Below are 57,671 nucleotides of genomic sequence, written 5' to 3' on the forward strand. Positions count from 1 at the left end.
AGAGATTGGCTTATCGGTTATGCCGCCGGAAGGATGGGGTTGGTGGACCGTTTACAAATGTTCAAAGAGGGGGCGGCTTTTATAATCAGATATATTTCCATTTTCATGAAAACATTCTGTAGGCATGGCTGTTTTTAAGGAGCTCCGCAATTTCCTGTTGATCGGCGAGAGCCATTTGGCTACGCCACTTTTCGGATGAAGCCTTTGGGTTTTTGTACACCGAATAGTATCTAGACTGGTCTTCGCCAGTAGAGCGGAATAAAAATTGGCGAACTTCGTCGGTGACGTCTAGGCCGATCTTCGCGAACACCGCCTCCACCACCGCTAACGGCGACTCGCATAAAGCGTCGTAGTTCACAGTCACGTCGCAGGCACGACTACTTATCGCATGGTCATTATAAACGGCCCACTTCATAGCAAGCCTCTGCACTGGCGACATAGCCGTCAAGTCGTCGGGGTCAAACCCCAGCTGAGCAGCTGTTGAAGTGTTCAGGATGCGTCGTAAAAGCTCGAAATCCTCGGCCGCGCTATAGCCACCAAATTTATTTTTCGACTCGCCCGTGAGCGTGGAATAAATTTGTCCTCCCGGGTGGCGCACGATCTGCACTATTTTTATTTGCTCTCTTAGCGCCTGTTTAATCTGGGCAACCCTGCCAAGCGACTCTATTGATTTCCACACAAGGGTGTTCGCGTCGCCGATCGGCCGTATGGGAGGCAATATCTGCGAACCGATTGCGCGCACACTATATTTTGAAATGATATTGCTGGCGCGATAAATGGTGTACTGCGCACCGGAAAAATAGTTTTTCCTGAATGTCGGTAAAGAGCCAATCACTCGTTCTTCCTGGTTGGCCCAGAACGAATTTATAGTGCGTGATACGCGGTCGAGGTCGTCATTTGTTAGCTCGCGTTCTTCGACTAGATCGAGAAAATTCAGTTTGATAGAGCTGTCGGGCTCGTGAAAATATGCAGTGTCAGGGTGGCTGTCGAATATCTTGGCCAGCCAGCTCGTTCCGGATCGAGGCATGCCGACGAGTAATATCTGCTGTTTTTTCACTTAGATTCTCGCTGTAATCGTCGAGGAGTTATAGCGGCGCTTCCGGAGTGGGGCGCGCATCCTCGCTCTGTGGGCCGGTCGCCGGATTATGTCGGTGGGCCGGGTTTGATTGATGGACATATTTTGTCGGCCCGGGATCGGATATCCGGGGAGCATGTTAGCAATGCTTTCGGTTGCAGCGGGTAGGGTAGGTGTAGGTGGCAGCCGAACCCGCGCTGCGCCAGAATTGAAGCCGAAGTACCCATCGGTCGTACGGAGCCATGCAACGCCACCCTCGCGCAGTATGAGTCCATGGACGGTCGGGCGGCTGTTCGCTCCCGACGCGAGATCTGGGCGGTTGCGGGAAAAGCAGCGCCTGCGGCTTTGCGTTGGTCCGCTCATGTCACACCGGCGTGCCGATCATATTGTGGCATTATGGCTGGGATTCGATGCTTTTCGCACTCGCGCGCAGTACCTCGGCGAGGTGGCGAAGCGTTTATGCATGCTTGGCTCGCGCCATTGAGCGGATTGGAATCAAGTGTGGCCGGCGAATCATCAAAGCGAGACATCGACAGGTGCTGGCAGCGTCAGAACCGAAAGGCTATTTCGGTAGTTAATGCGAGGGTATTACGGCGAACTGCGGGGCGTGGGTATAGTCTGGGCGCACAGGACGATCCATGAACCATTTCCACGCATTTTTAGCGCCAGGCTGATCTGAATTGGCGGCCGCTGCGAGCCCGATCTGGTAATTTGCGACAAAGCCGGTGTCGGACGCCGGGTACCCGACCATCGTGCCGGGCGGGTACGGGAATCCGTCATAGCCTTTAATGTGCTGGAGCGCCCTGGCGAGAGCCTTGTCGTCGCAACCCAGAGTCGCCAGGTGAGGGAAAGTCTTTTTATAGACGGTTCCAAAATCCGTGTAGATCGGGCTTTTGCGACTGTCGCGGACCTTGAGCGTATAAGCGCTGGCCATGACTGGGCAGAAGCCCGGGCTGTTCAGGCTGCCGACCTGGAAGCGTGAAAAATAGTTGCGCATGCGCGTGGCGCCCGCGAAACCCATATCGGCCAAGTTCCCAGCCGCCCAGTTGAAAAAAGAGATTTGCCAAGTCGCGGTTGCGGTATGGCTATCAGGCCCGGAAAGCGGGTAAGTAATCGCGTAGCCATTAGCTACGGCGCCCAGACGGTTGGCATTGGGGTTGTCGGCGTAATGGTCGTTATACCAGTGGATATTATTTTCGACCGCGGATTCGAAGTAGGATTTCAATGGTGCGTCGTCGGGTAACAGATACGCCGCATCTCCAATCGTTCTCAGTGCCCAGGCTTGGCCACGCACCTGCTCGTCGTGGACCAGGCCTTTTCGGTACCCTCGATAGGCCGGATTCTGATAGAACAAAACCCAGTCTGCCCATAGCGATAACTCCTGAGCGTAGTACCAGTCACCGGTTGCGAGGTAGGCGACATAGGCGGGTGCGCCGTGATGGGCTGTCTCGGCTTCAAGCGGGGTATTGCAGTCATGGCTGCAATGCGGAAGTCGGTCGTCGTTATGTGGAGCCACGCCGCATCTGGGTTGTTCGGCTGCCCTAATGAGGGTGGCGCAGGGGTGTCGCTCGATGGAGAGCGGATTACCCGTGTCTTTCATTCGGTAATGAACGCCATAGGCGCCCAACGCATCACTATCAGCCAGCATCCAACGGTACGCGCGATAATCATGGGGATCGACCACATAAGCGCTACTCCATTGAGGCAGTGGGCCGATCTGCGGCTGGGCGCCGGTGGCCTCCATATGGATCATGACGTCGCAGTGCTGCATTGGCGCACAGCTCTGACGCACGTGATCCAGCATGGAGGATGACAGGTCGATCCGCTGATAGCGCGGCACCGCGGGTGTGGCTTGCAGATACGGTCCGTCGAGCGCGGCGAACCAGACCGGTTGATGGGTTGTGCCCCACCAAAGCACGTGATGCCAGCGCGCCTTGTCGTAATGATCAATAGGCCCGATCCTGAACGGTTTGCCGCCCGCCACCGAGAGCGTGGCCTGATATGACACGTTCTTGGGATCGGGCTGATACGCCCAGTCGTTCTCGACGGTGGTATCCACGCGCACCGTACGGATCGGGGCCGGTCCATAGGCGCGCACGGCAAAAAACACCATCAGCCGCGAATGCGGTCGACCGTCGTCGTCGACGGGCGGAGCGCCAACCACCCACTCGCCGGCCAACGGGCCGCTCAGCCAGTGACGGCAATAGATCGCAACGTCGCGGCAATCGTTATGTCCGGCGATTCGCTTGAGCAGATCCCGTGCGTCCAGATGCCAATGTCGCCCCGAGTCATCATGCAGGCTTAAGCGGCTATCGAAGCCTGAAGCAAGAATATCGGAGACGTGAACAGCGCTCGACGGGGAGGCAGCTGCAGTCGATCCCGCGACGGCGCGTAGTATCAGCGGCTGTTTGCTGGATAAGCCGCATGGGACGTCGACCGTGATCACGGCATGACGCACCGAGCCATCAGCGTTCCGCGCCTTTACATCTGTTTGGGTCGGTAACGGTGTCGTGCCGTTCCATACGACCACACGCCGACCAGCGGGGAGATCGCCTTTCCGAAACGGCTGGCCAAAAGTCGCGGGCATGGAGCCGCGGCAATGTTGCGCGAGGCGCGCCATATGCACATCGACGATAGCCGGTGGCCTGGCGGCCATTGCCGCCTGACCGATGCAAACCTGAACCAGCAGCATCAAGCCAATGGGCAGCGCCCGCGGAGTGCGACGCAGGCATCGTGGAAAGGGTAGGGTTCGCCGCATGCGCAGTCTCCGCGTTATGCCTGTGTCGCCTGGGGGCCCTCGACCGAGCCTGCCGATGGCCAAGCGTCCAGCATGCCTACCCAGGGCGTTCAGCGCTTGACGATATCGACTTCGTTGCCGGTTCGAGTGGCCTGGTGTTTATCGAAAAGTTTCCTTGTTTCCTTGTCGTACCATGCATTGATCGGGAACGACCAGTTGAGTTCCATGTGCAGGCGGCCGCCGTCCTTGAGCTGATTGTTGAGCACGTCCTCGACAAAGAAAGCCCACTCTGCAGCCCCCCAATGCTCGTCCGTGCCGGGCCGGTTGAAGGCAAGCTGATAGGCAGTCACGTAATCGTAGGGCCGCTCTGGGGCGGGTAGCGGCTCGAACGGGTTGACCTTGTGATGAGTCCGGTTGATCTTTAGCGCGTCGATCACACGGTCGTACAGGCGGTGGTCCGGAATATCCAGCGCGGCGGATTGGTGTTCCATAAACTCGCAGATATACGGGAAGTAACCAAACCCGGTGCCGATGTCGAGAATACGACGTCCGCGGTGTTGATGAAGGCCAAGGCGGAGTGCCCGCTTGATGTTTTCGACGATCCACGGGCGGATATTGAAATATTTGAAATCGATCAGCCGTCGGTCGGGTTGCAAGACTTCTTCGTCCCGGATCGCGAGCAGTTCATCGGTGTTCAGGCTGGCCATGACATGGTCGGCCACGCGATGGGCTGTGTAGGCGTGCTGGAGCTCGCGAGGATTGAGTCGGTGGCGTTGCACTTGCGTTACCTTTTGCGGTCGGCGTCTCATCGTGCCGAAGAACAAAAATATAGATAATCCCGGTTCGCAGTGTATAACGCGGATGTTGCGCAGAGATATAGGCGGCGCATGATGGCGAGCGTACGGGGCTACGGTTTACCTATTACAATGCCGAACTCACAAAGCCGTTTTGGAGCGCTCGAATGACCGACAGCGATTTGCCGACGCCGGATACTGCCGCCGGCAAGCGTCGACGACGATTGCTGCTGCGTAAGCGACTCTATCAACGGCTCTGGGGTGGGCGTGGTGCCAACGAGACACCGTTGGTCGTGTTTATGGCAGGCACGCCGGATATCGCCAACGGTCAGGTCGTGAACGCGTTGGAGTCGAATTTCGATACCGACGTCTATCGCGCGCTCGATCCGAGGGTCTTCGAAGACCAGCGCCTGCGGCCGGACGATGTGGTACGTGGCGTGATCAGCAAGTCGCGGGCGCCGTCGGTGATTATCGTCGCCGGCGGCGAATCCGATTCGATTGGCACGTTGGTCGAGCGTTTCTCGCCGGCGCGCGTGCTCTGGTTCTACGAGCCGTTCGAACGCTTTATCGCGCGCGCGTCCCGCGTGCTCGACGAAACCGATACGCGACGATTTCTCGCCGAGAAATTCGAGCATGACGACGATTCGTTGCTTGCTTCGATCGCCAGTGCGCCGGATATCGATGCGGCCGCGGTCTGGGCGCTCACCTGGTATGCCATCCACAATGCCTATCGGCGGCAGCGGCTCAGCAAGCGCAGCGCCGCACATCTGATTTCCGAGACTGCGCTTCTGGCTGCACCGGCCGCAACGCTCGAAGGTATCTTCGAGATCATCGGCCTCGGAAACCGCCGCGGCAAACGGGCGCCTCGCATTCGGATCAAGCGCCCGCGTGGCCGCGAGTCGAGGCTGCCCGAGGCAGTACGCGGGGCGTGCGAAGAGCTCCAGGCCTGGCTGGACGCGCACGCTGAAGATCCGGCCGACGTGGCGTGATGCTCGCGGCGCAGCTCGTCGTTCTCGCTGTGATGGGCTGGGCTCTGGCATTGCTCGTACGTCACTGGCCTTATCCATCGCCGCTGACTCGGCCGCTCTTGCCGCCGCGGCAGCGCTGGCCTGAAGCGCAAATCCGTGGCTGGCTCAGGGACAAGCAATTTCACCCGCGTTATCTCGCCTTCTTCGATCGCGATCCCGAGCGGATCATACCGGTCGGGGACACGTTGCTGGCGCCGGCGGATGGCCTCGTGACCAGCGCGGACTGTCGCGATGGTACTCGCTACATTGTCATTGCATTGTCATTCTGGGACATGCACGTCCAGCGTAGCCCCGTCGCCGGCCGGGTCATGGCCGTGGAGCGGCTCGGGGCGAGCTACACCGATGGCGAGGGGCGTGAATTCACGTTTTTGCGTGAAAAGAATTGTCCGGTGCAGACGCGTACCGTGCTGGACTCTGTTATCGGGCCGGTGGCGGTGCGCCAGATCACGAGTCTGGCCGCGCGTCGCATCGAGACCTGGGTGGCGCCGGGCGCGGATGTCGAGCGTGGCCAGCGTATCGGCCGTATCCGCCTGGGCAGTACGGTCGTGCTCGAGGTGCCGGCCTCGTTGCCATGCCGGGTTCGTTGCGGCGCGCGCGTACGCGCGGGTGAAAGCCCGCTGGTCGCCATGCGCGAAGAGGGGAACTGAGTGCCCGGCTGGTTATATACGGATGGCCATCTGGGGTGGGCGTTGTTCGCCGCTCTGGTCTATACCGGTGCCGGCGTGCTGGTGGGCGATTATGTCTGGCGTCGCGTGACGATCCCGGCCAAACTATTGCTCGCTGCCGCGGTTGGCGTCTGGGTGCTCGGCCTGATCGGGCTGAGCGTGGCGCTGCGCGGCTAGGGCGGGGCACGAAACAAACGACGGAAGATTTTGTAATGAAGGTTTTTCTGACTGGCGGCGCGGGTTTTATCGGCTCGCATACGGCGCTCGTGCTGATCGAGGCCGGCCACGAGGTTGTCGTGTACGACAACCTCTCGAATGCCTCGCGTGAGTCGCTCAATCGCGTCGAGCAGCTGACGGGCGGCGAGATCGCGTTCATCGAGGGCGATATCCGCGACGGCGCGCATCTGGACCGCGTATTCGCCGATTCGAACATTGATGCGGTGATTCATTTCGCGGGCCTCAAGGCCGTCGGCGAGAGCACGGAAAAGCCGCTGGCTTACTACGAGAACAATGTGGCCGGGACGCTGACCCTGTGCCAGGCCATGGAACGGGCCCATCTGCGTACGCTCGTGTTCAGCTCATCGGCCACGGTCTATACCGAATCGCGCGACATGCCGTTGTCGGAACAAGCCCCCACGGGGCGACCGACCAACCCGTATGGCAGCTCGAAGCTGATGATCGAATGGCTGCTGCGTGATCTACAGGCCGCCGACCCGCGTTGGTCCATCGCGCTGCTGCGCTATTTCAACCCGGTCGGGGCGCATGAAAGCGGGCGCATCGGCGAAGATCCGCAGGGCCGGCCGAACAATCTGCTGCCGTTCATCAGCCAGGTCGCCGTCGGCCGGCTGCCGGAACTCGCGGTCTACGGCGACGACTATCCCACCCGGGATGGCACCGGCGTGCGCGACTACATCCATGTCATGGATCTGGCAGACGGGCATCGCGCGGCACTCGATGCCATTGCCGGCGAGGCCGGGTTGCATACCTGGAACCTCGGCACCGGCCGGGGGTATTCCGTGCTTGAGATGATTCGCGCCTTCGAGCGCGCCGCCGGTCGCGACGTGCCATACCGCATGGCGCCGCGGCGGCCCGGGGACGTGGCCGAATGCTGGGCGGACGCGTCGCGGGCCGAGCGCGATCTCGGCTGGTGCGCCGAGCGGGGCCTGGGCGAAATCATGCGCGATGCCTGGCGCTGGCAGAGCGAAAATCCGAACGGCTACCGCAATGCCGATGCCGGGCCGGCGCAAGTCGCCCGTGGCTAGCGCACGGGCGGCTCACACCCAACGAAAAACGGCGCCGATAACGGCGCCGTGAATCATCGAGATGGTGGGCGGTACTAGATTCGAACTAGTGACCCCTGCCGTGTGAAGACAGTGCTCTACCGCTGAGCTAACCGCCCGAGGACGCGCAGTTTATCCGCGCTTTTTCCGGCGGTCAACGTATATCGCCTGCGTTCAGCGGGGCCGATGCTAGACTCCCCGCGGGTTGGCAACAGTTTCCGGGCTTCGGGGTGGCCGTCATGCAGTTGATCGATCTTCAGGCGCAGTATCGGCGCATCAAGGCAGAGGTGGATGCGGGCATCCATGCCGTGCTCGATCATGGCCGCTACGTGAACGGCCCGGAAATCGAGACGCTGGAGCGGCGGCTGGCTGAATACACGGGGGCAGCGCACTGCGTGGCGCTTTCCAGCGGCACCGATGCGCTGCTGGTAACCCTGATGGCGCTGGGCATCGGCGCGGGGGACGAGGTGATCACGAGCCCGTTCACCTTCATCGCCACCGGCGAGATGATCGGCCTGCTGGGCGCGACGCCGGTGTTCGTGGATATCGATCCGTCGACCTACAACATCGATGCCAGCCGCATCGAGGCCGCCATCACGCCGCGCACCAAGGCGATAATGCCGGTGAGCCTGTTCGGGCAGATGGCCGATATGCCGGCGATCAACGCCATCGGCGAGCGCTACGGCCTGCCGGTGATCGAGGATGGTGCGCAAAGTTTCGGTGCGACGTTTGCCGGGCAACGCTCGTGCGGCGCTTCGCTATTGGCGGCGACCTCGTTCTTCCCGGCAAAGCCGTTGGGGTGCTACGGCGACGGCGGGGCGGCGTTCACCACGGATGCCGGTCTGGCCGAACGCATGCGTCAGTTGCGCAATCATGGACAGACGGCGCCTTATCACCACCCGATGCTTGGCATCAATGGCCGGCTCGATACGCTGCAGGCAGCGGTCCTGCTGGCCAAGATGGACGTGTTCGACGATGAGGTCGTGCGCCGGGAGCGTGTGGCGGCGCGTTATCGAGAGGGGCTGGCCGGGCATGTCGTCACCCCGGTACTCGATGAGCGCGCCACGAGCGTGTATGCACAGTACACCCTCCAGGTCGACGATCGCGATGTCGTTCGCAGCCGGCTCGACGCCGCCGGCATTCCGAGCGCGGTGTATTACCCGGTGCCGCTCAATCGTCAACCGCCGCTATATTCGGATGCGCCGATGCCCGAATCGGATGCGGCCGCCGGGCGCGTGCTCAGCATTCCGATGCATCCCTATCTCGACAGCGCGGATCAGGATCACGTGATCGAGGTGCTGATCTCGGCCGTACAAAAATAATCAAGCGGAGGGTTGGCAACGGCGGATCGCGTGTCTATAATGCGCCGCTCGCAAGGTCATCGGGGCCATAGCTCAGCTGGGAGAGCGCAACACTGGCAGTGTTGAGGTCGGCGGTTCGATCCCGCCTGGCTCCACCAAAGTCAGTCCCCATCGTCTAGAGGCCTAGGACACTGCCCTTTCACGGCAGCGACAGGGGTTCGAATCCCCTTGGGGACGCCATTTTCTTCAATGGCCAAAGGCCGCAAGCCGCAGGGTTTGCGGCCTTTTTTTTGTGCGCATTGCGCGTTCGCTTCATTGTCGATAAAACCCATACTGGCGAACCGTCCAACTGCTTTCCCGCCTACTCAGCACAAGGGGTCATCATGCGCATCACGATCTTCGGCACCGGTTACGTCGGCCTGGTCACCGGGGCATGCCTGGCCCACAGCGGCAATCATGTGGTGTGCGTGGATATCGACGAAGACAAGATCGCGCGGCTGACGCGCGGTGAAATCCCGATCTTCGAGCCGGGGCTGGAAGCGCTCGTGCACGAAAACGTAGACGCCGGCCGCCTGCGTTTCACGACCGACGCCGCGGCCGCCGTCGAGCATGGCATGCTCCAGTTCATCGCTGTGGGCACGCCGCCGGACGGGGATGGCAGCGCCGATCTCAAGTACGTGCTCAAGGTCGCCGAGACGATCGGCCAGCACATGAACGATTATCGGCTGGTCATCACCAAGTCGACCGTGCCCGTGGGTACCGCCGACCGGGTGCGCGAACAGCTAGCCAAGGCGATCGCCGCGCGCGGCGTGACGGTGGCGTTCGACGTGGCCTCCAACCCGGAATTCCTCAAGGAGGGGGCTGCGATCGACGATTTCATGAAGCCCGATCGCGTGGTGGTGGGCGTGGACAACGAGCGCGCGGCCGATCATCTGCGTGCCCTGTATGCGCCGTTCAATCGCCAGCACGATCGCACCATGGTGATGGATCTCCGCTCGGCCGAGCTGACCAAGTACGCGGCCAATATCATGCTGGCGACCAAGATCAGCCTGATGAACGAACTGTCGCAGGTGGCCGACCGGCTCGAAGCCGATATCGAGCAGGTGCGCAAGGCGATAGGCGCCGATCATCGCATCGGCTATCACTTCATCTACCCGGGCTGCGGTTTCGGTGGCTCCTGTTTCCCCAAGGACGTACGCGCGCTGGCGCACACCGCGGCCAAGATCGGCTACGACACCGAGATCATCAACGCCGTCGAGCGCGTCAACAACCGTCAGAAGACGGTATTGTTCGACAAGCTGCACGCGCACTTCGGCGGCGACCTGGCCGGCAAGACCATTGCGCTGTGGGGCCTGGCGTTCAAGCCGAATACCGATGACATGCGGGAAGCGCCGGCCTGTACCCTGATGGAAGCGCTTTGGCAGGCCGGCGCCACGGTGCATGCCTTCGATCCCGAAGCGATGGAGGCGACGCGCCGCATCTACGGGGCGCGCGATGATCTCGTGCTTTGCCGGAACGCCGAGGAGGCCGCCACGGATGCCGATGCGCTCGTGCTGGTCACCGAGTGGCATATTTTCCGGACGCCGGACTTCAACGACTTGGCGCGGCGCATGCGGCAGCCGGTATTGGTCGACGGCCGTAACATCTACAAGCCGTCGTATGTCGCCGCCGCGGGTTTTTCGTATTACGGCATCGGACGCTCCGCCGCCTCTGGCGCATTGCGCGCGGTGGGATAGAATACGCCGCGTTTCAATCCGACGATTGGCACTGGGAGCCCGGAAATGCCGATTTACGAATATGTGTGTACGAATTGTGGTGAGCCGCTGGAGAAGCTGCAGAAGCTGTCCGATGCGCCGCTGACCGATTGTCCGGCCTGTGGCCAGGCCGCGCTCAAGCGCAAGGTCTCGGCCGCGGGTTTTCGTCTGGCCGGCGGCGGCTGGTACGAGACCGACTTCAAATCCGATAATCGTCGCAACGTCACCGGCGACGGCAATGCGTCGAAGCCGTCTTCGGCCGGCGAGTCGTCGAGTGGCGGCGCATCGTCCGGCGGCGAGTCGAAATCCGCGGATGCGGGCAGCAAGGCGAGCGGCGAGTCGAAAAGCGCGAAACCGGCGCCCAAGTCGTCGAGCGCCGGTAGCGATTGATGCCGGGGGCGAGCCGCGCCTACCAAGCGCGCGGCTCGAGCCGAATTATTCACGCCGGGCTACCGGCCGGGGCCGGGCTCTTGGTAGACTCGCGCTCTTTTGCGAGGCTTGAGGCGCGCGCCATGATGCGATCCCACTACAGCGGCGAAGTCACCGCCGCTGCGATTGACAGCGAAATCACCGTCTGCGGCTGGGTGCACCGGCGCCGCGACCATGGCGGGGTGATCTTCGTGGATCTGCGCGATCGCAGCGGGCTGATCCAGGTCGTGTTCGATCCCGACGAGGCCGAAACCTTCGCCGCCGCCGAGCGCCTGCGCAGCGAATACGTGATCAAGGTCACCGGCCGCGTGCGGGCGCGCCCGGAAGGCACGGTCAACGCGAATCTGGCCTCGGGCGAGATCGAGGTCTACACCACATCGCTGGAAGTCCTCAACGCCTCCGAAACGCCGCCGTTACAGCTCGACGAGACCGAGACGGTCGGCGACGCCGCGCGCCTGCGCTATCGCTATGTCGAGCTGCGCAAGCCGCGCATGCAGCGCCACATGCAGCTGCGCGCGCAGGTCACCCGCGCCGTGCGCCACGCGCTGGACGATCTCGGCTTTCTCGATATCGAAACCCCGATCCTGACCCGCGCCACGCCCGAAGGCGCGCGCGACTATCTGGTGCCGAGCCGTACCCAGCCGGGGCATTTCTTCGCGCTGCCGCAGTCGCCGCAGCTGTTCAAGCAGCTGCTCATGGTTGCCGGCATGGACCGCTACTACCAGATCGCGCGCTGCTTCCGCGACGAGGATCTGCGCGCCGACCGCCAGCCCGAATTCACCCAGATCGATATCGAGGCCTCGTTCGTCGATGCCGACGACATCATGGGCATCAACGAACGGATGATTCGCCAACTGTTCGACGACGTGCTGGGGGTGAAACTGCCCGACCCGTTCCCGCGCATGCCCTACGCAGAGGCCATGCGGCGCTTCGGTTCCGACAAGCCGGACCTGCGCATCGACCTGGAGCTGGTCGACATCGCCGACCTGGTCGCGGATGCGGAGTTCAAGGTGTTCTCCGGCCCGGCCAACAGCGACACCGGCCGCGTGGCCGTGCTGCGGGTGCCGGGCGGCGCCAGCCTCACGCGCAAGCAGATCGACGGTTATACCGACTTCGTCGGCCGCTACGGCGCCAAGGGTCTGGCCTACGTCAAGATCAGCGACGTCGCCAGGGGCCGCGAGGGCATGAGCTCGCCCATCCTCAAATTCCTGTCGGACGACGCGGTCGCCGGCATCGTCGAGCGCACGGGCGCGGCCGACGGCGATCTGTTGTTCTTCGGCGCGGATGCCACGAGCGTGGTCAACGACGCGCTGGGCGCACTGCGCGTCAAGCTCGGCCACGATCTGGGCCGTGTCCAGGGCGACTGGGCCCCGCTGTGGGTGGTCGACTGGCCGATGTTCGAATACGACGAGGCCACCAAGCGCTGGTATGCCGCGCATCATCCGTTCACCGCGCCCGCGGTCGACGACCCCGAAGCGCTCAAGGCGGCGCCACACCAGGCGATGGCCAAGGCGTACGACATGGTCCTGAATGGCTCGGAGATCGGCGGCGGATCGGTGCGTATCCACTCGCCCGAGATGCAGCAGGCCGCCTTCGAGGTACTGGGCATCACGCGCGAGGAGGCCGAAGAGAAATTCGGCTTCCTGCTGGAAGCGCTCAAGTTCGGTGCGCCGCCGCATGCCGGCATCGCCTTCGGCCTGGATCGTCTGGTGATGCTGATGGCCGGCGCGGACTCGATCCGCGAGGTAATCGCCTTCCCGAAGACCCAGACCGCGACCGACCTGCTGACCGGCGCGCCGGGGACGGCCGACGCCGCGCAGCTGCGCGAGCTCGGCATCCGTCTGCGCGCCAAGCCGGCGGCCGGCGAATCCGGCGGCGACGCGGCCGGCTGAGCCGATGCTGAAGCGGGCTCGCGGTCTGCGCTAGACTAGCGGGCCCGTTACCGGGCTGAACAGGCCGGCCGCGCGGTCGCCGCGAGCGCTCGTGTGAGATTTCTTTCGTATTGTCGCAACGGAGCCTTCAACCATGTTTGATGCCGATCAGCGTATCGCCGAATTCGATCCCGAACTGGCGGCCGCCATCGCCGACGAGGATCAGCGCCAGGAAGACCACATCGAGTTGATTGCGTCGGAGAACTACACCAGTCCGCGCGTCATGGAAGCGCAGGGCTCGCAGCTGACCAACAAGTACGCCGAAGGCTATCCGGGCAAGCGCTTCTACGGCGGCTGCGAATACGTCGACGTGGCCGAAAGACTGGCCATCGACCGCGCCTGTCAGCTGTTCAACTGCGACTTCGCCAACGTGCAGCCGCATTCCGGTGCCCAGGCCAACGCCGCGGTGTTCCTGGCGCTGGTCAAGCCGGGCGATACCATCCTCGGCATGAGCCTGGATGCCGGTGGCCATCTCACCCATGGCGCCGCGCCCAACTTCTCCGGCAAGCATTACAACGCCGTGCAGTACGGTCTCGACGAAGTAACCGGCCGGCTCGACTACGACGAAATCGAACGCCTGGCGCAGGAACACAAGCCGAAGATGATCATCGGCGGCTTCTCGGCCTATTCGCGCGCCATCGACTGGGCGCGCATGCGCCGGATTGCGGATGCGGTCGATGCCTGGCTGATGGTCGACATGGCCCACGTGGCCGGCCTGGTCGCCACCGGCATCTATCCCAGCCCGTTGCCGCATGCGCATGTGGTCACCACCACCACGCACAAGACCCTGCGCGGCCCCCGGGGCGGCCTGATCCTGTCCGCGGCCGGCGATGAGAAGCTCTACAAGAAGCTCAACTCGGCCGTTTTCCCGGGTACGCAGGGCGGCCCGCTGATGCATGTGATCGCGGCCAAGGCCGTGGCCTTCAAGGAGGCGCTCGACGCCGATTTCCAGGGCTACACCCGGCGCATCGTCGACAATGCCACCGCGATGGCCGATGTATTCGTCGAGCGCGGCTACGACGTGGTCTCGGGCGGTACCGACAACCATCTGATGCTGGTGAGCCTGGTCAAGCAGGACATCACCGGCAAGGATGCCGAGGCGCTGCTCGGCAGGGCGCATATCACCGCCAACAAGAACGCCGTGCCGCGTGACCCGCGCTCGCCGTTCGTGACCTCCGGCCTGCGTATCGGCACGCCCGCGGCCACGACGCGCGGCTTCAACGTGGACGACATGCGCCAGGTCGCGACCTGGATCTGCGACGTACTCGACACCCACGCCGACGGGGGTGATGTCGATGCGCAAGTTTCGCGGGTCCGTGCGGCGGTGGCTGAACTGTGCTCGCGCTATCCGGTGTATCGCGCGGCCACGCGCGGCGCGGCCTGATATCGCGCCGCGCGAGCCGGGGCTTTTATCGTGCAGTGTCCATTCTGTGACGAACGCGCCACCCGCGTGGTCGATTCCCGCCTGGCCGCCGAGGGCAGCCAGGTGCGGCGCCGGCGGGAGTGCCCCAACTGCCACACCCGGTTCACCACGTTCGAAACGGCCGAGTTGCTGATGCCGCGCATCGTCAAGAACGACGGCACACCCGAGCCGTTCGATGTGGATAAATTGCGCCGGGGCATCACCCGGGCGTTGTACAAGCGCCCTGTCGGCCCGGAGGCGGTGGATACCGCCGTCAGCCATATCCAGCAGCGCCTGCGCGCCGATCCCGAGCGGGATGTGGCCTCGCGCAAGCTGGGTGAATGGGTGATGGACGAACTGCGCGAACTCGACCAGGTGGCCTACGTGCGTTTCGCCTCGGTGTATCGTCGTTTCGAGGACGTCCAGGCGTTCCGCGAGGAAATCGAGCGGCTGGAATCCACGCCGGGCCGCGACAGCGGCCAGCTGCCGTTGATCGATTCCGGAAAGGACTCCTCATGAGCGCGATCGAGCCCCGCCGGGCCTTGCACGCCTTTTTCATGCAGCGCGCGATGGAACTCGCGCGCCGCGGCTGGTACACGACGCGGCCCAACCCGCGCGTGGGCTGCGTGATTACGCAGGGCAACGTCGTGCGCGGCGAAGGTTGGCACCAGCGTGCCGGTGAGGGCCATGCCGAGGTGCGGGCGCTGGACGACGTACGTGCCCGCGGCAACGACCCGAAAGGGGCCACTGTCTACGTCACCCTTGAACCCTGCAGTCACAGCGGCCGCACGCCGCCCTGCACGAAGGCGCTGATCGAGGCCGGCGTCGCCCGGGTCGTGATCGGCGCCCAGGACCCGAACCCGGCCGTGAACGGGCAGGGCATCGCGGCCCTGCGCGCCGCCGGTATCGAGGTCGTCACCGGAGTCATGGCCGAGGCCTGTGCCGCACTCAACGCCGGTTTCAATCTGCGGATGGCGCAGGGGCGCCCGCGCGTACGCATCAAGCTGGCGATGAGCCTGGACGGGCGTACCGCGGCGGCCGACGGCAGCAGTCAATGGATCACCGGCGAGGTCGCGCGCGATGATGTCCATCGTCTGCGTGCGGAATCGGGCGCCGTGCTGATCGGGCACGGCACGCTGGCTGCGGACGACCCGTCGCTCAATGTGCGATTGCCGGGCGACTGGCCGCCGCCGCTGCGGGTGGTGCTGGACAGCGACCTGGCCATGCGTACGGATGCGCGCATGCTGGGCCTCGATGGCGCCACGCTGGTGGTCACGGCCAGCGAGGACAGCGAACGCCGGCAGGCGCTGGAAGCCGCGGGCGCGGAGGTCTGGGTCGTGCCGCGCGGCGACGGCGGGCTGGATTTACCGCGCATCCTGGCGATTCTCGGCGAGCGCGAGATCAACGACGTGCTGGTGGAAGCCGGGCCGACGCTGGCCGGCGCGCTCACCCGGGCCGGGCTGGTCGACGAGTTCGTGATTTATGTCGCGCCGCTGCTCATCGGGGCCAACGGCCGCGCGCTGATGGCGCTGTCCGGAACGGTCGGCCTGGACGACGCCCAGCCCCTGGTGTTCGACACTATCGAGCCGGTGGGCACGGACCTGAAGATCACGGCGCGGCCGGCGCTGTCTCAATCGGAATGACCGCATGTTTACAGGCATAGTCAAAGGGCTCGGCACGATCGTCGATCAGCAGGCCCAGGACGGCGACACCCGGCTGACCATCGATATCGGCGATACCGATCTCGGCCCCATCGCCGTCGGCGACAGCATCGCGGTATCCGGCGTGTGCCTGACCGCGACCGAGATCGACGGCTCGCGCTTCGCGGCCGACGTTTCCAAGGAAACCCTGTCGCTGACCACGCTTGGCCAGCGTTCGGTGGGTTCGTCGGTAAATCTGGAAGCGCCGCTGCGGGCCGGCGATCCACTGGGGGGGCACATGGTCGCCGGTCATGCCGACGGTATCGGCGTGCTCGAGGAAATGGTGGCCGACGCCCGCTCCTGGCGGCTGACGTTCTCGGTGCCCAGGCATCTGGCGCACTACGTCGCGCCCAAGGGCTCGGTGGCGGTGGACGGCATCAGCCTCACTGTCAACGAAGTGGCGGGCCGGCGTTTCGGCGTCAACATCATCCCGCACACCATGCACCACACCTCATTGGGCGCTACCCGTATCGGCGACCGCGTCAACATCGAGATTGATATCATCGCGCGCTACCTCGCGCGCATCGCCGGCCACGAGTAGGCGCCGCACTCCTTTCGATCCATGGCCGTTGCGACGACGCCGTGGCGATGGCCGTGCCCGGCCCGGCCGGCGGCGCAATGGGTGCCCGGCGTGCCGCGTTCGCCGGGCGTCCGCCGGGGCCCGGTCGACCGGTTGCGGCGCCGCAGGAAACGTCAACACGGCCGGGCGCTCGTGCGATAATGCGGCGCAGCCAACGGAAGAGTAGCGAGCATGCAGACCATCCAAGGAGAATTCGACGGCGAGCGCGTCAAGATCGCCATCGTATCGACCCGCTGGAACGACGATATCGTCGATCGCCTGCTGGAAGGCGCGATCGACGTCCTGACCGACTGCGGCGTGGATGACGACGACGTCATCGTGGTCAAGGTGCCCGGGGCGTTCGAGTTGCCGCTGGCGGTGGACCGGCTCGCCGATTCCGGCAAGTACGACGGCATCGTCGCGCTCGGCGCGGTCATCCGCGGCGATACGCCGCATTTCGACTACGTGGCCGGCGAGTGTGCCAAGGGCTTGTCCGCCACCGCGCTGGAATATGGCATTCCGGTCGGGTTCGGCGTGATCACCGCCGACAATGCCGAGCAGGCCGATGCCCGGGCCCAGCCCGATGAAGACCACAACAAGGGCGCCGAAGCCGCAAGTGCCGTGATCGAAATGGTCAACGTACTGCGCCAGATCGAAGTCGAGGACGAGTAACCCCACCATGCCGATTCGCGATCAGTCGCTGGGCGAAGCCGCCGGCGCCGCCGACAACGAGCCCGAGCACAACGACGATCAATTGCCGGAGCTGCCGCCGAAAATGCCGGGCGGGCGGCGTATTCGTGCCCGCATGGCCGCGGTTCAGGCGGTCTATCAATGGCGTATGTCGGGCACCGAGATTGCCGCGCTGATCGAACAGTTCGCCCGCGCCGGTCGTCTGGCCGATCTTGATCGCGAGTATTTCGAAATGGTGCTGCGCGGCGTGGTGTACGACGTCTCCGGACTGGAAAAAGCGTTCGACACGCATCTCAGCCGGCCCGCCGTCCAGCTCGACCCGGTGGAATACGCGATCCTGCTGCTGGCGACCTACGAGCTGCGCGAGTGTCCGGAGATTCCGTTCGCCGCGGTGATCAACGAGGCGACCAATCTGGCCAAGATATTCGGCGCCACGGACGGCCATCGATTCGTCAACGGCGTACTCGATGCCACCGCGCGCGACCTGCGCCCGGTGGAGGTGGCGAGGGGCCGGCGCCGCTGACGGGCGGAATATGCGCGAGTTCGAGCTGATCGGCGCGCTGCGCGAGCGCCTGCGCCCGCGCCGCGCCGATACCCGGCTCGGCATTGGCGACGATGCGGCCATCCTGGCGCCGCCGCCCGGCCACGAACTCGTGGTGACCGCCGATACCCTGATCGCCGGGCGTCATTTTCCGCAGGATACGCCCGCGGCCGATATCGGCTTCAAGAGTGTGGCGGTCAATCTCAGCGATCTCGCCGCCATGGGCGCGGATCCGGCCTGGCTGACGGTCGCGCTGGCGGCCCCCGTGCTGCGGCAGGCATGGTGCGATGCCTTCATCGACGGTGCGCGGGAGGCGATCGGGGCCCGCGATATCGACATCGTGGGCGGTGACACCACCCGAAGCGAGACGCTGGCCGTCGCCATCACCGCGCTCGGCACGTTGCCCGAGGGCAGTGCGCTGCGGCGGGATGCGGCCCGGGTGGGCGATCTCGTGGCGGTGACCGGTACGCTGGGCGACGCGGCCGCCGGACTGGCTTGCTGGCCCCGGCGCGCGCAGGCCGGCGCCGACGCGCGGGCGCTGATCGCGCGCCTGACCCGGCCGACCCCGCGCGACGGCATGCGCCTGCGTGGCCTGGCGCATGCCGCGATCGATGTCTCCGATGGCCTGGTGGCGGATCTCGGCCATATCCTGGCCGCGAGCAATGTCGGCGCGCGCATCGACGTCGACGCGCTGCCCGCGTCGCCGGCGCTTATCCGCCATATCGTGGATAGCCGCCAGCGTCGACAACTGCAGGCTACCGGGGGCGACGATTACGAACTCTGCCTGACACTCGACCCGGCCGACCTCGAGCGGGCGCGGGCCGCGTTGAATGGTCCGCTGACTGTCATCGGGCGCATCGAGCGCGCCACCGGCCTGCGGCTGACCGACGCGACGGGCCGCGTCCTGGATACCCAAGCGCTGTCGCGCGCCGGCTGGGACCACTTCGACGGGCGTTGAGCGTCGGCGGTCTGCCCCGTTGGCGGGCAAAAGCCGGGCCATGTCGTTCTTGCCAGGCCCGCGCGCCGTCGCATCCGGCACGGCCGTGAGCGCGCAAGGCAGGCCGGCGCTCGCTTTCCGCCGGGGTGCGATTACGCCGCGGCGACGACGCGGTAGACTGTGCGCCGACCGTATTCCAACCGCACGACCCATGCTGCAACTGTTCAACAGCCTGACGCGTCAGCGCGAGCCGCTGAAGACCCTCGAGCCCGGAAAAGTCCGGCTCTATGTCTGCGGTATCACGGTCTACGATTATTGCCATCTCGGCCATGCCCGTTTTCTGGTCGTGTTCGACATGTTCGTGCGCTATCTGCGGGCCCGGGGCTGGCAGGTGCGCTACGTGCGCAACATCACCGACATCGACGACAAGATCATCCGGCGCGCGACCGAGAGCGGCACCACGCCCGAAGCGGTGGCCGAACGGTTCGCGACCGCGCTGGCCGAGGACGAGGCCGCGCTCGGCCTGATCGCGCCCGACGTCGAACCGCGGGCGACCGACCATATCGGGCCGATCACCGACATGATCGAGCGACTGATCGAGCGCGGCGCGGCCTACCTCGGCGACAACGGCGAGGTGTACTACGATGTCTCCACGTTCGAGCGTTATGGCGCGTTATCCGGCCGGCGGCTGGACGAGCTGCGTTCGGGCGCCCGCATCGCCGTGAACGAGGCCAAGGACGACCCGCTCGATTTCGTGCTCTGGAAGCCCGCCAAGCCGGGCGAGCCGTCCTGGGATTCGCCGTGGGGCGCCGGCCGCCCGGGCTGGCATATCGAATGCTCGGCCATGTCCACCCACTGCCTGGGCGACTCGTTCGATATCCACGGCGGCGGCCTGGACCTGCAGTTTCCGCATCACGAGAACGAAATCGCCCAGAGCGAGGCGGCGACGGGACAGCGCTATGTCGGCTTGTGGATGCACAACGGTTTCGTGACCGTCGACGACGAAAAGATGTCGAAGTCGCTGGGCAATTTCCTGACCCTGCGCGATGTGCTCGAGCAATACGACGCCGAGTCGGTCCGTTATTTCGTGCTGGCCACGCATTATCGCAGCCCGCTGGCCTACAACGCCGAGGCCATGGACAGCGCCGCGGCCGCGCTGGCCCGGCTGTATACGACGCTACGCGATGCGCCGGCTGACGGTGACGCGACCGCCGAAATCAACGCCGATTATCGGGCCCGCTTCCTGCAGGCGATGGATGATGACCTGAATACGCCGGCCGCTATCGCCGTGCTGTTCGACATGGCGCGCGAGGCCAACCGGGCAGGCGAACACGACAGCGACCGGCGGGCCGCGCTGGCGGCCGGGCTGCGCGAGTTCGGTGCCATGATCGGCCTGCTGCAACAGGACGCCGATGCCTATCTGCAGGCGGGCGGGGCCGGCGCGAGCAATCTGACCGCCGAGACCGTTGAATCGATGCTCGCGCAGCGGCGCGACGCGCGAGCGGCCCGGGATTTCGCCACCGCCGACCGCATTCGCGACGAGCTGACAGCGGCCGGTATCGTGCTCGAGGATTCTGTCGAGGGCACCAAATGGCGGCGCGGTTGAGGCCTCGCTGCCGGAGACGGCCCGATCAGCCCTGATCGGCCTCGGCGGCTGCGCGCATTTCGGCTGCGCGCAGGGTGTTGCTGATCAGCATGGCCACGGTCATGGGGCCGACGCCGCCGGGTACCGGCGTGATCCAGGCCGCGCGTTCGGCGGCGGTGTCGAACGCCACGTCGCCCACCAGCTTGCCGGAATCCAGCCGGTTCATGCCGACATCGATCACGGTCGCCCCTTCGCGTATCCATTCGCCCTGGACCAATCCGGGCTTGCCCACACCCACGACCAGGATCTCCGCCTGACCGACCTCGCGGGCGAGGTCGCGGGTGAAGCGATGACAGACCGTTGTCGTGGCCCCCTTGAGCAGAAACTCAAGCGCCATCGGGCGGCCGACGATGTTGGAGGCGCCGACCACGACCGCCTGGCGGCCGCGGAAGGGTTCGTCGATGGATTCCAGCAAACGAATGATGCCCAGCGGCGTGCAGGCCCTGAGAAGCGGCACACGCTGGGCCAGCCGGCCCACGTTGTACGGATGGAAACCGTCGACGTCCTTGTCGGGGCGGATACGTTCGATCACGGCGCTGGCGCTGATATGCGCGGGTAGCGGCAACTGCACCAGGATGCCGTCGATAGTGTCGTCGCTGTTGAAGTCGTCGATCAGGCCGAGCAGTTCGGCCTCGCTGATGTCGGCACTCGGGTACACCGCGCGCGAGACCAGGCCTGCCTTTTCGCAAGCCTTGACCTTCTTGCCGACATAAACCCGGGACGCCGCGTCGTCGCCGACGAGAATCACCGCCAGACCGGGGGCGCGTTGCCCGGCGGCCCGACGTGTCTCGACGGCCTTGCGGACATCGGCGCGGTACGCCGAAGCGAGTTTTTTGCCATCGATCAATCGAGCCGACATGAACGCGCGCTGCTGCAGGGAGCAAATGATGCGCGGATTTTCGCACGGCCGGCACCCCCCGACAATTCGGCGCGGATGCAGGGCCGCGCCGCCCGGATGAGGCGGCGGGGATGGACACAGGGCGCAAGTATCTGCAAGATGCGAATGGGACGCAGCCGCGAATCGATGCAATGAAGGATTGGGCTATACGGATTGTCGTTCGTCTGGGCGGCGCTCGACCGGCGGCTGGCATGGCGCGCTCCCGGGAGCGCGCGACAACGACGGCTCGCGCATCGCAAATTATGGTGTCGGATGCTGCAACGGGTTAAACTCGGTGACCTGGATCGGGGCATAGCGCAGCCTGGTAGCGCGTCTGCTTTGGGAGCAGAAGGTCGCAGGTTCGAATCCTGCTGTCCCGACCATCCCCTCACCTTCTGCCGGAACGGCCCGCCTTGCTCACGCCAGGCCCGTGCCGCCGTGCCTCCTGCGTGCGCACCCGCTGTCGTCCTCGCCTGTCGACCGAGGCCGGGCGATGGTTTATACGCGGGTCCGTAAAGATATTGTATTGAACGCCCGCCAAGCTGAGCAGATCGGTAGCGTGCGTTTGTGCATTGCACCGCCCGGCCAGGGCGGCGTGCCAGCAGGTTCAGGCGTCTGCTGGCACCGCGTGGCGCAATGTCTGGCACGCATGTTGCTACCGGCGTACAGAATATTCGTGCATCGTCCAGCGGTTCGATGCCGGTGTCATTGATCAAGAGACGACGACCACGTGATGACGGATGGTTCCGACAAGCACGGCAACAAGCCGATCAAACCCCGACGGGGGCGCCTGACTACTTTCGAAATCGCCGGCATCGTCGTGCTTTCGGCGCTGGTGCATTTCGGTCTGTGGCGGCTTTATCAGCACTCGCCGATCCAGCAGCCCAAACCGATGAAGATGCAGCAGACCCCGCCGCCGATTGAGGTGACGCTGGCGAAACCGCAGCCGGTAAAGAAGGTGCCGGTGATCGATACGCACGCGGTGATGCCGCCCAAGAAGAAGCCCAAACCGAAGCCCAAACCAAAGCCGAAGCCAAAGCCGAAGCCAAAGCCGAAGCCCAAACCAAAACCAAAACCAAAACCAAAGCCGAAACCAAAACCCAAGCCGAAGCCGAAACCGAAACCCAAGCCGAAGCCCGCGCCCAAGCCCGCGCCCAAGCCGCAACCCGCGCCCAAGCCGGCGCCGAAGCCGAGCCCGCAAGCGAGTTCGAACGCGAACAAGGTCACGCCGGCCGTTTCCGGGCTGCAAAGCCTCGGCAATCCGCCGCCGCACTACCCGGCGCGGGCGCTGCGGCGCCACGAGGAGGGTGACGTGAAGCTCAAGATCCTGGTCGAGCCGAATGGCCGGGCCGGCAAGGTCACGGTGATCAAGTCGAGCGGCTACAGCGATCTCGACCAGGCCGCGGTGGAGACGGTCAAGAAGTGGCGCTTCAAACCCGCCAAACGGGGCGATACGCCCATTCCCGGCTACGCGCTGCAGACCATATCGTTCAATCTCCCGGACTGACCGGGCGATCGCATAATTTTCAAGGAGAGAGACCTACTATGCTGAGCAGCAACCTCACGCCATTCGTGGTGCCGGCCGTTCTGTGGTGCCTGATCGTCCTGTCGGTCATTACCTGGGCGCTGCTGGTGATCAAACTCGTTCAGTTCGGCCGCGCCGGGGCGCTGAACAAGCGCTTCCAGAAGAATTTCTGGTCCGCCGACAGCATCGAACAGGGGGAGTCGGTCGTGGATAATTCGATCGGCCCGATGGCCGATATCGCCAGGGCCGGTTTCGCCGTGATCACCGGGCGCGACATCGCCCCCGGCAACCGGGACCTGGCGCATCAGATCGACCGCGGCGAGCGCCTCGAACGCGCGTTGCGGCAGCAGATCGAACGCGAGCGGCGTTCGCTCGAAGGCGGGCTCGCCGTACTGGCCAGCTTTGGCAGTACCGCCCCGTTCATCGGCCTGTTCGGTACGGTCTGGGGCATCATGGGCGCGTTGGTGAGTATCGGCGAAACCGGCTCCACTGGTCTGCAGGCCGTGGCCGGTCCGGTTGGTCATGCGTTGATCGCCACCGGCATGGGTATTGCCGTGGCGGTGCCGGCGGTGTTGATCTACAACTTGCTGGTGCGCCGACTGAAAGCCGGTGTGCATTCCATGAACGACTTCGCGCACGATTTCTATGCGCTGTGCCAGCAGAGCGGGTTTCAGTCCGGCGGCGCGCAGATAACCCGTCAGAGCGATCTCAAGGACGCCGCGACGGTCGGCCAGAAAACGCATGCTACCGCTTGATGCGTTGGCCCCGTTCATCCTGTTCAAGATTACGGAGTAGCAATCATGGCCATGTCAGGTGGTGGAGACGACGACGAAGTTCTCAGCGAAATGAATGTCACGCCGTTGGTCGACGTGATGCTCGTGCTGCTGGTGATGTTCATCGTCACGGCATCGGCGGTGACTACCGCGGTACATGTCAACCTGCCGAAGACGGACAGCGTGGCGCCACCGGATGCCAAGCAGCCGATCGTGTTGAGCGTGGATAGCGACGGCCATTATTTCATCGACAAGGAGGAGCTCTCGCTGAACGAGCTCAAGCAGCGCCTGGCGCAGATTCATCAGAAGACGCCCCACCGCGCAGCCCAGCTGCAGGCAGACAAGGACGTGGCCTATGGCAAGGTCGGCAAGGTGATGGCGGCACTGCAGGCGTCCGGCATCCAGAAAATCGCGGTCCTGTCGAAGCCATAGCCCGTGATGCGATGAACACGCGGCTGGCTGGCATCGGCCGCCCCTCATGCCGGATGTGGCGCCAGCGTCACATGGGGCGGCAAGGGGCGGACCCGGCCCACATCCAGCCAGAACTGCTCGGGTGAATGAAAATCCGAGCCGATCGAGCCGGCGAGGGCATGTCGGCGTGCATCCCGGGCCGATTGGCTTTCCTGTTCGACCGTACTGACGCCGGTACAGATCTCGATCGCGTCGCCGCCGGCGCCCGCGAAGGCCGCTACCATGCGCCGCCGCCAGGCGCCGGAAAACCCGTAGCCGAACGGGTGGGCGAGCACCGCTGTGCCGCCGGCGGCGTGAATCCAGCCGATGACGTCGGCGAGCCCGGCCCACACCGTGCGCCGGTAGCCCGGCCGGCCGGGGCGCAGGTAGCGTTTGAACGCATCCTGGCGATTGCGCACGAGTCCGTCGGCGACCAGCAGATCGGCGAAATGCGAGCGCGTGATCTGGCCGCCGTCGGCGGCTGAGCGGGCGCGGGCGCCGCCGTCTTCCAGGCCAATGCGTGCCAGCCGCTCGCCGATGCATGCAGCGCGTGTGTCGCGTTCGGCTTGCTGGCGGCTCAGTCCGGCGACCAGCGTCGGCTGCGCGATATCCAGCCCCAGGCCGACGATGTGCAGCGTGCGCTGCTCCCAGCTCGCCGATATTTCCGCGCCGGCGACCAGTTGCATGCCGTGACCGGCCGCCGCCCGCTGTGCTTCGTCGATGCCGGCGGTCGTGTCGTGGTCGGTCAACGCCAGGCGTTGCACGCCGCGGGCTGCGGCCCGCGCCACCAGCGCGCTCGGGTCGAGCTGGCCGTCCGAGGCCGTGGAATGGGTGTGCAGGTCGATCATGGGTCACGCCGGAAGTCGTTGCGCGCTATCGTGGAGCGCCGTTGGACCAGCATAGAGGCCGAGGGAGCAGGCTGCATGACCGATCTCGGGATTCTGCCCTTGTGGGCATTGATCATTCACCTGGCGATCGAGCTCGCCCTGATCGCGCGCGTGCTGCTCAAGCCCTATCGCGATCCGGCGGCGCGTGTGGCCTGGCTGGTGGTGCTGATCGCATTGCCGGTGGTCGGCATCATCGTCTATCTGCTGTTCGGTGAAACCAGCATCGGCCGGCGCTATACGCAACGAATGCACGCGGTGCTGGCACAGCTGCCGCCGCCAGCATCGGTCACGCCGCCGGCCGCCGTCGACGCGCGCGCCACGCCGCTATTCGCCATGGCGTCGTCGATCAACGGCTTCGGGCCATGCGGCGGAAACCGGTTCGATTTCCCCGACGGGGCGGATGCCACCATCGACGCGCTGGTCGCGGATATCGACGCCGCCGAGCACCATGTCCATCTGTTGTTCTATATCTGGCTGACCGATCGCAACGGCCTGCGGGTGGTGTCCGCCATCGAACGCGCGGCCGCTCGCGGTATTACCTGCCGGGTTATGGTCGATGCGGTGGGCTCGCGCGGATTGATCAAGTCCCGGTACTGGGCGGCGATGCGCGCGGCCGGCGCGCATACCGCGGTGGCACTGCCGGTCGGCAACCCGGCGCTGCATGTGTTCGTCGGCCGCGTGGATCTTCGCAATCACCGCAAGATCGTGGTGATCGACAACGTGATCACCTACGCCGGGAGCCAGAACTGTGCCGATGCCGCGTTCGCGATCAAGGCGAAGTATGCGCCATGGGTCGATGCGGTGATCCGGCTGGCCGGGCCGATTGCACGTCAGAACCAGTATCTGTTCGTGGCCGACTGGATGACCTATGCCGGCGAGGATTGCCGGGACTGCCTGCACCAGCCGGTGCCGGCGGGCCAGGGCGACATCGTCGCGCAGGCGATCGGCACCGGGCCGACCGGGCGTTATTCCGCGGCGCCGGAATTGATCTGTGCCTTGCTGTACGCCGCGCGCCGTCAACTCACTATTACGACCCCGTATTTCGTGCCGGACGACGCACTGCGGCTGGCGCTTTGCTCGGCGGCCTACCGGGGTGTCGATGTGCGCATGGTATTCCCGGCGCGCAACGATTCGCGCATCGTCGCCGCAGCCAGCCGCAGCTACTATCAGGAATTGCTGGTCGCGGGCGTACGGATCTTTGAATACGAGCCGGGTTTGTTGCACGCCAAGACGCTCACCGTCGACGACGATCTGACGTTGATCGGTTCGACCAATCTCGATCGGCGCAGTTTCGATCTCAATTACGAAAACAACGTGCTGCTGCAGTCGCGCGACGTCACCGCCGCGATCCGTGCGCGCCAGGCGCGTTTCATCGCGGCCGCGCACGCCATCACGCGAACTGAACTGAACAACATCTCGGCGCCGCGGCGCGCGTGGCGCAACGCGCTGGCGATGCTCGGCCCGGTGCTGTGATCGTCTGCCCCGGATCGACGCCCGGCGAAAAAAAGCCGTCGCGGGGAGCGACGGCTTGTTCGTCGGCAAGCGGTGCCGCCGCTCAGTCGTCGGCGAAGTTGGCGTGCAGCACCTGGTCGGCCGGGCCGAGCCGGTCGCTGGCGGTCTTGCGCTGGTGCCAATAGGGATACAACAGGACCGGGCGGCTGATTTTCTCGATCCGGGCGATCTCGGCATCGCTCAGTTCGAGATTCGCGGCGGCGAGGTTGTCGTCCAGCTGATGTTCCTTGCGCGCGCCGATCACGGCCGTGGTGACGCCGGGCCGGGTGAGAATCCAGGCCAGCGCCACCTGGGCCGCGGACACGCCGTGGGCGTCGCCGATCTCGACCAGCGTTTCGATGATGTCGAACAGCCGTGTTTCATCCGTGATCGGCGGTTCTTCCCAGCCCTCGGAGAACCGCGTGCCTTCGGGTTTTTCCGCGTCGCGCCGGTACTTGCCCGACAACAGGCCACCGGCGAGCGGGCTCCAGATCATGGTGCCCAGGCCGGAATCCACGGCCGCCGGCATCAGTTCGTATTCGGCCTCGCGCGCCTGGGCGGTGTAGTGGATCTGTTGGCTGATCGGCTTGATGAAGCCTTCGCGCTCGCAGATCGCCTGCACCTTCATGGCGTGCCAGGCGGAGAAGTTCGAGATGCCGTAGTAGCGGATCTTGCCCTGGCGTACCAGCGTATCGAAGGTCTCGAGGGTTTCCTCGAGCGGCGTGATGCCGTCCCATTGGTGCATCTGGTGCAGGTCGATGTGCTCCGTGCCCAGCCGCTTCAGGCTGGCCTCGATCTGCTGGCGGATATGAACGCGCGACAGGCCGCGATCGTTGACGCCATCGCCCATGGGAAAACGCACCTTGGTGGCAATGAGCACGTCGTGGCGCTTGTCGCCCAGCGCCTGGCCCAGAATCTCCTCCGACGCGCCGCCGGAATACATGTTGGCGGTATCGAAGAAGTTGACCCCGGCATCCAATGCCTTGTCGACCATGGTGCGGGCGCCGGAGACGTCCGTGTTGCCGACCTTGGCCATGTGGCCTTCGCCGCCGAACGTCATCGTGCCCAGTGTCAGCTTGGACACCCTGAGGCCGGAATTGCCGAGTTGGCGATATTCCATTGATCGCTCCATTGTGATTGGTGGCCCAAAGGATGAACATACCTGGGGTTGAAGTTCAACATGCACGGTTCGCAGGCGAGCGCCGCCGTGGGTCGGCTATCATGCAATTACAGAGTTCATTCCACGAGGCGGACGCCATGGCTGTGTGCCTGCCATCGCGCGACGCCGTGCCCGTTATCCGGAGCCGGGCCGCCATGCCATGAACAGCAGGGTACGACGCCGACCCGGTCGCCGGTCCCGGTACATGCCGGGCGCGGCCGAATTCGAGATCATCCACCGTCGTGCCGGTGTGTCGGTGCGCTATTACGCGCCCGCCGGCGCGCCCGAGGCCGGGCCGGCGCCGCGAACGCCGGTGGTGCTGATCCCGCCGCTGGCCGCCGATATCCAGATCTATGACCGGCGCAACCAGCACAGCCTGGTGGCCTATCTCTCGGCGCGCGGTTTCGATCTCTACATGATCGACTGGGGTTGGCCGACGCGCGCCGATGACCGACGCCACCTGACCGACTACTTCGCCGCGTTGTTGCCGGAAATGCTCAACCGGGTGCGTTTCCACAGCGGGCGGCAACGCCTGGCCCTGCACGGCTGGCGGCTCGGCGGGTTACTGGCGTTGTGCTATGCCGCGGTCAGCCCGGCCGATGACCTGGCCGGCCTGGTGCTGCTCGATACCTGCATCGATTACGCCGCGTGCCCGGCGGCGGGCCGGGTGCGGGGCCGGCTGCGCCAGCGCGCCGGACGCTGGCGACGTCTGGCCGGCCTGCGGGCCAGCCACCTGCCGGTTGCCGCGCTGCATGTGCCGAGCTGGCTACAGTCGATCGCCCGCCAGGCGGTGCTCGGCCCGGCCCAGCCGCCGGACGACGATGCCCTGCGCTCGCGGGCGTACCCCGGCGGGGTGGTCGCCGATGTCATCGATCATCTCTGGACCGATAACACGCTGGCCGCTGGGCGGCTGCCCATGGCCAGGCCGGGCGCCGGGCTGGCGAGCGTGCGCGCGCCGATCCTGTTCATTGCCGATGCCGATCATCCGGTCTGCTCGCCGGTGTGTGGCGAGCGGCTGGCGACCGTGGTCGGCAGCGACCGGGTGACATGTGAATGGACCCATGGCGATCCACAGCATGCCGGCTGTGGCGCGTTGATGGCTCGGCGCAGCTGGACGCGTGTCGCCGACTGGCTGCTCGATCCGGGCGTGGATCAATGACGTGATGCGCCCGCTGCATTATGTTCGAAGCGTCATCGATCATTGAATAGGGCACTGGGGCGGCCGCCCCAGTACCTCGGAGCGGACCATGACAGATCGAAGCGATGCGCTGGTCATCGGCGCGGGCCTGGCCGGGCTCGTAGCCGCAGTCGAACTGGCCGATGCGGGGCGTTCGGTGCGTATTTTCGAGCAGGAGGGCGAGAATTCGATCGGCGGCCAGGCTCACTGGTCGCTCGGCGGGCTGTTCCTCGTGGATACGCCCGAGCAGCGTCGCATGCGCATTACCGACTCGGCCGAACTGGCCTGGCAGGACTGGCTCGGCTCGGCCGGCTTCGACCGGCCGGAGGATCACTGGCCCCGGCGCACTGCCGAAGCGTTCGTCGAATTCGCGGCCGGCGGCATGCGCGAATGGCTGTATGGTCTGGGCATGCGCTGGTTTCCGGTGGTCGGCTGGGCCGAGCGGGGCGGCGGCACGGCGCAAGGCCACGGCAATTCGGTGCCGCGTTTTCATATCACCTGGGGCACGGGCCCGGGTGTGCTGGCCCCGTTTCTGCGGCGCTTGCAGGCACACAGGCGGGCCGGGCGCATCACGCTCGATTGCCGGCATCGAGTCGACCGCCTGCTCACCACCGGCGGCCGGGTGATCGGGGCGAGCGGCGCGGTGCTCGCCCCGAGCACGGTCGCGCGGGGCGAGCGGTCGGCACGCGATGCGGTGGACGTGTTCGAGTACATGGCCGAAGTCGTCATCATCGCCGCGGGCGGCATCGGCGGCGATCACGACAAGGTGCGCGCGAACTGGCCGGTGGCGCGGCTCGGCCCGCCGCCGGCGCACATGCTCTCGGGCGTGCCGCACCATGTCGATGGCCGCATGCTGGATATCGCCGCCGCCGACGCCGGGGCGGCGATCATCAATGCCGACCGCATGTGGCATTACACCGAGGGCGTGGCCAACTGGAATCCGATCTGGCCGGCCCACGGCATTCGCATCATTCCCGGGCCCTCGTCGCTGTGGCTCGATGCCACCGGGCAACGCCTGCCGGCGCCGTGCCTGCCGGGTTTCGACACGCTGACCACGCTGCGTGCGATCCTGGCCACCGGCCATGATTATTCCTGGTTCGTGCTCGATCAATCGATCATCGAGAAAGAGTTCGCCTTGTCCGGCTCGGAACAGAATCCGGATATGACCGCGCAATCGTGGCGCGCGGTGCTGCGCTCGCGGCTATCGCGCGGCGCGCCGCCGCCGGTGGAGGCATTCAAGACCCAAGGGGCGGATTTCGTGGTGGCCCCGGATGTCGCGGCACTGGCGGCCGGCATGAATCGCGTGGCCGGCAACGCGCTCATCGATGCCGATGCGCTGCGGGCCACGATCGTCGCGCGCGATCGCCAGATGGCCAATCCATTTGCCAAGGACGCCCAGATCACCGCGATTCACGGCGCGCGTCGTTATCGGGGCGATCGCCTGTTCCGCGTGGCCCGGCCGCATCGGCTGCTCGACCCTGCGCATGGGCCGCTGATCGCGGTGCGACTGCACATCCTCACACGCAAGACCCTCGGCGGTCTGCATACCGACATCGACGGCCGGGTGCTCGATCACCGCGGAGAGCCCGTCCCCGGCCTGTACGGCGTGGGCGAAGCCGCCGGTTTCGGCGGCGGCGGGTATCATGGCTACAACGCGCTGGAGGGCACGTTTCTGGGCGGCTGCCTGTTCTCGGGACGCCGTGCCGGGCGTCACGCGGCCGCGCAACTGTGAGCACGGGCGAATGCTCGTCGTCAACCGGCGCGCTTTTTGGATAAGCTCAGTGTGTGATCGAGAATGCGGCGGTGGCCACTAACGGCTGGATTCTTGCTTGTACGCGTTACAGGACAACGAGACAACGACCGGCGATGGCGAGACGATCGCCGGCAGGTGGTTCGACAGGTCAGCCATGCGATACACGACCGTGCTATTCGATCTCGACGGTACCCTGACCGATCCCTATGAAGGCATCACGCGGTGTGTCGAATACGCATTGTCGTGCCAGGGCATCGAGGTCGCCGACCGGCGTCACCTGGCGGGGTTCATCGGGCCGCCGCTCAAGGCCGCCTTTTGCGAACACTATGGCCTGTCGGATGCCGAGGCTGGCCGCGCGGTCGAGGATTATCGCGTGCGCTTCGGCGATGTCGGCATGTACGAGAACAGCCTTTACCCCGGCATCGTGGATGTGCTCGGGCAGCTTCGTGCCAGCGGCCGGCAGTTGTTCGTGGCCACCTCCAAGCCCTGGTTTTATGCCCGGCAGATCGTCGCGCATTTCGGGCTCGACGGGTATTTCGGCAAGGTCTATGGCAGCGAGCTCGACGGCAAGCGTACCGAAAAATCGGTTTTGATCGCGCACGTGCTACGCGAGGAAGGCCTGCGCCCGGAAGAAACGCTCATGATCGGCGACCGCCGCTTCGACGTGCTGGGCGCGCGCCACAACGGCGTGCCGGCTGCCGCGGTCAGCTACGGCTACGGTGACCGGCAGGAACTGCTCGACGCCCAGCCCGATCACCTCTTCGACTCGCCGAACGACATCGCACGCTGTCTGTTGGCTGAGCCGGCGGCATCGGTGCACACGCAACAATACGGTGGCGTATTGCGCTAACCTGACGCGGAATTTCCAACGAGCCGCATCATGACCGATACCTCGGGGCGCACGCCGCTCTCTGTTCTGTTGTCGCATCTTCAGCCCGCCGGCAATGCCTGGCACATCGACATTCCCGACGATTGGCTGCAGGGGCGGGCGATCTATGGCGGGTTATCGGCGGCGCTCTGCCTGGCCGCCGTCGATGCAGCGGTTGATGATCTGGCACCGCTTCGGTCCGCCCAGGTCGCTTTCGTCGGGCCGGCAGGGCCGGGTGTGCGCATCGAGCCGCGTATCCTGCGCCAGGGTAAATCCATGGCCTTTGTCGCCGCCGACATGACCAGCGGCGATAACGCGGCGGCGCGTGCCACCTTCGGCTTCGGCACCGCGCGTGAATCGGCCCTGGCGCACGCCGACGTCGCCGCCCCGGCGGTGGCCGATGCGCGCGACGGTGGCCTGTTCTTCGAAGACAGTGAAGGTCGGAATCTCGGGCCGAACTTCGCACGTCATTTCGATAGCGCCCGGGCCGCCGGCGCGACCCCGGCCAGTGGCGCCGAAACACCGCAATTCTGTGCCTGGCTGCGCCATCGAGACGCGGCGATGCGTGATTCACTGACCGGGCTCGTGGCACTCGCGGATGCGTTGCCGCCGGCGGCCATGGCCTGTATGCACAAGCCGGCGCCGGTCAGCACCATCACCTGGCAGTTCGATCTGCTGACCGAGCGTCCGGTGACCGAGCAGGGCTGGTGGCTGTGTCGTTCCTACGCCGAGCAGATTGCCGACGGCTACTCGGCCCAGCACATGACGATCTGGAACAGTCGGCGCGAACCCGTGCTGGTCGGCCGACAAGCGGTGGCAGTGTTCGCCTGACCGACCCCTGACCCGGCGGCCGGCCGCTGCCCCTGACCGAGCCCGTTGTCCGGCGGGCTCGCGCCTCGATTCCTGCGCTGCATGGAGGCTTCATCACACCAATCAGATGGTACTGGTGTTGCAAATGCGAATGAGTCGCAAATACAATTGTCACGCCGGCAGATACGAATGGCGCCGGCTTACGATTGACGACAACACCATGGGTCAGGGAGACCGAGGAGCGACATGCACAATCAACAGGGATGGCGTCGGGTAACGAGCGGCGGGCGAGTGATCAGCCTGATCGCGCTGAGCGGCGCGCTGGGCCTGCTGCCCGCCGCCGCGGCAACGAAGGACCAGGCCGATAGCGGCGAGCGCGATACAAAGGCGGCGGCGGGCGGCGACCACGGCGGCAGGATACCGGTGGCGGCTGGTTCGACCCGGCTCGAGACGATCAGCGTCGAGGGGCGCTACCGCGGCGCCGAAGGCCCGACTGAGGGCTATACGGCGCACGCCACGCGCGGCGCGACCAAGACCGATACCCCGCAGCTGGAAACGCCGCAGACGGTTGATGTGGTGACGCGCCAGCAGATCACCGATCAGGGCTCGCGCGACATCAACGAGGCGCTGCGCTACACGCCCGGGGTGTTCACCGGCCTGGCCGGTGCGTCCAGCCGCCAGGATGTTACGGCGCTGCGCGGCTTTTCCGGCGGCGATGTCGACAATGCATTTCTGGATGGGCTGCGCTTGATGAGCGACGGCGGCAGTTATTCCAACCTGCAGATCGACCCGTACATGCTTGAGCGCGTCGACGTGGTCAAGGGGCCGAGTTCGGTGCTCTACGGGCGTGCCCAGCCCGGCGGGCTGGTCAATTACGTGACCAAGCGGCCACAGGCCGAAACCGAGCGCCATATCCAGTTCTATGGTGGCAGCTTCGATACCTTCGGCGGCGGGCTCGACTTCACCGGCGCGCTGCCGGATAAATCCTGGGGTAACTACCGCATCGTCGGTCATGCCGATACCTCGGATACGCAGTACGACGTGGTCAAGCGCGAGCACTACGCGATCATGCCGGAGGTCGACCTGAAGCTGTCCGAGGACACCGATCTGCTGCTCCAGGCCTATATCCAGCACGATCCGGCCGGTGGATTTCACGGCGCCGTGCCCTATGACCTGAGCGTGAGCAATCAACGCTTCGGTCGCACGGTCGATTCCTCCTGGGTCGACGCGGACAAGGGCAACGAGAAATTCAACCGCGACCAGCGCATGTTTTCCTACCAGCTCACGCAGCACGTCAACGACCATGTGACACTGCGTTCGAGGTCGCGCTACACCGACCTCCAGACCCAGATGGCCCAGGTTTACCAATATGGCTTCATCGGCAGTGGCGCCGAACTCGCGCGTTACTACTCGGGTGCCAACGAACATCTCAAGGCGTTTTCGACCGATAACAACGCCGAGATCACGTTCGCGACCGGCAGCGTGAAGCATCAGGTGCTGGCGGGCTTCGGTTATCAGCAGCGATTCAACCGCGTCCGTAATTACGGTGGGCCCGCGAGTTCGCTGGATCCGTTCAATCCGGATTATTCGAGCAACCCGCGGCTGGCCGACAGCGCCGCGTTGACCTCGGACATGAACCGCAAGCTCAAGCAGTTCGGTGTCTATCTGCAGGACCAGATGGCCTGGCGCCGGTGGCATCTACTGCTCAGCGGACGGGAGGATTATCTGCGGCGTGAGTACCAGTCGTATCTGGCCAGCAACCAGGGCCGCGACGAGCGCAGCGACGATGCATTCTCCGGCCGCGCGGCGCTGCTGTACGAATCGAAATGGGGGATCTCGCCCTATGTGTCGTACAGCGAAGCCTTCAATCCGACCACCGATACCAGCGTGGACGGTGTGGTGCCGCAGCCGGAGAAGAGCGATCAATATGAAGTCGGCGTGAAGTATCAGCCGCCGGGCACCAACGCGCTGTTCACGTTGGCGCTTTACGACCTGACCCAGAAGAATGTGCAGCAACGCACAACCGTGTCGCCAGTCACCTACGAAGGCGTGGGCAACATCCAGGCCCGGGGCGTGGAATTCACGGCCAAGGCCGATGTGACCGACAAGCTGCACGTAGTCGCCGGCTACAGCTACAACGATATCGGGTATCAGAACGACATCGATACCGCGACGCTGACCGCCAAGGCAGGGAATACGCCGGTGCGTACGCCCAATCAGCTGGCCTCGCTCTGGGTGAAGTACGACTTCCCGAAATCGGTCTCGGCAGGCCTGGGCGGGCGCTATGTCGGTAAGAGCTATGCCGATGCCGCCAATGATCTGAAGGTGCCGGACTATGCGGTCGCGGACGCCATGGTCAGCGTCGACCTCGGCGCCTGGGCGGACAAGCTCGACGGCGTGAGCCTGCGGGTGAACGCGAACAATCTGTTCGACAGGAAATACGTCGCCGCCTGCTTTGCCGAGAGCTATTGCTATTTCGGCGAACAACGCAACGTGACGGCAACCGTGGACTATCGCTTCTAGACCCGCCGGGCCGGCATGCGTGCCGGTCCGGTCCGCTTGCCACGAGGGGCGTGGCCGCGGCGTTCGCGGCATCGAATCATCGAATCGTCGACAAGGAAGCTCTCTCATGTCCATGCAACCTGCGGATCGTGCGATCGGCACCGGGGCGGATGGCAACCTCGGCGCGGCACTGATCGGGCGCAGCGGTCTGGCCGATTTTCGTGCCCAGGGCGAGCAGGCGATCGAAGCCACGATTGGCGCACTGGGCCGTGCCCACCGGGTATTCGACGGCGTTCGAGCCGACGCTATTCGCGGCCCGATCGACGCGATCGACCTGGACCGCGAAGCCCCGGCCGGATTCACGGCGACGCTGACCGAGCTGCAGTCGCTGTATTTCCGGCACGCCGTTTATTTTCATCATCCGCGCTATGTGGCGCACCTGAATTGCCCGGTGCTGACCAGTGCGGTGGCCGCCGAGATCATCGCCGCCGGTATGAATTCCTCGCTCGATACCTGGGATCAGAGCGCCGGCGCCACGCTGATCGAGCAGAAACTCATCGACTGGACGGCGCGCCGCGCGCATCTGCCGGCTACGGCGGACGGCGTGTTCACCAGCGGCGGCACCCAGTCGAATCTGATGGCGCTGCTGTTGGCCCGTGAACAGCACGCCGCCCGCGCGCACGGCATCGGCCGGGTCCAGCGCCACGGGTTGCCGGCGGAAGCGGCGCGCTGGCGGATCTTCGTTTCCGAAATCAGTCATTTTTCGCTCACCAGCGCGGCCGCGCTGCTTGGGCTCGGCCACGACGCGATCGTGGCGGTGCCGGTCGACGCGGCCTGGCGTATGGACGGCGCCGCACTTGCCGGGGCGGTGGCAGAGGCCAGCGCACGCGGCGATATCCCGATCGCGATCGTTGCCACCTTCGGCACCACGGACTTCGGCAGCCTGGACGATGTCGAGGCGGCCGCGGCCGTGGCGCGAGCGCACGATATCTGGCTGCACGTCGATGCCGCCTATGGCTGTGGCCTGCTGGTGTCGCCAACCCGCGGCGATCGCTGCCGCGCGCTCGCGGCAGCCGACTCGATCACGGTCGATTACCACAAATCGTTCTTCCAGCCGGTGGCCTGCAGCGCCTTGCTGGTCGCCGACGCCGGCATGCTGGCGCACGTCACCCATCATGCGGACTACCTGAACCCGGCGGAAGCCGCCGCCTCCGGTACGCCGGACCAGGTCAACAAGAGTCTGCAGACCACGCGCCGTTTCGATGCGCTCAAGCTCTGGGTGAGCCTGCGTGCGGTTGGGCCACGGGCGATCGGGCAGCTGTTCGATGCCGGCCTTGAGCTGGCGCGCGCGACGTATCGCCTGATGCTCGCCGAGCCCCGCTTCGAACTGCTCAACGAGCCCGAACTCGGGGCGCTCGTGTTCCGTTTCCGGCCGAGTCTGGCCTTGCCGGCGAATGAACTCGATGGCCTGAACGATGCGATCCGCGCCGAGCTGGCCGCCCACGGCGAAGCCATGATCGCCGCGACCCGGGTCGGGGGCCGGCGTTATCTCAAGTTCACCCTGATGAACGCCCAGACCACGGTCGCGGACATGGCGGAATTGCTCGGGCTGATCGTAACCACCGGCCAGCGGCTGGCGCGGGATCGCCGTGCGGCCGACACGGGGCCGGGCGCGGCCAAGCGTGAATGCAACGAACGCGTGGTGCGTCGTCATGGTTGAGCACGATCGCGCTGCGCATATCCACGACGTCATCGGAATCGGCATCGGCCCGTTCAATATGGGCCTGGCAGCGCTCGCCGAGCCGATCGCGTCGCTCGACGCGATCTTTCTCGATGAAAACGAAGGCTTCGACTGGCACCCGGGCCTGCTGCTCGACGGCGCCACACTGCAGACGCCGTTTCTGGCCGACCTGGTGACCCTGGCCGACCCGACCAGCCGCTACAGCTTTCTCAATTACCTCAAGGCCAGCGGGCGTCTCTATGCGTTCTACATCCGCGAGAGTTTTTTCATGCTGCGCGCGGAATACAACCAGTACTGCCGCTGGGTGGCCGGACAGTTGTCGAATCTGGTATTCGAGCAGCGGGTGGAACAGATCGACTACGACGAGGCCGCCGGTTGCTATGGGGTCACCGCGGTCCGCCCCGCGACCGGCGAACCGGTCGTCCGGCGCGCGCGGCGTCTGGTGCTCGGAACCGGCCCGGCACGGTATTGGCCGGCCGGCTGCGATGAACTCGACGGCCCGGTTTGTCATGCCGCCGATTATCTGGCGCATCGCGAGGCCCTGGCCGACAAGACCAGCGTCACGCTCATCGGTTCCGGGCAAAGCGCGGCCGAAATCTTTCACGAGCGGTTGGCGTCGGCGGGGCCGGGCCGGCGCCTGGACTGGTTCACCCGTTCGTCCCGGTTTTTCGCGATGGCCTACGACAAGCTCACGCTGGAGCTGACCTCGCCGGAATACATCGATTACTTTCACGCGCTGCCCGAGCACACCCGACACCGGCTCGGGCAGGCCCAGAAACCGCTCTACAAGGGGATCGATCGCGCCCTGTCGGATGCCATCTACGAACGGCTGTACGAAAAAGACCTGCACGGCAGCGCCAATGTCGGCCTGCAGGCCAACATCACGCTGCTCGCGGTCACCCGGGATGCCGCGCGCAACGAGTACGTCCTGGAGCTGCTCCAGGCGGAACAGGGCCTGCGGTTTCGTCACCGTACCCAGGCGCTGATTCTGGCGACCGGTTTCAGTCCTCGTGTGCCGGGCTATCTGGAGCCCATCGCCGATCGCATCCGCTGGGACGGGCAGGGGCGTTTCCGGGTCAGTCGCGATTACGCGATCGATACCGCCGGCGATCGAATCTTCGTGCAGAACGCCGAGCTGCATAGCCACGGCTTCACCGCCTCGGATCTCGGCATGGCCTGTTATCGCAACGCGGTGATCCTGCGCCAGCTCGTGGGCCGCGAGGTCTATGCCATCGAACGCCGCATCGCATTCCAGAGTTTCGATGCCCGCCGGTTGGCTTCGGTCGAGGCGGGCGCGCCCCATCTCGAGAGCGACCGGGAGACGCCGTAATGCTCGATTTCAGCGAATACGGCCGCTGCGTGCCCGGCATGGGCAGGTTGGCCCTGGCGCCGTTCGAGATCGGGCGCCATGCCGGCTGCGCGCACCGCTGGCTGACCAGTGACCACGCCCGGTTCTGGGGCATGACCGCCCATTCAGCGGCGGATACGGTCGATTATTTCTGTGCGATCGAGTCATCGACCACGCATACCGCGTTGATCGGCCGGCACGCGGGCCGGCCGGCCTTTCTGGTCGAGGTCTACGACCCGGCGGTGGAACCCGTCGGCCGGCATTACAGCGTCCAACCGGGCGATGTCGGCATGCATATTCTCATCGCCCCGCCGCGCCAGCCCATCCATCTGTTCACCTGGGCGGTGTTCGCGCTCACGGTCGATGCGTTGTTCGCCCAACCGGGCGTCGAACGGCTGGTGGTGGAGCCGGATGTCGCCAACCGCGGCATCCATGGGCTCAACCAACGCGCCGGGTTTGTCTACCACCATCGGCTTCGCCTGGCAGACAAGACGGCCTGGCTGGCGACCTGTACCGCATGCGACCGGGACCGCGCCATGCGCCGTCTGACCGCATCACAACGCGCCGTATGCGCACGAAAGGAGACCCCCCGCATGAGTTGTCAGTGCCTGACGGCCACGCTGCGCAGTGTGGCGCATCTCTCGCCGGCCCGCTGGGCCGAGGTCAACGCCGCGCTGGTCGCCAAGATCATCGGCGAGTTCGCCCACGAAGGGCTGTTCGAACCGCGGGCCCTGGAAGACCCGCCGGCTGATGAAGCGGGGACCGCCTGCTACGAGATTGCGGCGGACGACCCGGGCGTGCGTTATCGCTTTGCCGCCCGGCGGTTTTTACTCAATCACTGGGACGTCGAGCCCGCCTCGATCACGCGTGAAGTCGACGGCGGGGCCCGGCCGCTGGATGCCGGCGCCTTGGTCGTGGAATGCCGGGACACGCTCGGGCTGAACGAAGACCGGCTCGCGCTCTATCTCGAGGAAATCGCCCGTACCCGCTATAGCGCCGCCTACAAACGCGCCACCGCGCAATACTCGGCGGCTGAACTCGCCGTCGCCGATTTCCAGACCGTGGAAGCGGCGATGACGGAAGGCCACCCGGCGTTCGTGGCCAACAACGGCCGCGTCGGCTTTGACGGCGACGATTTCGCCGCCTATGCGCCGGAAGCCGCCCACCCGATCCGTCTGGTCTGGGTGGCGGCGCACGTCAGCCGGGCGCACTTTGCCGTGGCCGCCGACCGCAGCGTGGCATCGCATCTGGCCGGCGAACTGGATGAGACCACCCGGCATCGGTTTGTCGAACAGCTGATCGATCTGGACCTCGATCCGGCGGATTATCATTTCATGCCGATCCACCCCTGGCAGTGGCAGAACAAGCTGGTGTTCGCCTTCGCCGACGAGATCGCCACGCGCCATCTCGTGCATCTGGGTTTTGCGCCCAATGCCTATCAGGCGCAGCAGTCGATTCGTACGTTGTTCAATCACGACGCGCCCGCGCGCTGCTACGTCAAGACCAGCCTGTCGATCCTCAACATGGGCTTCGCGCGTGGCCTGTCGCCGTACTACATGGCCGGCACGCCGGCGATCTGCGACTGGCTGGCGAGCCTCATCGATAACGACGCCTATCTGCGTTCGACCGGATTTTCCATCCTGCGGGAAGTGGCCGCGGTGGGTTATCGCCATCCGCATTTCGAGGCGGCCGTGGCGAAGACCGATGGCGCCAACAAGATGCTGTCGGCGCTGTGGCGCGAGTCGCCGGTCGCGCGCCTCGGCCAGGGCGAGCGGCTGATGACGATGGCGGCGCTGCTGCACCGCGATTACGAGGGGAACTCGCTCATCGGCGCGCTCATCGACGCGTCCGGGCGGTCCATCGACGACTGGCTGCGGTGTTATCTCGATGCCTACATGGCGCCGCTGTTGCACTGTTTCTATGCCCACGACCTGGTGTTCATGCCGCACGGCGAGAACCTGATTCTGGTGCTGCGTGAACACACGGTGGACCGCGTGATCATGAAAGACATCGCCGAGGAGATCGCCGTGCTCGACCCGAACGCCGAGCTGCCGGCCGCCGTGCAACGGATCGCGGTGGCGGTGCCGGAACAGCTCCGGACGCTGTCGATCTTCACCGACCTGTTCGATCTGATATTCCGTTATATCGCGGCGATACTGGCGGTTGAGCGCGATTACGCGCAGACACGGTTCTGGGCGCAGGTCGCCGCCTGCATCGTGCGTTATCAGGACGCCCATCCCGAATACGCCGAAAAGTTCGCCCGCGATGATCTGTTCGCGCCCGACTTCGCGCGCTCTTGCCTGAACCGGCTGCAACTGGCCAACAACCGCCAGATGCTCGATCTGGCCGATCCCACCGGCAATCTGCAGTTCGTGGGCCGGCTGGACAACCCGATCACGGCGTACCGCCGACATGTGATGACCGCCTAGAGACCCGGCATCTCCTGCGACCGGCGATCGGTCTTGGCCGCTCTTGTTTTGTCGAGCGGCCTTTTTTGTGCCCGCTCTGCGCGGAAAGATCCGGCTGGTTGTATTTATGACACCTGAACCTCGGGGTATGGCGGCCCGGGGTGTCGGCTTACGGCCTGTGGCCTAAGCCGACCGACACGATGCCCCGGGCGGCAGTGCCCTTTCGGGCGGGCGTGAGATGGGGCGCCGGAGCGGGATCCATCCAAACAAAGGCCGCACGCGCCGGGTGGGCGCCTGCGGCCTCGGCGGGTGCCATCAGGCGATGGCCCACTGCCGCGCGGTTTCGCGCTCGTCGAAGCGATAGGTCTTGCATTCCAGTCTGGGTGCCAGCTTGTCGATGACGGCGGTGGCGGTGCGTACGCCTTCGACGTCGGTGACCACAGCCAGCTTGTCGAAGCGATCCCAGTGCCGGATTGCATCCTTCAACTCGCTGAACACGCTCGAAGCCGCCATGCTGCCCAGCGAGTGGATCTCGATGTACAGCCGCAGCCTGTCGTGCTGTGCGAGGCGTTTTTCGATGGTGGCGACAACGTTGGAAAAATCCTGCGCGCCGATTTCGCCGTCGACTTCCAGCGGTACGACATGTTCGGCATCGGATTTGAATGGGGCGATTCGAAGCATGAGGACTCTCAGCTCGATGAATGAAGCCCGACGCTAGAATACGTAGGCCGCCGCGCCCATCCGTGATAAGGCGGAGCCCGCGCCCAGGCCAGGCATAATGCCCGTTGCCGGTCCATTTCTGGTTCATGTCATGAGCGAATCCTGTTTCAGCGGCGGATGGCTGCGCGATATGTCGGCCGCCGCCTGGCATGAGATCGTCGCGCTGCGCGAGGCGGTGTTCGTGGTCGAGCAGGCCTGTGCCTATCAGGAAACGGACGCGCATGATCTCGTGGCCCGTCATCTGAGCCTGCGGATCGATCACGCGCTGGCCGGCTATCTGCGCATCGTGCCCGGTGCGATCCCGGCCATCGGCCGGGTGCTGATCGCGCCGGCGTTTCGCGGTCGGGGGCTGGGTTATCGGCTGATGAACGAGGGGCTGTTCGAAACCCGTCGGCTCTACGGCGATGTCGCCGTGCGCGTGAGCGCGCAGGCGCATCTGCGTGATTTCTATCAGCGGCTCGGGTTCGTGGTCGTCTCGGACGTCTATCTCGAGGACGGCATACCGCACTGCGCCATGCAGCGCCAGCCGGGCGTTGCCGCCCACGCCTGAGCAGCGATGCCCGGCGGGGGCGGGTCGTCAGTCGGCCAGGCGCGGGCCGCGCGCGGCGCCGAGACGCAGCAGGGCATCGGCGTAGTGATCGAATTGCTGCGCGAGATACGCGAACACCGGCTGCAGGTCCAGTTCGCGTGCCAGGCGATGATCGGCGGCCTGGCGATACGCGCGCCGGCCCATGTCCTGGTAGTAGTCGAGGCCGAGCGCGCTGCGGCCGTACTTCAGGCGGTGCTCTATCCAGCGCCGGCCGAGCCCGGCCAGATACAGCGCGTAGTTGCCGAGATGGGCGTGGACGAGGAACTGGCGTTCGTGCTCGCTCTCGGCGGCCTCGGCCAGCAGATCGACCAGATACTGGAACGATTCGGCCTCACCGGGCTGGATGCGGTACAGCCGGTCCGTGCGCACGAACAGGCTCAGCAGATTCGCGAGATACCGGAGCACGCGCCGCTGCAGATAGGTCCGCGGCGTGGGCAGCAGGCGGCGCAGCATGACGTGGAAATACAGATGTGGCGAAATATCGAGCCAGCCGCCGGTATCGCCGGCCACGCGGGCCACCACGACGTCCCGCTCGAGCAGGGCTTCCAGCGCGGGGGGAATGCCCTGGGTGATCAGCCCGTCGTCGGCTGGTGTGTGCCCCTCGGCCTCGAGCAGAAACGCAATGTCGCGCGCCTGCAACCAGGTGGCGTCGGCGCGCGCGAAATCCGGGATGCGCGGCACCGGCGGGCGGCGGCGCGGCGCCGGTGCCTCGTCGGCGCCGGCCGGCTCGCGTCTGCGGTGGCTGTCGAAGGGAATGATCCTGTCGCTCATCGGGCGTTTCTCGATCGGGGTCCCGCTTTGACGATAGCGCGATTCCGCGGCGTCGTGGCAGTGGCATACTGGGCGGATTCGACGAACCGCCGCGGCTGCGGCGAAGGATGAGCATTGGCCCAGCCCGTGATCGATATCCGGGGTCTGAGCAAGACCTACGACTCCGGCTTCAAGGCATTGGACAACGTCGACCTGAGCATCAAGCGCGGTGAGATCTTCGCGCTGCTCGGGCCGAACGGCGCCGGCAAGACCACCCTGATCAATATCCTGTGCGGCATCGTCAATCCCACCGGCGGTCGCGCCAGCGTCGGCGGCTTCGACGTGATCCGCGAGTTCCGGGCCGCGCGCCAGAAGATCGGCCTGGTGCCCCAAGAGCTGACCGTCGAGCCGTTCTCCAAGGTATGGGCCACAGTGGCCTTTTCACGGGGGTTGTTCGGCAAGCCGAAGAACAACGCCCATATCGAACGTGTACTCAAGGATTTGTCGCTCTGGGACAAGCGCGGCAACGCCACGCGCGAACTGTCGGGCGGCATGAAGCGGCGCGTGATGATCGCCAAGGCGTTGTCGCACGAGCCCGAAATCCTTTTTCTGGACGAGCCCACCGCCGGGGTGGACGTCGAACTGCGGCGCAGCATGTGGAACGTGGTGCGCGGCCTGCGCGAACACGGCGTGACCATCGTGTTGACCACGCATTATCTGGAAGAGGCCGAACAAATGGCCGACCGGATCGGCGTGATCCAGGACGGCCGGATCCGACTCGTGGACGAAACCGCCGCACTAATGGATCAGCTCGGCGAAAAAAGACTGTCGATCACGCTCGCCGATCCGCTCGATCGCGTCCCGTCGACCCTGGCCAGCTATGAGCTGCGGTTGTCGGATGACGGCCGGCAACTGGTTTATGTCTACAACGCGGCGACCGGCACCACCGGCGTCAAACAACTGTTTCGCGATCTGGACGCCGCGGATGTCGCCTTCATGGATGTCGACACGCAGCAGAGTTCGCTGGAAGAGATCTTCGTCAATCTCGTGGGGAGCGATCAATGAACTGGCGCGCGATCCAGACACTCTATGTTTCCGAGATGGCCCGAACCGGCCGCACGCTGTTTCAGAGCGTGATCTCGCCGATCATCTCGACCTGTCTTTACTTCGTCGTGTTCGGCTCGGCGATCGGCTCGCGCATCAGCGAGGTGCAGGGTGTGTCCTACGGCGCGTTCATCGTGCCCGGCCTGATCATGCTGTCGCTGATGACCCAGGGCATCTCCAATGCCTCGTTCGCGATTTATTTCCCGAAATTCATCGGTACGGTCTACGAGCTGCTCTCGGCGCCGGTGTCGTTCGTGGAGATCGTGACCAGCTACGTCGGCGCGGCCGCCACCAAGTCGGCGATGCTCGGGTTGATCATCCTGGCCACATCCACGCTGTTCGTGAACATTCACATCGCGCATCCGGTCTGGATGGTGGTGTTTCTCGTGCTCACGGCCATCACCTTCGCCCTGTTCGGCTTCATCATCGGCATCTGGGCCGATAATTTCGAAAAGCTGACGGTCATCCCGCTGCTGATCGTTACACCACTGACGTTCCTGGGCGGCACGTTCTATTCGCTGGATATGCTGCCGCCGTTCTGGCAGAAGGTGACGTTGATCAACCCGGTGGTCTATCTGGTGTCGGGTTTTCGCTGGAGTTTCTACAACACCGCCGACGTCAGCGTGGGCCTGAGCGTGCTCATGATCGGCCTGTTCCTGGCGGTGTGCATCGGCATCGTGGCCTGGATCTTCAAGACCGGTTACCGGCTCAAATCGTGACCGGCCGTCGTGGCCTGGCCCGACGGCCGCCGCAGGCGCTTATCGCGCGGCCCTCGAACAGGGCCGTGATCGCCGTGTGGGCGACCTTGGCCCTGAGCGGCTCAGCCGCCCGGACAGACCGCGGCGCATGGCAAACGGATCTCGCAACCGACGAAAGTATGAAACAAATTATTTGATTAAAAGCATAATAAAAAATATGTTCTATATCGATTCTTCCTGAACCGTTTGTTCAAACCCGAGGTCGTTATGGATCTGTTGCTCAATCCCTCCGTCGACGTGGGCGAGACGCTGGACACGGCCAATGCGTCCGAGCCGCTTCAGTACGTCCGCTTTCGCCACCGAAAAATGGCCGAAGGTGAATCGTTCGCGGATAACAGCGGCGAGCACGAACTGTGCCTCGTACTGCTGTCGGGCAAGGTGACCGTGCGCTGCGGCGATCGCACATTCGAAGCGATCGGCGAGCGCATGAGCGTTTTCGAGCAGGTCGCGCCGTATGCCGTTTATCTGCCCAATGGCATGGACTACAGCGTGGAAGCGCTCACCGCGGTGGAACTGGGCATCTGTGGCGCACCGGGGCATGGCAATCACCCGCCACGGCTGATCGAGCCCGGCCATGTCAAACAGTCGACGCGCGGCGAGGGCGCCAATGTGCGCCATGTTCACGACATCCTGCCCGAGACCGAGCCTGCGGACAGTCTGCTCGTGGTCGAGGTCTATACCCCGGCCGGAAACTGGTCGAGCTATCCGCCGCACAAGCACGACGAAGACAATCTTCCGCACGAATCCTTCCTGGAGGAAAGTTATTACCACCGCTTGAACCCATCGCAGGGGTTCGGCCTGCAGCGGATCTATACCGACGATCGTTTAATAGACGAGACGATGGCATTCAGCGACGGTAGTTGTGTATTGGTACCACGCGGGTACCACCCGGTCGGCGCGCCGTACGGCTTTGACCTTTATTACCTGAATGTCATGGCCGGTCCGAAGCGCGAATGGAAATTCACGACCGATCCGGACTTTGCGTGGCTGGTCCAGTAGTGGGGCGTACGAAACCGATACGCCTGACGAAGAGCAGGAGCGGACATGAGCGACATGCGTATCGATAACGTCTTTGCCAAAGACAGCGATGCCGAGCTTGATCGTCAGTGGACGAGCGAACACCCGGTCTGGGCGCGTATCGGCGCTTTCATGGAACGGGTGGCTGAATTCTGTGGTACCCACGCGGCCGGCTACATCGTGCCCGCGGCTGACGATCGACGTTTGAACTGAATCGCGCCTTACGGCCGATAGGCCGTACTGTCGCCGCGAACCACCGCCGTACCGGACCCGGGATGGGTCCCGACGGGTTGCTTCGACGGCGTTCAAACCGGCTGGCTGGACCAGCCGGTTTTTTTTTGGGGCAGGGGCTTCGGGGGTGTAACAAACCCTTGCCCCACCTGAAAAATTTCGAAAACGATACCTTGGCGGTAGGTGGATTAGCGCGCAGCGCGTAATCCGACGCCGGGCCCAGCGGCGGCGCATTATGTTGTAAGCCCCAATCCAGCCTGCCCAGAGACAGGGGCCCGGGAAGGATCGCGCGTTATTTTTGTAGATGCCTGTTACCCGTTGCGTTGTGTATAGCAAAGGGACTCGTGGCGCCGGAAACTGTCCGCTGGACGCGTTTTGTCGCTGCTCGTTACAGCCGAAAATCACACGGACGGAGACCCGAAAAAAAGCCCCGGGTTGCAATCCGGGTCTTCAGGACTTGCCGAGCGCGCCGAATCAGCCGGGTAGCCGATAGTCCGCTTGCTCATAGGGCATCACGCGCCGCAGCAGGTCGACCGAGCGTCGCACGCCTTCGTTGCACGACAGGTTCTGATCTTCGTGCTCGATCGAGAGCACGCCGTCCGAGTAGCCACGGGCCTGCAGTTGCCAGCAGAATTCGCGCCACCAATCCTCGGGCTGGCCGTAGCCCAGTGTGACGTAGGACCAGCTTCGGTCGAGCACCCGGTTCATTGGCCGGGTGTCGAGTCGGGTGGCGTCGGCCAGGTTGTGGGTATCGATGTAGGTGTCCTTGGCGTGCACGTGGTAGATGCAGTCCGCGTAGCGCCGGATCATCTCGATCGGATCGCCGCCCATCCAGATGAAATGGCTCGGATCGAAGTTCAGGCCCACGGTGGGGCCGACGGCATCCCGAAGTCGCATGAAGCTGGGCATGTTGTGGACGAGTTGCGCGCCGTGCGCTTCGATGCACAGTTGGTTGACGCCACGGCCCTCGGCGTAGTCGACCAGCTTGCGCCAGTAGGGGATCGCGACGTCCTCCCATTGATAGCGAAGGATGTCGTGCGTCTCCGGCGGCCATGAGGTCGTGACCCAGTTGGGCATCGAATCACCCGGCGCACCGGCGGGCAGGCCGGACATGAGTACGATACGCGGCACTTCGAAGATCTCGGCCAGGCGGATCGCGTTGTGCACTACCGTCGTCTGGCGCTCGCCGTCGGTGGGATGCAGCTGATTGCCGTTGGCTGTGAATGCCGAGATTTCCAGCCCGCGATCGCGGATCTTGGCGGCAAGCTCGCGCTGGCGTGCGGAGTCTTCGAGAAGCGCATTCACGTCGCCGATATGGGCCGCGGCGCCCCAGTTGCCGATGCAAAGCTCGATCGCATCGAGCCCGAGCTCGGCGCAGTAGTCGAGCATGGCATCCGTGTCCATGTTCGCGACGCTGTCGGTGACCATTCCTAGCTTCATCACGCATCTCCTCGATGATCTGTATGACCGATGTCTTTCGGCGCAAATTAGAATGAAAATTCCATAACTGCAAGCAGGTCGAATGTCAGTCGACGGGCCCTGGCGTTGCGCGTGGGCCCGCTTCGCCCACTCGAAACGGCGCGCGGCGGGCTTGAAAAATATGCCTGAAGTTTTGTTGGGCCGGCGTTATCGACGGCCGGAAATACCGAATTCACGGTGCCCGGCAAGGGCGAAGCTCCAGGTGACGAGCGGCGCGGGCGTCGTGGCTCGACTAAAGTATAAAACAATAGGTTTGTAAAAAATAAAAATAGAAAATAAATTCTATAACATGCTTGGCCTGATCCGTTCTGATCGGGCTTCATCGTTTCCGAGGAGTCAGCCATGAGCCGAGCTTCGATCAACTGGGGCGTGCTCGGGGCGGCAGAAATTGCCCGCGAGCACACGATCCCGGCGATCCTGGCGGCCGAGAACAGCCGCGCGTATGCGCTCGCCAGCCGCAGCGGCGTGCCGCGTGAACTGGTCGAGCACTTCGGCTTCGAGACCGGATACGGCGATTACGACGAACTGCTGGCCGATCCGGCGGTGGACGCGGTGTACCTGCCGTTGCCCAACGGTCGTCATGCCGAATGGGCGATCAAGGCCGCGCGTGCCGGCAAGCATGTGCTGTGCGAGAAACCCGCCGCGCTGAACGCGACCCAGACCGCCGAGGCGATCGCGGCCTGTGAGGCGGCCGGCGTGGTGTACATGGAAGCCATGATGTACCCGTTCCATGGCCAGCACACGCGCGTGCGGGAATTGATTGCAGACGGCGCGATCGGTGAGGTTCGCGGCGTGCACGCCAATCTCACGTTCAATCTGGAAAAGAGCTTGTCGGATTTTCGCCACGGCACGCTCGAGACCGGCGGGGGCAGCCTCTACGATCTTGGCTGCTATTGCATCCACGTGATCCGCAGCCTGCTCGGCGAGCCGGATCGAGTAGCCACGATCGCGCGTTTTGCCGGGCCCCGGAACGCGGAGATGTCCGCGGCGGCCGTGCTCGGCTACGACAACGGCGCCAAGGCCGGCTTCGACTGCGGCATGGATGCCGTGGCCCGGCATGCCTACGAGGTTTGTGGCACGGCCGGCACGATTCGAGTGAACAAGGCCTTCGTGCCACAGGTCGACGGCGACGGCCCGATCGAGATCGTCGACGCCCACGGCAACACGCGCATCGAACGCGTCGCCTCGTTCCAATATCCGAACGGCGTCGCCCATTTTGCCGATTGCGTGCTCGACGCACGCGTTCCCGACTACGCACCGAAAAACGTGCTCGCCAACATGCGGGTGTTGGACGCCTGCATCGAATCGGTGACCACGTCCCGCCTTGTTGAACTGGAGAAACACTGATGTCCGATCGGATCATGAACCTGGCCATCATCGGCGCCGGGCGAATCGCCCAGGTCCACGCCGCCGCGGCCGACCGCGATCCCCGGATCGCACTCGTCTACGTGTCGGATATCCGGGCCGAGGCTGCGGATGCGCTCGCCCAGGCCTATGGTGCGCAAAGCGTGGATGTGGACGCGATCTTCGACGACGCGCAGATCGACGCCGTGCTCATCGCCTCGTCGACCGCGACCCATGCCGAATTTCTCGAGCGAGCCGCCAGGGCGGGCAAGGCCGTGCTCTGCGAAAAACCGATCGCGCTGGACATCGAGCGCACGAAAGCCGCCGTGGATGTGGTCAACGCCCACCCGGTCGCCTGCGCGCTCGGTTTCAACCGCCGCCACGACCCGCAGTTCGCCGCGCTCAAGGCTGCGATCGAGGCCGGGCGGATCGGGCAGCTGGAAACGCTGACCATCATCAGCCGCGATCCGGCGCCGCCGCCCATCGATTACATCAAGGGCTCCGGCGGGCTGTTCTTCGACATGATGATTCACGATTTCGACGTGGCGCGCTGGTTGCTCGACGAGCCCATTGTTTCGGTGTTCGCCAGCGGCAGCGTGATGGTCGATCCGGCGATCGGCGAAGCCGGCGATATTGATACCGCCATGGTGTTGCTGACCACCGAATCCGGCCGGCTGTGTCATATCCAGAACTCACGGCGCACGGCCTACGGCTACGACCAGCGCATCGAGGCCTTTGGCAGCGCGGGCATGTTGCAGGCGGTCAACGAGACCGAGACCCGGCTGCGCTATACCGGCGAAGCCGGCCAGCTCGACGAGCCGCCCAAGCATTTCTTCCTGGAACGCTATGGCATCGCCTACGGCCGCGAACTGGGCGATCTCTACGACGCCTGGAGTACCGGCAGCGCCCCGAAGGCGACCCACGAAGATGGCTATCAATCCCTGCGTCTGGCCGCCGCGGCCACGCAATCGCTGGCCGAGAATCGCAGCGTGCGTCTCGACGAAATCGGCTGAAGCAGGCGTTTGACCGAGCAGGAGCCAACCATGGCCAATAATCTACGTATTGCGGTGATCGGGACCGGCCGCATGGGCACCGATCACATCAAGCGGCTGACCCATCGCATCGCCGGTGCCGACGTGACCGGCGTGGTCGATATCGACCCGGGGCGCGCCAAGGCCGCCGCGGGGCTGGCCGGCGGCTACGCGAAAGTCTGGGACGACCCGCATGCCGCGCTTGCCAGCGGCGAGTACGACGCCTTCGTGCTGACGACGCCCGGCATGCTGCATTACGACGTACTCATGGACGCGCTCGACAAGCGATTGCCGGTATTCTGCGAGAAGCCATTGACGGCGGATGGCGCCACCGCGCGCGAGATCGTGGACGCCGAGGCCGGGCTCGACGCGCCCCTGATCCAGGTCGGCTTCATGCGTCGTTACGACGCCGGTTATCAACGCCTGCGGCGCTATTTCACCGACGGCTCGCTCGGCGCGCCGCTGATGTTGCATTGTCGGCATCGCAATCCCGACCCGCCGCCGAATTTCACCGATGCGCTGATGATCTACGACTCGGTCGTTCACGAGATCGACGGCGTGCGTTATTTCACCGGCGAGGAAATTACCGAAATCTCGGTGCGCAAGGGCCGTGCGACCACGGCTGGCAACGGTAGGTTGTCCGACCCGCAGCAGGTGCTGATGCGTACCGAATCCGGCGTGCTGGTGGATGTGGAGATCTTCGTCAACGCGCTGTTTGGTTACCAGGTGCATACCGAAGCCGTGTTCGAGCGTGGCATCGTGGATATCGGTAACGATGAAGGCGCGTACGTCCGCTCGGCCGGTCGCTGGGGCGGCGAAGTCACGCCCGGTTTCGAACAGCGCTTCGCGGCGGCGTTCGATACCGAGTTCCAGGGTTGGGTGAATCGTCTGCGCGCCGGTGAGGCGCCGGACGGCCCGAGTGCCTGGGATGGCTATGCCGCCGCGGCCTGTTGCGAGGCGGGTGTGAAGGCGCAGGAGGGCGGTGAGACGGTAACAGTCGAACTTGGCTCCAGGCCGACGTTGTATGTCTGATTGCGCGATCGGCAGCCTGGCCATGAGCACCCGCGAATTTCCAGCGTGCCGGGTTATCCCGTCCACGTGGACATGCGCCGAACGCAAAAGGTGTTGTCGATCTTTGCTGCGCTGTTTTTATTTGCGTTTATCAGCGTTCATTTGCGGACGCTTTTTGGGCGATAGGCCCGATGATCGCCTGCCAGCAGGCTAAAGCGCCGACTTTAGTCGCAAAACCATTGAAAACGGGATTCCATCTCGGCAGAATTTGGAATAAATAGTCCACTCCGGAACGCTCTGAAATACTCGTTCCCGGATTTTGGAGAAGCCGATGAACCACAAGCCACTCGACGTCATCTGCCTCGGTCGTGCCGCGGTCGATCTCTATGCACAGCAAATCGGCAGCCGCCTGGAAGATGTGTCCAGCTTTGCCAAGTACCTGGGCGGCAGTTCCGGCAACTGTGCCTATGGCAGCGCGCGGCTCGGGCTGAAATCGGCGATGCTCACCCGCGTCGGCAACGAGCAGTTCGGCAACTTCGTGGTCGAGGAATTCCAGCGCGCCGGCGTCGATACCTCGCACATGCCGGTGGACAAGACTCGCTTTACCGCGCTGGCCATTCTGGCGATCAAGGACCGCGATACCTTCCCGCTGCTGTTCTATCGCAAGGATTGCGCGGATATGGCGATCGCCGCCGAGGATGTCGACCCGGACTGGATCGGCACCGCGCGGGCGCTGGCGATCACCGGCACGCATCTGTCGACCGAGACCACACAGGGCGCCTGTCGGGCCGCGCTCGATGCGGCTAAGAAACATGGTCTCAAGCGCATCCTCGATATCGACTATCGCCCGGTGCTCTGGGGCCTGGCCGAACTCGGCGACGGCGAGACGCGTTACGTCGACGACGCCGAGACCACGGCCCATCTGCAGCGCTGGATCGGTGATTTCGACCTGATCGTCGGCACCGAGGAAGAATTCCATATCGCCGGCGGCACGACCGACACCATCGCCGCGCTCAAGAAAGTGCGGGAACTGTCCGACGCGGTGCTGGTCTGCAAGCTGGGCGCGCTGGGCTGCACGATCTTCGAAGGCTCGGTGGGCGATTCGGTGCACGACGGTGTGCTGGTCGAAGGTGTGAAGGTCGAGGTGCTCAACGTGCTGGGCGCGGGCGATGCGTTCATCTCCGGTTTCCTGCGGGGCTATCTGCGCGACGAGTCGTGGGAGACGTGCGCGACCTATGCCAATGCCTGCGGCGCGCTGGTGGTGTCGCGCCACGGCTGCGCGCCGGCCATGCCGACCGAGGCCGAGCTGTTCGATTATCTGACGCGCCGGGACGAAGTGCCGCGTCCGGATCAGGACGCACGCCTGAATGATCTGCATCGCAAAACCACGCGCTATCCGGCCGAATGGGGTCCGATCTACGGCCTGGCGTTCGATCATCGCCTGCAGCTTTTCGACATGGCCGGCGAGCTGGGCGTGGACGCGGCCCGTCTGTCGCCGCTCAAGGAGCTGCTGGTGGCCGCGGCCGAACAAGGCCTGGCAAAAGCGGGCGTTGCCGGCACGCCGGCGGTGCTCTGCGACGACGTCATCGGCCAGGACGCGCTCAACGCCATGACTGGGCGCGGCTGGTGGATCGGCCGACCGGTGGAAGAGCCCGGTTCGCGGCCGCTGCGGTTCCAGCACGGTGACGACATCGGCAGCCAGCTTCTGAAATGGCCGGCCGAGCACATCATCAAGTGTCTGGTGTTCTATCACCCGGACGACGAAATCGGGCTGCGTCTGGAGCAGGAAGACAAGCTGCGCCAGCTCGACGAAGCCCGCCGCGTCACCGGCCACGAACTGCTGGTCGAAGTGATTCCGCCGAAGGATATGGCCGACGACGACGCCACCGTCGCGCGCAGCCTGCAGCGGTTCTATCACCTCGGCATCCGGCCCGACTGGTGGAAGCTGCCGCCGATGAGCGCCGCTGCCTGGCGGGCCGTGCGCGGCGTGATCGAGCGCCACGACGATCATTGTCGCGGCGTGGTGCTGCTGGGTCTCGATGCGCCGATGGGCGATGTAAAAGCTGGCTTCCGCGAGGCGAGTGCCTCCGCGATCTGCCGCGGCTTCACGATCGGGCGGACGCTGTTCGCGGGGCCGGCCCGCGACTGGCTGGCCGGCGAGCTGGACGACGACGCGTTCGTCGCCGCCGTATCGGACAACTACGCCGAGCTGATCACCACCTGGCGCGATGCCGCCGGCGAAACGGACAACCCGCGTTCCGCAGGAGCTTTGGCATGAGCCGACCGCATACCATTCGCCTGACCATGGCTCAGGCGCTCGTCCGGTATCTCGCGGCCCAGTCCATCGACATCGACGGCCGTCGCGAACGCCTGTTCGAGGGCTGCTTTGCCATCTTCGGCCACGGCAACGTGGCCGGCATGGGCGAAGCGCTCTATGCCGAGCGCGAAACGTTTCCGACCTATCGGGCCCATAACGAACAGGGCATGACCCATGCCGCCATTGCCTTCGCCAAACAGCATCGGCGCCGGCGCATGATGGCTTGCACTACCTCCATCGGCCCCGGGGCGCTGAATATGGTGACGGCCGCGGGCCTGGCGCATGCCAATCGCCTGCCGGTACTGCTGCTGCCGGGGGACACGTTCGCGACCCGCAAGCCGGATCCGGTACTGCAACAGGTCGAGCATTACGGCGCGCCGTCGACCACGGTCAACGATGCCTTCGTGCCGGTCTCGCGTTATTTCGATCGCATCACGCGGCCGGAGCAATTGCTGACCAGCCTGCCGGCAGCGATCGATACGCTGCTCGATCCGGTCGACTGTGGCCCGGCGACGCTGGCGCTGCCCCAGGACGTGCAGGCCGAGGCCTACGATTTCCCGGCCGCATTCTTCGACGAGCGCCTGCATCGCATTCGCCGCCCGGGACTCGATGAGGCCGAGCTCGCTGCCGCCGTCGAAACCCTCAAGAGCGCCGAGCGGCCGCTGCTCATCGCGGGCGGCGGCGTACTGTATTCCGCCGACGCCTGCGACCGGCTCGCCGCTTTCGCCGAGCGCCACGGCATCCCGGTGGCCGAAACCCAGGCCGGCAAGGGCAGCCTGCGGGCCGATCACCCGAACAACGTCGGCGCGATCGGCGTCACCGGCTCGACGGCCGCCAACGCGCTGGCCGAACAGGCCGACGTCATCGTCGCGCTCGGCACGCGACTGCAGGATTTCACCACCGGCTCGCGTGCTCTCTACATGGATCATGGCCCCACGCTGCTCGGCATCAATGTGGCCCGATTCGATGCCGCCAAACACGGCGGGCAATCGCTGGTGGGCGACGCCGCCGTGGCGCTCGAAGCACTGGAAGCGGGGCTTGCCGGTTGGCAGTCGGATGCCGGGTGGCAGGACAAACTGGCCGACGAACGACGCGACTGGCTCGCCATCGTCGAACGCGTGACCGCGGACGACGGCGCGGCGCGCCCGGCCGACAGCCAGGTGCTGGGCGCGGTCAACCGCGCGGCCGGCGAGAACGGTACGGTCGTCTGTGCCGCGGGCGGGCTGCCGGGCGAGCTGCATAAGCTTTACCAGACGACCGGGCCGGGCAGCTATCACGTCGAATACGGCTTTTCCTGCATGGGCTATGAAATCGCCGGCGGCATGGGCGTGAAGATGGCCGCGCCCGAGCGCGACGTCTATGTGACGGTCGGTGACGGCAGCTATCTGATGCTCAACTCCGAACTGGCGACGTCAGTGATGCTCGGCCACAAGCTGATCGTGGTGCTGCTCGACAACCGCGGCTACGGCTGCATCCATCGGCTGCAGGGCGCCACGGTGGGCGTGGAATTCAACAACCTGTTCGAGGGCTGCAATACCGCGCCCGACGGCGCGCCGGAAATCGATTTCGCGGCCCACGCCAAAGCGCTTGGCTGCGAAGCGGAGTGGGTCGACGGCATCGGCGGGCTCGAGGCGGCGCTGGATCGCGCCAGGGCCGCCGACAAGACTTATCTGATCGCGCTCAAGACCGATGCCGACAAGGCAACCGCGGAGGGCGGCACCTGGTGGGATGTGCCGGTGGCCGAGATATCCAGCCGCGAGGCCGTCACCGAGCGCCGCGCGGGCTACGACAACAACAAGCAGCGTCAGCGTTGAGCCGTCGCGCAAAGGAGATGCAATGATGACCGTTCGACTGGGTGTGAACCCGCTGCTCTGGACCAACGACGACCTGCCGCTGCTCGGCGACGAGACCCCGCTCACCCAGTGTCTGGCCGAGGCCAAACGGGCCGGCTACGAAGGCGTGGAGATGGGGCGCAAATTCCCCACCACGTTCGACGAACTCGGCCCGCTGCTCGCCGATGAAGATCTGGTGCTGGCCTCGGGCTGGTATTCGTCGAATCTGCTGGAGCGTGACGTCAACGAGGAAATCGAGGCCATGCAAGGGCATCTCGCCCTGATGAAGGCCGCCGGCGTGAGCGCGATGGTCTTCTGCGAGACGGCGCGCTGCGTGCATCTCGACCGCTCGATGCCGGTGTCGCGCCGGCCGCGGCTGACCGAATCAGACTGGCAGCGGCTGGCGCCGCGGATCGATGCGATCGCCGATTATCTGGCGGGCGAGGGCATCCGCATGGCCTACCACCACCACATGGGCACCGTGATTCAGGCCACCGATGACGTCGCCCGCTTGATGGACAAGACCGGCGACAACGTCGGGCTGCTGTTCGATGCCGGCCATTGTGCATTCGCCGGTGGCGATCCGCTGGACTGGCTCGATCGCTGGGGCGAGCGGGTCGTACATGCGCACTGCAAGGATGTCCGCCAGGCCGTGGTCGAGCGTTCGCACAATCGCAACGCCAGTTTTCTGAATGCCGTGGTCGACGGCGTATTCGCTATTCCCGGCGACGGCAGCCTCGATTTCGATGCCATTCTGTCGCGGCTGGCGGCGACCGGTTACGACGGCTGGCTGATCACCGAAGCCGAGACGGACCCGTCGGTGTCGCCGTCCTGGCCGCTGGCCGAGCGCAGCTATCGCCATCTGCGCGACACGGCGCGACGAGCCGGCTTCTCACTGGCGGCGGCCGCGTAAGCGCCACTGCACAAGACACGATTCAAAGGACCGATGACATGCGCGAGATTCTGCACTTCATCAACGGCGAGCCCACGGCCGGCGACAACGCCGAGCGCGGGGCCGTATTCAATCCGACGACCGGCGAGCAACAGGCCGAAGTCGTGATCGGCACGACGGGCGATGTCGATGCCGCGGTGGCGGCGGCAAAGGCGGCGCTGCCGGGCTGGTCGGGGACCACGCCGCTGCGCCGGGCGCGCATCCTGTTCAAGTACAAGGCCCTGCTCGACGAGCACCGCGACGAGATGGCGCGCCTGATCGCCTCCGAGCACGGCAAGGTGTTCTCGGATGCCCAGGGCGAGGTCACCCGGGGTATCGAAGTGGTCGAATTCGCCTGCGGCATGCCGCATCTGCAGAAGGGCGAGCACTCCATGAACGTAGGCACCGGCGTGGACAGCTATTCCATGTACCAGCCGGTCGGCGTCTGTGCCGGCATCACGCCGTTCAACTTTCCGGCCATGGTGCCCATGTGGATGTATCCGATCGCGCTGGCGACCGGTAACACCTTCGTGCTCAAGCCGGCCGACAAGGACCCGTCGGCGGCCAACCTGATGGCTCGCCTGCTCAAGGAAGCCGGGCTGCCGGACGGCGTGTTCAACGTCGTGCACGGTCGCGCGGATGCCGTTAACCATCTGATTACACACGCCGACGTCGCGGCGGTGAGCTTCGTTGGCTCCACGCCGATCGCCAAGCATATTTACGAGACCGCCTCGGCCGCCGAGAAGCGCGTCCAGGCGCTCGGCGGCGCCAAGAACCATCTGGTGGTCATGCCGGATGCCGATATCGACGGCGCGGCCGATGCGCTGATGGGCGCGGCCTATGGCAGCGCCGGTGAGCGCTGCATGGCGATTTCGGTGGCCGTGCCCGTCGGCCAGGAAACCGCCGAGAAACTGCGTGCGGCTCTGGTCGAGCGGCTGGAGAATCTGCAGGTCGGTCCGTCGCTGGTCGACGGCAAGGACAACGACATGGGGCCGCTGGTCTCGGCCGAGCATCGCGACAAGGTCGCGAACTATGTCGGCATCGGCGCCGAGGAAGCCGAGCTGGTGGTCGACGGGCGCGAGAAGGGCTTCTCCACCCACCCGGACGGCTATTTTATTGGTGGCTCGCTGATCGACCACACCAAGCCCGGCATGCGCGTCTACGACGAAGAGATCTTCGGGCCCGTGCTGTGCATCAGCCGCACCGAATCGCTGGACGAGGCGATTGACCTGATCAATGCCAATCAGTTCGCCAACGGCACGTCGATCTTCACCGAATCCGGCCATGCGGGGCGGACCTTCGCCGAGCGCATCGAGGTCGGCATGGTCGGCGTCAACGTACCGATTCCGGTGCCGATGGCCTTTCATTCCTTCGGCGGCTGGAAGCGGAGCCTTTTCGGTCCGCTGCATGTACACGGCGCCGACGGCGTGCGCTTCTACACCCGGCTGAAGACCGTGACCGCGCGCTGGCCCGAGGACCAGGTCTCGCACGGCAACGCCTTCGTCATGCCGACGCACTGACCGGGCGGCCGGGCGCACACCGCGCCCGGTGGTTTCGTCGAGGAGAGCATCATGAGCACGACGGCTTCGAACGTGCGCCAGACCCTTGCGCGCGACTGGCAGCCCAGCCAGCAAGCGACCCGGGAACGGCTGGCACCCTATGGCCTGCGCCTCGGCATCAATCCGCTTGGCTGGACCAACGACGTGATCACCGAATTCGGCGATGACACCCCGGTCGAAACCTTCATCGCCGAGGCGGTCGCGGCCGGTTATGAAGGCGTCGAAATGGGGCGCAAATTTCCAGCCGATCAGCACGCCGTCGCCGGTCTGCTGGCCGACGGCAACGTCGATCTGGTCTCCGGCTGGTACTCCGGCCGCCTGGCCGAGATCGGCGTCGCGGATGAGCTGGCCCAGGTGGCGAACCATGCCGCATTGCTGGCCCATAACGGCGCCGAGGTCATGGTCTACGGCGAAACCGGGCTGATGCCGGGCGACGATCCGCTCAACGAACCGCTGTCGGCGACGCCCGTGATCTCGGCTGCCGACTGGGCGGCCTATGGTCAGCGGCTGACCAAGTTCGGTGAAGCACTCCAACGCGACTACGGCCTCCAGCTCGCCTACCACGCCCATCTGATGATGGTCGCCGAGACCGAGGCCGAGATCGATCGGCTCATGGCCGAAACCGGCGATGCGGTCGGCCTGCTGTTCGATACCGGGCATATCGCGGCCGGCGGCGCGGACCTCGCCCGCGTGCTCGCGAACCACGGCCATCGCATCAACCACATCCATCTAAAAGACATCCGCCGTGATGTGTTCGTTGC

The 57,671-nt window shown here is 65.0% G+C and carries 50 protein-coding genes and 4 tRNA genes (1 of these 54 running past the window's edge); 44 read left to right on the forward strand and 10 right to left on the reverse strand.

The features are described 5' to 3' along the window. Window positions 1–103 precede the first annotated feature (103 nt). From ACS8Y6_RS09825 to ACS8Y6_RS09835, 3 genes are all read right to left on the reverse strand, one after another. Window positions 104–1,057, reverse strand: coding sequence for a sulfotransferase (locus tag ACS8Y6_RS09825; protein ID WP_440855470.1), 954 nt, complete (start codon window positions 1,055–1,057; stop codon window positions 104–106). A 592-nt stretch (window positions 1,058–1,649) separates the two neighbouring features. Further along, window positions 1,650–3,833: a hypothetical protein gene (locus ACS8Y6_RS09830; RefSeq protein WP_440855471.1), complete on the reverse strand. Its 2,184-nt coding sequence runs from the start codon at window positions 3,831–3,833 to the stop codon at window positions 1,650–1,652. 89 nt (window positions 3,834–3,922) lie between these two features. After that, window positions 3,923–4,534, reverse strand: a complete 612-nt coding sequence (locus tag ACS8Y6_RS09835; RefSeq protein WP_440855472.1) for a hypothetical protein — start codon at window positions 4,532–4,534, stop codon at window positions 3,923–3,925. Between the two features lie 239 nt (window positions 4,535–4,773). Between ACS8Y6_RS09835 and ACS8Y6_RS09840 the strand changes: the two genes are divergently transcribed. From ACS8Y6_RS09840 to galE, 4 genes are all read left to right on the forward strand, one after another. Beyond that, complete coding sequence (locus ACS8Y6_RS09840; protein WP_440855473.1) at window positions 4,774–5,595, forward strand: hypothetical protein; 822 nt, start codon at window positions 4,774–4,776, stop codon at window positions 5,593–5,595. A gap of 98 nt (window positions 5,596–5,693) precedes the next feature. After that, on the forward strand, window positions 5,694–6,281 hold the full coding sequence (locus ACS8Y6_RS09845) for a phosphatidylserine decarboxylase (RefSeq protein ID WP_440855474.1): 588 nt from the start codon (window positions 5,694–5,696) through the stop codon (window positions 6,279–6,281). Beyond that, entirely contained in the window at window positions 6,282–6,476 is a 195-nt protein-coding gene (locus ACS8Y6_RS09850; RefSeq protein WP_440849697.1) for a hypothetical protein, read from the forward strand. A gap of 35 nt (window positions 6,477–6,511) precedes the next feature. Next, window positions 6,512–7,561: a UDP-glucose 4-epimerase GalE gene (galE, locus tag ACS8Y6_RS09855; protein ID WP_440855475.1), complete on the forward strand. Its 1,050-nt coding sequence runs from the start codon at window positions 6,512–6,514 to the stop codon at window positions 7,559–7,561. Between the two features lie 62 nt (window positions 7,562–7,623). Here the strand turns inward: galE and ACS8Y6_RS09860 are convergent. Further along, window positions 7,624–7,698 (reverse strand) — tRNA-Val (locus ACS8Y6_RS09860). A 120-nt stretch (window positions 7,699–7,818) separates the two neighbouring features. On the opposite strand from ACS8Y6_RS09860, the gene ACS8Y6_RS09865 reads away from it, so the two are divergent. The 14 genes from ACS8Y6_RS09865 to cysS all read left to right on the forward strand — a co-directional run bounded on the left by ACS8Y6_RS09865 (window position 7,819) and on the right by cysS (window position 20,429). Then, complete coding sequence (locus ACS8Y6_RS09865; RefSeq protein WP_440855476.1) at window positions 7,819–8,901, forward strand: DegT/DnrJ/EryC1/StrS family aminotransferase; 1,083 nt, start codon at window positions 7,819–7,821, stop codon at window positions 8,899–8,901. 61 nt (window positions 8,902–8,962) lie between these two features. Further along, window positions 8,963–9,038, forward strand: a tRNA-Ala gene (locus ACS8Y6_RS09870). 6 nt (window positions 9,039–9,044) lie between these two features. Next, a tRNA-Glu gene (locus ACS8Y6_RS09875) sits at window positions 9,045–9,120 on the forward strand. A gap of 143 nt (window positions 9,121–9,263) precedes the next feature. Then, entirely contained in the window at window positions 9,264–10,616 is a 1,353-nt protein-coding gene (locus ACS8Y6_RS09880) for a UDP-glucose dehydrogenase family protein (RefSeq protein WP_440849704.1), read from the forward strand. 45 nt (window positions 10,617–10,661) lie between these two features. Beyond that, entirely contained in the window at window positions 10,662–11,024 is a 363-nt protein-coding gene (locus ACS8Y6_RS09885) for an FmdB family zinc ribbon protein (RefSeq protein ID WP_440849705.1), read from the forward strand. Window positions 11,025–11,149: 125 nt separating this feature from the next. Then, window positions 11,150–12,955: an aspartate--tRNA ligase gene (gene aspS, locus ACS8Y6_RS09890; protein ID WP_440849717.1), complete on the forward strand. Its 1,806-nt coding sequence runs from the start codon at window positions 11,150–11,152 to the stop codon at window positions 12,953–12,955. A gap of 133 nt (window positions 12,956–13,088) precedes the next feature. Continuing rightward, window positions 13,089–14,378, forward strand: coding sequence for a serine hydroxymethyltransferase (gene glyA / locus ACS8Y6_RS09895; RefSeq protein ID WP_440849706.1), 1,290 nt, complete (start codon window positions 13,089–13,091; stop codon window positions 14,376–14,378). A gap of 30 nt (window positions 14,379–14,408) precedes the next feature. Beyond that, window positions 14,409–14,915, forward strand: a complete 507-nt coding sequence (nrdR, locus tag ACS8Y6_RS09900; protein ID WP_440849707.1) for a transcriptional regulator NrdR — start codon at window positions 14,409–14,411, stop codon at window positions 14,913–14,915. Further along, a complete protein-coding gene (gene ribD, locus ACS8Y6_RS09905) occupies window positions 14,912–16,039 on the forward strand; it encodes a bifunctional diaminohydroxyphosphoribosylaminopyrimidine deaminase/5-amino-6-(5-phosphoribosylamino)uracil reductase RibD (protein ID WP_440849708.1) in 1,128 nt (375 codons plus the stop codon). The genes nrdR and ribD overlap by 4 nt, the downstream gene beginning before the upstream one ends. A gap of 4 nt (window positions 16,040–16,043) precedes the next feature. Then, the gene (locus ACS8Y6_RS09910) at window positions 16,044–16,637 is read left to right on the forward strand and encodes a riboflavin synthase (protein ID WP_440849709.1); all 594 of its coding nucleotides are present in this window, start codon (window positions 16,044–16,046) and stop codon (window positions 16,635–16,637) included. Window positions 16,638–16,847: 210 nt separating this feature from the next. After that, a complete protein-coding gene (gene ribH / locus ACS8Y6_RS09915) occupies window positions 16,848–17,327 on the forward strand; it encodes a 6,7-dimethyl-8-ribityllumazine synthase (protein WP_440849710.1) in 480 nt (159 codons plus the stop codon). A 7-nt stretch (window positions 17,328–17,334) separates the two neighbouring features. Then, on the forward strand, window positions 17,335–17,868 hold the full coding sequence (gene nusB / locus ACS8Y6_RS09920; RefSeq protein WP_440849711.1) for a transcription antitermination factor NusB: 534 nt from the start codon (window positions 17,335–17,337) through the stop codon (window positions 17,866–17,868). A 10-nt stretch (window positions 17,869–17,878) separates the two neighbouring features. Further along, window positions 17,879–18,844, forward strand: coding sequence for a thiamine-phosphate kinase (thiL, locus tag ACS8Y6_RS09925; protein WP_440855477.1), 966 nt, complete (start codon window positions 17,879–17,881; stop codon window positions 18,842–18,844). 190 nt (window positions 18,845–19,034) lie between these two features. Then, window positions 19,035–20,429: a cysteine--tRNA ligase gene (gene cysS, locus ACS8Y6_RS09930; protein ID WP_440848697.1), complete on the forward strand. Its 1,395-nt coding sequence runs from the start codon at window positions 19,035–19,037 to the stop codon at window positions 20,427–20,429. Between the two features lie 25 nt (window positions 20,430–20,454). On the opposite strand, the gene folD is transcribed toward cysS, so the two are convergent. Beyond that, a complete protein-coding gene (gene folD / locus ACS8Y6_RS09935) occupies window positions 20,455–21,327 on the reverse strand; it encodes a bifunctional methylenetetrahydrofolate dehydrogenase/methenyltetrahydrofolate cyclohydrolase FolD (RefSeq protein WP_440855478.1) in 873 nt (290 codons plus the stop codon). 324 nt (window positions 21,328–21,651) lie between these two features. Between folD and ACS8Y6_RS09940 the strand changes: the two genes are divergently transcribed. The 4 genes from ACS8Y6_RS09940 to ACS8Y6_RS09955 all read left to right on the forward strand — a co-directional run bounded on the left by ACS8Y6_RS09940 (window position 21,652) and on the right by ACS8Y6_RS09955 (window position 24,075). Continuing rightward, a tRNA-Pro gene (locus ACS8Y6_RS09940) sits at window positions 21,652–21,728 on the forward strand. Window positions 21,729–22,078: 350 nt separating this feature from the next. After that, on the forward strand, window positions 22,079–22,852 hold the full coding sequence (locus ACS8Y6_RS09945; RefSeq protein WP_440855479.1) for an energy transducer TonB: 774 nt from the start codon (window positions 22,079–22,081) through the stop codon (window positions 22,850–22,852). 38 nt (window positions 22,853–22,890) lie between these two features. Further along, window positions 22,891–23,625: a MotA/TolQ/ExbB proton channel family protein gene (locus tag ACS8Y6_RS09950; protein WP_440848700.1), complete on the forward strand. Its 735-nt coding sequence runs from the start codon at window positions 22,891–22,893 to the stop codon at window positions 23,623–23,625. Window positions 23,626–23,676: 51 nt separating this feature from the next. Beyond that, on the forward strand, window positions 23,677–24,075 hold the full coding sequence (locus ACS8Y6_RS09955) for an ExbD/TolR family protein (RefSeq protein WP_440848823.1): 399 nt from the start codon (window positions 23,677–23,679) through the stop codon (window positions 24,073–24,075). 44 nt (window positions 24,076–24,119) lie between these two features. On the opposite strand, the gene ACS8Y6_RS09960 is transcribed toward ACS8Y6_RS09955, so the two are convergent. Continuing rightward, window positions 24,120–24,941 (reverse strand): PHP domain-containing protein, encoded by an 822-nt coding sequence (locus ACS8Y6_RS09960; protein ID WP_440848701.1) that lies wholly within the window; start codon window positions 24,939–24,941, stop codon window positions 24,120–24,122. A gap of 75 nt (window positions 24,942–25,016) precedes the next feature. Here ACS8Y6_RS09960 and cls point away from each other — a divergent pair, with 75 nt between their 5' ends. Then, the gene (gene cls / locus ACS8Y6_RS09965; protein WP_440855480.1) at window positions 25,017–26,453 is read left to right on the forward strand and encodes a cardiolipin synthase; all 1,437 of its coding nucleotides are present in this window, start codon (window positions 25,017–25,019) and stop codon (window positions 26,451–26,453) included. 82 nt (window positions 26,454–26,535) lie between these two features. On the opposite strand, the gene ACS8Y6_RS09970 is transcribed toward cls, so the two are convergent. Then, complete coding sequence (locus tag ACS8Y6_RS09970) at window positions 26,536–27,591, reverse strand: aldo/keto reductase (protein WP_440848703.1); 1,056 nt, start codon at window positions 27,589–27,591, stop codon at window positions 26,536–26,538. 199 nt (window positions 27,592–27,790) lie between these two features. On the opposite strand from ACS8Y6_RS09970, the gene ACS8Y6_RS09975 reads away from it, so the two are divergent. The 8 genes from ACS8Y6_RS09975 (at window position 27,791) to ACS8Y6_RS10010 (ending at window position 40,258) form a co-directional block, all read left to right on the forward strand. Continuing rightward, entirely contained in the window at window positions 27,791–28,789 is a 999-nt protein-coding gene (locus ACS8Y6_RS09975) for an alpha/beta fold hydrolase (RefSeq protein WP_440848704.1), read from the forward strand. 88 nt (window positions 28,790–28,877) lie between these two features. Then, window positions 28,878–30,539: an FAD-binding dehydrogenase gene (locus ACS8Y6_RS09980; protein ID WP_440848705.1), complete on the forward strand. Its 1,662-nt coding sequence runs from the start codon at window positions 28,878–28,880 to the stop codon at window positions 30,537–30,539. Between the two features lie 175 nt (window positions 30,540–30,714). After that, window positions 30,715–31,410, forward strand: a complete 696-nt coding sequence (locus ACS8Y6_RS09985) for an HAD hydrolase-like protein (RefSeq protein ID WP_440848706.1) — start codon at window positions 30,715–30,717, stop codon at window positions 31,408–31,410. A 30-nt stretch (window positions 31,411–31,440) separates the two neighbouring features. Continuing rightward, window positions 31,441–32,259, forward strand: coding sequence for a thioesterase family protein (locus ACS8Y6_RS09990; RefSeq protein ID WP_440855481.1), 819 nt, complete (start codon window positions 31,441–31,443; stop codon window positions 32,257–32,259). Window positions 32,260–32,484: 225 nt separating this feature from the next. After that, window positions 32,485–34,761, forward strand: coding sequence for a TonB-dependent siderophore receptor (locus ACS8Y6_RS09995; RefSeq protein ID WP_440855482.1), 2,277 nt, complete (start codon window positions 32,485–32,487; stop codon window positions 34,759–34,761). A 106-nt stretch (window positions 34,762–34,867) separates the two neighbouring features. Further along, window positions 34,868–36,460: a pyridoxal phosphate-dependent decarboxylase family protein gene (locus ACS8Y6_RS10000; protein ID WP_440855483.1), complete on the forward strand. Its 1,593-nt coding sequence runs from the start codon at window positions 34,868–34,870 to the stop codon at window positions 36,458–36,460. Beyond that, window positions 36,453–37,811, forward strand: coding sequence for a lysine N(6)-hydroxylase/L-ornithine N(5)-oxygenase family protein (locus ACS8Y6_RS10005; protein WP_440855484.1), 1,359 nt, complete (start codon window positions 36,453–36,455; stop codon window positions 37,809–37,811). The genes ACS8Y6_RS10000 and ACS8Y6_RS10005 overlap by 8 nt, the downstream gene beginning before the upstream one ends. After that, window positions 37,811–40,258: a GNAT family N-acetyltransferase gene (locus tag ACS8Y6_RS10010; RefSeq protein ID WP_440848711.1), complete on the forward strand. Its 2,448-nt coding sequence runs from the start codon at window positions 37,811–37,813 to the stop codon at window positions 40,256–40,258. The genes ACS8Y6_RS10005 and ACS8Y6_RS10010 overlap by 1 nt, the downstream gene beginning before the upstream one ends. A 294-nt stretch (window positions 40,259–40,552) precedes the next feature. Here ACS8Y6_RS10010 and ACS8Y6_RS10015 read toward each other — a convergent pair whose 3' ends face one another. Next, a complete protein-coding gene (locus tag ACS8Y6_RS10015; protein WP_440848712.1) occupies window positions 40,553–40,918 on the reverse strand; it encodes an STAS/SEC14 domain-containing protein in 366 nt (121 codons plus the stop codon). A 130-nt stretch (window positions 40,919–41,048) separates the two neighbouring features. Here ACS8Y6_RS10015 and ACS8Y6_RS10020 point away from each other — a divergent pair, with 130 nt between their 5' ends. Then, complete coding sequence (locus ACS8Y6_RS10020; RefSeq protein WP_440848713.1) at window positions 41,049–41,507, forward strand: GNAT family N-acetyltransferase; 459 nt, start codon at window positions 41,049–41,051, stop codon at window positions 41,505–41,507. 27 nt (window positions 41,508–41,534) lie between these two features. Here ACS8Y6_RS10020 and ACS8Y6_RS10025 read toward each other — a convergent pair whose 3' ends face one another. Next, a complete protein-coding gene (locus ACS8Y6_RS10025) occupies window positions 41,535–42,317 on the reverse strand; it encodes a hypothetical protein (protein WP_440855485.1) in 783 nt (260 codons plus the stop codon). Window positions 42,318–42,431: 114 nt separating this feature from the next. Here ACS8Y6_RS10025 and ACS8Y6_RS10030 point away from each other — a divergent pair, with 114 nt between their 5' ends. From ACS8Y6_RS10030 to ACS8Y6_RS10045, 4 genes are all read left to right on the forward strand, one after another. Continuing rightward, window positions 42,432–43,361, forward strand: coding sequence for an ABC transporter ATP-binding protein (locus ACS8Y6_RS10030; protein WP_440855486.1), 930 nt, complete (start codon window positions 42,432–42,434; stop codon window positions 43,359–43,361). Further along, window positions 43,358–44,119 (forward strand): ABC transporter permease, encoded by a 762-nt coding sequence (locus tag ACS8Y6_RS10035; protein WP_440855487.1) that lies wholly within the window; start codon window positions 43,358–43,360, stop codon window positions 44,117–44,119. Before ACS8Y6_RS10030 ends, ACS8Y6_RS10035 begins: the two co-directional genes overlap by 4 nt. Window positions 44,120–44,365: 246 nt before the next feature. Then, complete coding sequence (gene iolB, locus ACS8Y6_RS10040; protein WP_440855488.1) at window positions 44,366–45,157, forward strand: 5-deoxy-glucuronate isomerase; 792 nt, start codon at window positions 44,366–44,368, stop codon at window positions 45,155–45,157. A gap of 45 nt (window positions 45,158–45,202) precedes the next feature. After that, a complete protein-coding gene (locus ACS8Y6_RS10045; protein ID WP_440855489.1) occupies window positions 45,203–45,388 on the forward strand; it encodes a hypothetical protein in 186 nt (61 codons plus the stop codon). Window positions 45,389–45,880: 492 nt separating this feature from the next. On the opposite strand, the gene ACS8Y6_RS10050 is transcribed toward ACS8Y6_RS10045, so the two are convergent. Further along, window positions 45,881–46,846 (reverse strand): sugar phosphate isomerase/epimerase family protein, encoded by a 966-nt coding sequence (locus tag ACS8Y6_RS10050; RefSeq protein ID WP_440855490.1) that lies wholly within the window; start codon window positions 46,844–46,846, stop codon window positions 45,881–45,883. Window positions 46,847–47,227: 381 nt separating this feature from the next. On the opposite strand from ACS8Y6_RS10050, the gene ACS8Y6_RS10055 reads away from it, so the two are divergent. The 8 genes from ACS8Y6_RS10055 to iolE (ACS8Y6_RS10090) all read left to right on the forward strand — a co-directional run. Further along, on the forward strand, window positions 47,228–48,232 hold the full coding sequence (locus tag ACS8Y6_RS10055) for a Gfo/Idh/MocA family protein (protein ID WP_440855491.1): 1,005 nt from the start codon (window positions 47,228–47,230) through the stop codon (window positions 48,230–48,232). A gap of 14 nt (window positions 48,233–48,246) precedes the next feature. After that, window positions 48,247–49,242, forward strand: coding sequence for an inositol 2-dehydrogenase (gene iolG / locus ACS8Y6_RS10060; protein ID WP_440855527.1), 996 nt, complete (start codon window positions 48,247–48,249; stop codon window positions 49,240–49,242). A 30-nt stretch (window positions 49,243–49,272) separates the two neighbouring features. After that, on the forward strand, window positions 49,273–50,292 hold the full coding sequence (locus tag ACS8Y6_RS10065) for a Gfo/Idh/MocA family oxidoreductase (RefSeq protein WP_440855492.1): 1,020 nt from the start codon (window positions 49,273–49,275) through the stop codon (window positions 50,290–50,292). Window positions 50,293–50,602: 310 nt separating this feature from the next. After that, window positions 50,603–52,549, forward strand: coding sequence for a bifunctional 5-dehydro-2-deoxygluconokinase/5-dehydro-2-deoxyphosphogluconate aldolase (locus ACS8Y6_RS10070; RefSeq protein WP_440855493.1), 1,947 nt, complete (start codon window positions 50,603–50,605; stop codon window positions 52,547–52,549). After that, window positions 52,546–54,402: a 3D-(3,5/4)-trihydroxycyclohexane-1,2-dione acylhydrolase (decyclizing) gene (iolD, locus tag ACS8Y6_RS10075; RefSeq protein ID WP_440855494.1), complete on the forward strand. Its 1,857-nt coding sequence runs from the start codon at window positions 52,546–52,548 to the stop codon at window positions 54,400–54,402. The genes ACS8Y6_RS10070 and iolD overlap by 4 nt, the downstream gene beginning before the upstream one ends. A 25-nt stretch (window positions 54,403–54,427) precedes the next feature. Beyond that, complete coding sequence (gene iolE / locus ACS8Y6_RS10080; RefSeq protein ID WP_440855495.1) at window positions 54,428–55,333, forward strand: myo-inosose-2 dehydratase; 906 nt, start codon at window positions 54,428–54,430, stop codon at window positions 55,331–55,333. A 38-nt stretch (window positions 55,334–55,371) separates the two neighbouring features. Further along, window positions 55,372–56,871 carry a CoA-acylating methylmalonate-semialdehyde dehydrogenase gene (locus tag ACS8Y6_RS10085; protein ID WP_440855496.1) on the forward strand — a complete coding sequence of 500 codons (1,500 nt, stop codon included), beginning with the start codon at window positions 55,372–55,374 and terminating at the stop codon, window positions 56,869–56,871. Window positions 56,872–57,000: 129 nt separating this feature from the next. Then, window positions 57,001–57,671, forward strand: partial view of a myo-inosose-2 dehydratase gene (gene iolE / locus ACS8Y6_RS10090; protein WP_440855528.1) — the 5' portion only. Its footprint extends 223 nt past the window's final position; only the first 671 of its 894 coding nucleotides appear in the window; its start codon is at window positions 57,001–57,003; its stop codon lies off the right edge, out of view.

Source organism: Salinisphaera sp. RV14 (genome assembly GCF_052044135.1).
Lineage (GTDB): Bacteria > Pseudomonadota > Gammaproteobacteria > Nevskiales > Salinisphaeraceae > Salinisphaera.

Coding starts and splice junctions, on each gene's coding strand:
- galE (WP_440855475.1), top strand. CDS start 6,512: ATGAAGGTTTTTCTGACTGGCGGCGCGGGTTTTATCGGCTCGCATACG.
- ACS8Y6_RS10070 (WP_440855493.1), top strand. CDS start 50,603: ATGAACCACAAGCCACTCGACGTCATCTGCCTCGGTCGTGCCGCGGTC.
- ACS8Y6_RS10000 (WP_440855483.1), top strand. CDS start 34,868: ATGTCCATGCAACCTGCGGATCGTGCGATCGGCACCGGGGCGGATGGC.
- ACS8Y6_RS09995 (WP_440855482.1), top strand. CDS start 32,485: ATGCACAATCAACAGGGATGGCGTCGGGTAACGAGCGGCGGGCGAGTG.
- ACS8Y6_RS10020 (WP_440848713.1), top strand. CDS start 41,049: ATGAGCGAATCCTGTTTCAGCGGCGGATGGCTGCGCGATATGTCGGCC.
- folD (WP_440855478.1), bottom strand. CDS start 21,327: ATGTCGGCTCGATTGATCGATGGCAAAAAACTCGCTTCGGCGTACCGC.
- ACS8Y6_RS10005 (WP_440855484.1), top strand. CDS start 36,453: ATGGTTGAGCACGATCGCGCTGCGCATATCCACGACGTCATCGGAATC.
- ribH (WP_440849710.1), top strand. CDS start 16,848: ATGCAGACCATCCAAGGAGAATTCGACGGCGAGCGCGTCAAGATCGCC.
- aspS (WP_440849717.1), top strand. CDS start 11,150: ATGCGATCCCACTACAGCGGCGAAGTCACCGCCGCTGCGATTGACAGC.
- ACS8Y6_RS09945 (WP_440855479.1), top strand. CDS start 22,079: ATGACGGATGGTTCCGACAAGCACGGCAACAAGCCGATCAAACCCCGA.
- cysS (WP_440848697.1), top strand. CDS start 19,035: ATGCTGCAACTGTTCAACAGCCTGACGCGTCAGCGCGAGCCGCTGAAG.
- ACS8Y6_RS10010 (WP_440848711.1), top strand. CDS start 37,811: ATGCTCGATTTCAGCGAATACGGCCGCTGCGTGCCCGGCATGGGCAGG.
- ACS8Y6_RS09885 (WP_440849705.1), top strand. CDS start 10,662: ATGCCGATTTACGAATATGTGTGTACGAATTGTGGTGAGCCGCTGGAG.
- ACS8Y6_RS10065 (WP_440855492.1), top strand. CDS start 49,273: ATGGCCAATAATCTACGTATTGCGGTGATCGGGACCGGCCGCATGGGC.
- ACS8Y6_RS10045 (WP_440855489.1), top strand. CDS start 45,203: ATGAGCGACATGCGTATCGATAACGTCTTTGCCAAAGACAGCGATGCC.
- iolB (WP_440855488.1), top strand. CDS start 44,366: ATGGATCTGTTGCTCAATCCCTCCGTCGACGTGGGCGAGACGCTGGAC.
- ACS8Y6_RS10085 (WP_440855496.1), top strand. CDS start 55,372: ATGCGCGAGATTCTGCACTTCATCAACGGCGAGCCCACGGCCGGCGAC.
- thiL (WP_440855477.1), top strand. CDS start 17,879: ATGCGCGAGTTCGAGCTGATCGGCGCGCTGCGCGAGCGCCTGCGCCCG.
- ACS8Y6_RS10035 (WP_440855487.1), top strand. CDS start 43,358: ATGAACTGGCGCGCGATCCAGACACTCTATGTTTCCGAGATGGCCCGA.
- ribD (WP_440849708.1), top strand. CDS start 14,912: ATGAGCGCGATCGAGCCCCGCCGGGCCTTGCACGCCTTTTTCATGCAG.
- ACS8Y6_RS09880 (WP_440849704.1), top strand. CDS start 9,264: ATGCGCATCACGATCTTCGGCACCGGTTACGTCGGCCTGGTCACCGGG.
- nusB (WP_440849711.1), top strand. CDS start 17,335: ATGCCGATTCGCGATCAGTCGCTGGGCGAAGCCGCCGGCGCCGCCGAC.
- ACS8Y6_RS10050 (WP_440855490.1), bottom strand. CDS start 46,846: ATGAAGCTAGGAATGGTCACCGACAGCGTCGCGAACATGGACACGGAT.
- ACS8Y6_RS10015 (WP_440848712.1), bottom strand. CDS start 40,918: ATGCTTCGAATCGCCCCATTCAAATCCGATGCCGAACATGTCGTACCG.
- ACS8Y6_RS09950 (WP_440848700.1), top strand. CDS start 22,891: ATGCTGAGCAGCAACCTCACGCCATTCGTGGTGCCGGCCGTTCTGTGG.
- ACS8Y6_RS09840 (WP_440855473.1), top strand. CDS start 4,774: ATGACCGACAGCGATTTGCCGACGCCGGATACTGCCGCCGGCAAGCGT.
- ACS8Y6_RS09960 (WP_440848701.1), bottom strand. CDS start 24,941: ATGATCGACCTGCACACCCATTCCACGGCCTCGGACGGCCAGCTCGAC.
- ACS8Y6_RS09980 (WP_440848705.1), top strand. CDS start 28,878: ATGACAGATCGAAGCGATGCGCTGGTCATCGGCGCGGGCCTGGCCGGG.
- ACS8Y6_RS09985 (WP_440848706.1), top strand. CDS start 30,715: ATGCGATACACGACCGTGCTATTCGATCTCGACGGTACCCTGACCGAT.
- ACS8Y6_RS09830 (WP_440855471.1), bottom strand. CDS start 3,833: ATGCGGCGAACCCTACCCTTTCCACGATGCCTGCGTCGCACTCCGCGG.
- ACS8Y6_RS09910 (WP_440849709.1), top strand. CDS start 16,044: ATGTTTACAGGCATAGTCAAAGGGCTCGGCACGATCGTCGATCAGCAG.
- iolE (WP_440855495.1), top strand. CDS start 54,428: ATGACCGTTCGACTGGGTGTGAACCCGCTGCTCTGGACCAACGACGAC.
- ACS8Y6_RS10055 (WP_440855491.1), top strand. CDS start 47,228: ATGAGCCGAGCTTCGATCAACTGGGGCGTGCTCGGGGCGGCAGAAATT.
- iolD (WP_440855494.1), top strand. CDS start 52,546: ATGAGCCGACCGCATACCATTCGCCTGACCATGGCTCAGGCGCTCGTC.
- ACS8Y6_RS09990 (WP_440855481.1), top strand. CDS start 31,441: ATGACCGATACCTCGGGGCGCACGCCGCTCTCTGTTCTGTTGTCGCAT.
- ACS8Y6_RS09865 (WP_440855476.1), top strand. CDS start 7,819: ATGCAGTTGATCGATCTTCAGGCGCAGTATCGGCGCATCAAGGCAGAG.
- ACS8Y6_RS09970 (WP_440848703.1), bottom strand. CDS start 27,591: ATGGAATATCGCCAACTCGGCAATTCCGGCCTCAGGGTGTCCAAGCTG.
- iolG (WP_440855527.1), top strand. CDS start 48,247: ATGAACCTGGCCATCATCGGCGCCGGGCGAATCGCCCAGGTCCACGCC.
- cls (WP_440855480.1), top strand. CDS start 25,017: ATGACCGATCTCGGGATTCTGCCCTTGTGGGCATTGATCATTCACCTG.
- ACS8Y6_RS10025 (WP_440855485.1), bottom strand. CDS start 42,317: ATGAGCGACAGGATCATTCCCTTCGACAGCCACCGCAGACGCGAGCCG.
- ACS8Y6_RS09975 (WP_440848704.1), top strand. CDS start 27,791: ATGAACAGCAGGGTACGACGCCGACCCGGTCGCCGGTCCCGGTACATG.
- ACS8Y6_RS09955 (WP_440848823.1), top strand. CDS start 23,677: ATGTCAGGTGGTGGAGACGACGACGAAGTTCTCAGCGAAATGAATGTC.
- glyA (WP_440849706.1), top strand. CDS start 13,089: ATGTTTGATGCCGATCAGCGTATCGCCGAATTCGATCCCGAACTGGCG.